This is a genomic window from Sphingobium sp. SA2 (assembly GCF_032227065.1).
Classification (GTDB): Bacteria; Pseudomonadota; Alphaproteobacteria; order Sphingomonadales; family Sphingomonadaceae; genus Sphingobium.
In genome coordinates, this window is record NZ_JAPMXX010000006.1 from 836,710 (window position 1) to 894,380 (window position 57,671).

The window sequence follows — 57,671 nt, forward strand, 5'->3', positions numbered from 1 at the left end:
CTATAGGACAGGGTCATGACCCGCCGCCACCGCAAAAAACTGCCGACAATCTGGCTGATGACCGACGAGCGGATCGCGGATGCGACGTTGCTGGCGGCGGTGGCGCGCTTGCCCAAGGGGCGAGCGGGAATCGTGTTCCGGCATTATCGAACGGAAGGGAGGGCGCGGCGGGCGTTGTTCGAGGCGGTGCGGCGCGTGGCGCGGTGGCGGCGGCTGGTGCTGCTGCTGGCGGGCGATGGGCGGACGGCGGTCGCATGGCGGGCCGATGGCTGGCATGGGCGCGACACAAGGCGGGCAGGGCGGCCGATGCTGCACAGCATGGCCGCACACGATGCGCGCGAGATGCTGGCCGCGCGACGGGGCAGGGCGGACATGGTCTTCGTATCGCCCCTCTTCCTCACTCGATCGCATCCGGGGGCGGCCAGCTTGGGTCGGTTGCGCTTTACCGCCCTGGCGCGGCAGGCGGATAGACCGGTGATGGCGCTAGGCGGGGTGCAGCCGGGACATCGGCGGATGCTGCGCGGGATCGGCGCGCATGGCTGGGCGGCGATCGATGGGCTGGTAGGGGGCAACGCGATTGTTTAGCGTAGCCGCTCTGTGCCTTATGGGCGGGCTCTACTGGCAGCTTGTTTGTCAGATTGCAGGCGTCGCGGAACCGTGGGACGCAGCGGGTTACTGGACGCTTTGGTACCCCGTTTCGCTTCTTCTATCCGGGATTGCGGGCTGGTTACGCAAAGGTCATGGCTGGTACGCAGGCGCGTTGTTGACCTTCGCCCAGCTTCCCATCCTGTTGATAAACAATGATACGGATGTCTTGTGGCCCGTAGCCCTGTTGTTTCTGGGCCTGTTGGCTGTGCCTGCCACCGCGATTGCCGCATTAGCGGGCTGGTTCGCCGATCGCGCATGATCACGGTCTGTTGCGCCACGCTCTGACATAAGCCGCAAATTCTGAAACGACGAATCAGTCTGCGCGGTTGACCATCAGATCAACCGCCGACCTTCACTCAACCCGCAGGCCGATCAGAATTTGAAGATGGTGCCCAGATAGACGGCCTGGCTATCCTGCCGGTCGTCGGTCATCGGGGTCAGGCGACCCGCAACGTTATTGTTGTAGCGCACGCCGGCCGTGACGTTCAGGTTGCGCGTCAGCGAGTAGGAGCTGGCGAGATCCAGCGAATAATCCTTCTCGGCGCCGGGATTGCGCGTCGCGGCGACGGCATCGCGGCGGGTTTCGATCAGCATCTTGGTGCTGAAGCGATCCTTCTTGGCGTCATCCAGCGAGAAATTCTTGGCATCGACCATGGTTTCGACCGGCACCGGATCGAGCGGCTTGCGGCCGAGCGATTCGGGCAGCGCGAACTTGCGCCAGTTCTGCGCACCGTTCAGGCTGAACGCGACCGGCTTGATGTCGATCGGGTCGATCGTGCGGGCCACGGCGACACGTTCACCGCTGGCGCGGACCATCACGGTGATCGACCGTTCGCCGCTCAGCGAACCGCTGGTTGGCGTGAAACGAAAACCCTGGCGATTGGCGGACGCAGCGATTTTCGCATAAGCGGCGGCCAGTTGCGGGTCTTTGGTAGTGGGGGTGAAGGAGGAGATGCTGCCCAGAGCGCCGAGCGACACGGGTGCGTCGATCTGCATCTGGACGAGCTTGTTGGCCGCGCCGATCGCAGGAGACAGCATGAAGCCGGTCACGGTCAATGCCGCTCCCGCCAATGCCAGATGTCCCCTTTGTACGCGCATGACCCGATTCTCGCCCCTGTTCCTTGTTATGTGTAACGCTCTACACGGGGAAAGCCTCCATTGGCTAGGGGGCGGCGGGCTTTTTGTCGGAGCTGTTGCAAGGAACACACAGAGTTTGAAAAGGCAGCGATGGCACGGCGAAACGAGGATCGCCCCGTCCCGACGCAGCGCCCCTTGCCCAACGCTGCATGGCCACTATAGAAGCAGCCTGTTTTTCGTCATTTTCCAAGCTAGGACATGCCTGATGGTCCGCCGTTTCCCCGCCCCTGTTTCCGCCGGCCTGCTGCTGGTCGCGCTTTTGCCGTTGGCCGCCTGCGGTGGCGGGTCCAAGGACCGGCCCAAGGCGGACCTTGCCGCGTCGAAAGTGACGACGATCGGCGTCAACGCCTATCTGTGGCGCGCGGCGCTCGACACGATTTCCTTCATGCCGCTGGTGCAGACCGATTCGAATGGCGGCGTGATCGTGACCGACTGGTACGCCAACCCCAACAGCCCCAATGAGCGGATGAAACTGACCGTGTCGATCCTGGACCAGGATCTGCGCGCCGACGCGCTGCGCGTCGCGGCCAGCCGCCAGGTGAGCCAGAACGGCCAGTGGCTCGACGCGCCGGTGAAGGCCGCGACCGTGCAGAAGCTGGAAGAGGTGATTTTGACCAAGGCCCGCGACCTGCGCCGCACGTCGATTGGCGGCTGATTAGTTGACTATTTTTCCGTTCGGGCTGAGCGAAGTCGAAGCCCTCCACTGAGCGTAGCGAAGTGACCTCCCTCTGGTCGGTCGAGCCCTTCGACTTCGCTCAGGGCGAACGGAGGTAAGTGGAAGTGGAAAATATTATGCAAAGGCGCTTCAATCCGCTGGAGGCCGACGCCCGCTGGCAGGCGATCTGGGATGAGCAGCAGAGCTTCAAGGCCGACGATATGTCGGACAAGCCGCGCAGCTATGTGCTGGAGATGTTCCCTTATCCATCGGGCCGCATCCATATCGGCCATGTCCGCAACTATTCGATGGGCGACGTGCTGGCGCGGTTCCGCCGGATGACGGGCCATGAAGTGCTGCACCCGATGGGCTGGGACGCCTTTGGCATGCCGGCTGAAAATGCCGCGATGGAGAAGAAGGTCCATCCCGGCAAATGGACCTATGAGAATATCGCCAACATGAAGGCGCAGCTCAAGAAATTGGGCTTTGCGCTGGACTGGAGCCGCGAACTCGCGACCTGCCACCCCGATTATTATGGCCATGAACAGGCGCTGTTCCTGGACATGCTGGAAGCGGGCCTCGTTTATCGCAAGGAAAGCGCGGTCAATTGGGATCCGATCGACATGACCGTGCTGGCCAATGAGCAGGTGATCGACGGCAAGGGCTGGCGGTCGGGCGCGACGGTCGAGAAGCGCAAGCTGTCGCAATGGTTCCTCAAAATCACCCAGTTCGCCGACGATCTGCTGGAGGGGCTGAAGAGCCTAGACCAGTGGCCCGAAAAGGTGCGGACGATGCAGGAAAACTGGATCGGCAAGTCGGTCGGCCTGCAATTCCATTTCAAGCCGGTTGCGCCCTTCGATCAGGCGATCGAGGTCTATTCGACCCGGCCCGACACGATTTTCGGCGCGAGCTTCGTCGCGATCGCCGCCGACCATCCAGTGGCGCAGCAGGTTGCGGCCGCAAACCCGGACGCGCAGGCCTTCATCGACCTGTGCAAGGCGGGCGGAACGACGGCGGCCGAACTGGAAACGGCCGAAAAACTCGGCTTCGACACGGGCCTGACCGTTACGCATCCGTTCGATCCCGACTGGCAGTTGCCCGTGTTCATCGCGAACTTCGTGCTGATGGACTATGGCACTGGCGCTGTCATGGGCGTTCCCGCGCATGACCAGCGCGACCTCGACTTCGCGCGCAAATATATGCTGCCGGTAGAACCGGCTCTCCGCCCCTTGGGTTCTGAAACACCTACGCTTGAGCAGATTGAACAGCTTGGCGGAATGAGCACGTTTGATGAAAGCCCCCACGTTATTAGAGGGGATGATGACGAATACGAATTTTTTCTCGTCAACAACACAGCCTATACTAAAGCCGCGAATTATTCAGTTGTTAAATCTAATTCACCGGGTATTCGCAGGGTTCAGCAATGGCGTGAAAAATTTGATGGACGTGAACAGGAATATCTCAATTTCTTCGGAAAAAATGAGATACTCAACGTGGATGAGGCTAAAGCTCTCATAATTGCGCGCGCCGAAGCAGAAGGTTGGGGCGCGGGCAAGACGGTGTTCCGCCTGCGCGATTGGGGCGTGTCGCGCCAGCGCTATTGGGGCACGCCGATCCCGGTGATCCATTGCGAGACCTGCGGCGCGGTGCCGGTGCCCAAGGCACAGTTGCCGGTCGTACTGCCCGACGATGTGACCTTCGACATTCCGGGTAACCCGCTCGATCGCCATCCGACCTGGAAGCATGTCGATTGTCCGAAGTGCGGCAAGGCCGCGGTGCGCGAAACCGATACGCTCGATACGTTCGCGGATTCGAGCTGGTATTTCATCCGCTTCGCCAGCCAGCCCAAGGACAAGCCGTTCGACCGCGCCACGGTCGAAAAATGGCTGCCGGTCGGCCAATATATTGGCGGGGTCGAGCATGCGATCCTGCACCTGCTCTATGCGCGTTTCTGGACGCGGGCGTTGCAGCATATGGGGCAATTGGGCTTTGCCGAGCCGTTCACTGGCCTGTTCACGCAGGGGATGGTGACGCATGAGACGTATTCACGAATAAGCCCAGACGGCAAAAAAATCTGGTACAGCCCCGAAGAGTACCGGGAAATGACATCAGCAGGCACGTTCGCAGAAGTGACGCCGGGCTGGTCCGTCATGGAAGTCGGCCGCGTCGAGAAGATGTCCAAGTCCAAGAAGAATGTCGTCGATCCGGATGACATCATCGCCCAATATGGCGCGGACGCGGTGCGCTGGTTCATGCTGTCGGACAGCCCGCCCGAACGCGACCTGCCCTGGACCGAAAGCGGGATCGAGGGATCGTGGCGCTTCGTCAATCGCTTGTGGCGGCTCTTCGGTCAGATCGAAGCAGGGGCGGAGGGCACCGACAAGCCGCTCGACCGCAAACTGCATCAGACGATCGACGGCATCGCCAGGGATATCGAGGCGCTGTCCTTCAACAAGGCGGTCGCCAAGATTTACGAACTGGCCAACGCGGTGGAAAAGGCCGCGCCGTCCGCGTCGCGCAACGCCGCGATCCGCGCGCTCGCGCTGCTGGTCGCGCCGATGACGCCGCATCTCGCCGAAGAAGCCTGGGCCGATATGGGCGAAACCGGCCTGATCGCCGATGCCGCCTGGCCCACGGTCGATCCGGCTTTGTTGGTCGATGATGAAGTGACGATTGCCTGCCAAGTGATGGGCAAGCTGCGCGACACCATCACCGTGCCCAAGGGGACGGCGAAAGACGAACTGGAGCGGCTGGCGCTCGCCGCGCCCAATGTCATGCGGATATTGGACGGCGCGACCCCTAAGAAGATCATCGTCGTGCCCGATCGTCTGGTGAATCTGGTTATTTGACCGTCCGCGCTCCTGCGAAAGCAGGAGCCCAGGATGCAGGGCACGCCATTCGACTCTGGGCTCCTGCTTTCGCAGGAGCACTGTTTGAATTGATCGATGCAGCGGCTATGGAAGGCGGATGAAGCGTCTCCTCCCCCTTCTCGCCATCCCGCTCCTGCTGACCGGCTGCGGCCTTCGCCCGGTCTATGGCGGGGGAACGCAGGGCGCGGTGGCGCAGGCTTTGGGCAATGTCGATGTCGCGCCGATCGAGGGGCGCGGTGGCTGGCTCGTCCGCAATGCGCTCAACGATCGGCTGGGGGCGATGAGCGGGGGCAGCGGTCCGCACTATCGTCTGGTGGTGAAGCTGGATGACCAGATCACCGGTTTCGGCCTGCGCGCCGACGCCGCCGTCACCCGCGAACGGCGCACCCTGCGCGCGCGTTACCAGTTGATCGACGAAGCGACCGGCGCGCAAATCCTGGACGACACCGCCGGGTCGGACGCGGGCATCGACGTCACGTCGAGCGAATATGCGACGATCGCGGCCGAAGACACGGCGCTGGAACGGCTGTCGCAGACGGTGGCGGATCAGATCGTCACCCGGCTGGCGCTATTTTCGCGCAAGGCGGCCAATCCTTGAAAGCCAATCGCGGCCAGATCGAAAAGGCGCTCGACGCACCGCCTGCCGACGTCCGCTTCTTCCTGCTCTACGGTCCCGACGATGCGGGCAGCCAGGCGCTGCTCAAGCGGCTGGAGCGGGCGATGGGACCGCAGGCCGAACGCATCGACCTCGACGGATCGACGCTGCGCGACGATCCCGCCCGGCTGGCGGATGAGGCCGCGTCCTTTTCCATGTTCGGTGACCGGCGCTGGATTCGCGTCAATGGCATGGGCGAGGAATCGCTGCCCGCCTTGACCGCGCTGCTCGAAAGCCCGGCGGCGGGCAATCCGGTCGTGGCCGTGGCGGGCGCGCTCAAGGCCACGTCCAAGCTGCTCAAGCTGGCGCTGGACCATAAGGCGACGCTCGCCTTCATCTCCTACCAGCCAGACGCGCGCGAGGCCGAGCAGATTGCCATCGCTATCGCCCGCGAAGGCGGCCTGCGCCTCTCGTCGGACCTGGCGCGGCGGATCGTGGCGCTCGCCAATGGCGATCGCGCGCTGATGCAGGGCGAGGTCGAAAAGCTGATCCTCTATCTCGACGCCGCGCCCGACCGGCCGTGCGAAGCGACGGCGGAGGCGCTGGACGCGCTGTCGGCGGACAATCCCGATACGGAGGTCGCGCCGCTGGTCAACGCCGTGCTGGGTGGTGACCTAAAGGCCATGCACCATGAACTCACGCGCCTGCAGGAAACCAGCACGGCAATGGCCTCCGTCATCCGTCCGCTGATGACCCGCGCGATGCTGATCGCCAATATCCGCACCAGTTTCGACGCCAGCGGACGGTTGGAAACGGCGATGGAGGCGGCGGGCAAGGCCGTGTTCTGGAAGGAAAAAGGGCTGGTATCGCGGCAAGTGCGGCTGTGGGACAGCCATGGCATCGCGCGCGTGATCCAGCGCCTGCTGGAAGCCGAACGCGCCACCCGATCAGGCCGGGGCACCGGCGACCTGCTGGTGCGCCACGAATTGCTGACCATCGCGCGGCAGGCGGCGCGGGAACGATAAAGCGGGTCCGGGCGCTTTGAAGGGCTGAACAGGTCGCGACTTGGTGGTATGACCGGCCCACCGCGTCCGCGCGCAACAAAGGCAGCGCATCATTTCCCTTCCCGCCACGATCCACGCCATCGGCACGGCCGTCCCGGATACCGACATCCACCCGGCCTTCATCGACTGGGCAGGCGCGCGGATCGCTGACCGGCGCGAACGGGCTTTGTTCACGCGCATGGCGCAGCGCAGCGGGATCGAACATCGCTGGTCGGTGCTGGATGGCGGCACTGGATCGCCGACCGCGCAAGGCGGCTTTTACGGCGGGTCATGGCCGACCACGGCGCAGCGCATGGCCATCTATGCCGACGCCGCGCCAATGCTGGCCACGCGCGCGGTGGCCGCGCTGGCCGACCAAGTGGCGATCGACGGTATCACCCATCTGGTGGTCGCCAGTTGCACGGGCTTCATCGCGCCGGGAATTGACCAGAAGCTCGTGACTATGCTGGGGCTGGACCCGACGGTCGAGCGGCTGATGGTCGGCTATATGGGCTGTTATGCCGCGATCGTCGCGCTGCGGTCGGCGCGCCATATCGTGCGATCCGAACCGAATGCGCGGGTGCTGGTGGTGTGCGTGGAACTCAGCAGCCTGCATCTGCAGGACGATGCGCGGGTCGAGCCATTGCTGGCGATGCTGCAATTTGGCGATGGCGCGGCGGCGGCTTTGGTCAGCGCCGGGCCGGGCGGCATCACGCTCGGCCAGCCCTTCGCCATGACCGTGCCAGATACGGAGGCGCTGATCCGCTGGGATCTGGGCGACCATGGTTTCGCCATGCATTTGTCGGGCGAAGTGCCCGGCGCGATCGCGCAGGCGCTGGCCGGCACGATCGCCTTGCCGATTCCGGCGGAAAATGTCGATCTATGGGCGGTGCATGCCGGGGGCCGATCGATCCTCGACGCGGTGGCGCGGGCGCTCGATCTGGCCCCCGACGCGCTCGACCATAGCCGGGCGGTGCTGCGCGCCTTTGGCAACATGTCGTCGGCGACGCTGATGTTCGTGCTGGCGCGCATCTTGGCGGGCGATGCGCGCGGGCAGGGGATGGCGCTGGCCTTCGGGCCGGGGCTTGCGGCCGAAGGGCTGACCTTCCACCGGGCGGACGTATGAAGCGATCGCTGGCGCCAGAGCAGATGGATGCGGCCGACCTGCCCGAAGCCGTCTATGCGCGGGTGCTGGCCGATCTCGACCGGGTCAATCGCGTCACGCTGGCGGCGCGGCCAACGCTCCGCTTTCTCGATCGCGCGGTAACCGGCCCGTTCCGGCTGCTCGATGTCGGCTATGGCGACGGCGGCATGCTGCGGCGGATCGCGGCCTGGGCGAAGCGGCGTGGCATTGCCTGCACGCTCGTCGGCATCGACCTCAACCCGCGCAGCCAGGCCGTGGCGCAGGCGCGCACCAACCCGGCGCTAGCCATCGACTATCGCACCGGCGACTATGCCGCGCTGGCGGATGAACCATGGGACATCATTATCTCCAGCCTGGTCACCCACCATATGGATGAGGCGGAGCGGCTGGCGTTCCTGCATTTCATGGAGGATCAGGCGCGCATGGGCTGGTTCGTCAACGACCTGCATCGCCATGGCTTTGCCTATCATGGCTATCCGCTGCTCGCCCGCCTGCTGGGCGTCCATCCCATCGTCCGCGCCGACGGGCAATTGTCGATCGCGCGCAGCTTCGTGCCCGGTGAATGGCGAGCGATGCTGGCGGCGGCGCATATCGGGGACGCACGGATCGAGCGTGTTTTCCCCTTCCGGCTATGCGTCGCCCGGCAGCGATGACCCCGCCGCTGATCCTCGGCGCAGGACCGGCAGGCGCAGCGGCGGCGCTGCGGCTCGCACGGCTGGGGGCGGAGCCGCTGCTGATCGATCGGCAACAGGTGCCGGGGGACGCGCTGTGCGGTGGGTTCCTCAGTTGGGCGACGATCGCGCAGATCAAGGCGCTGGGCATCGACGCGGCCATGCTCGGCGGCCACCGGATCGACCGGCTGGCATTGTTTGCGGGCGGGCGGGAGACCGAACTGCCGCTTCCCGCGCCGGGCATGGGCCTGTCGCGGCATCGACTCGACACGCTGCTGCGCGCCGCCGCGACCGAGGCTGGCGTGACATTCCGGCTCGGCCATGCCGTGCGGACGTTGACGCCGACCGCGATCACGCTGGATGATGGGCCGGCGGTCGACTGGGACAGCCTGTTCCTCGCCACCGGCAAGCATGATGTGCGCGGCGCGGCGCGGCCCCGTCACGGCGCAGACCCCGAACTCGGCTTGCGGTTGCGCCTGCCCGCCAGCCCCGCGCGGCAGCGTTTGATCGGGGGCCGGATCGAACTGCACTGGGTCGAGGGCGGCTATGTCGGCCTCTTGCTGCAGGAGGATGGCAGCGCCAATCTCTGCATGGCGGTGCGCAAGAGCCGCTTGACTGCAGCGGGCGGCCGTCCGCTCGGCCTGATCGCGGCGCTGGCCGACCGCTCGCTCGCGCTGGCCGATCGGCTGGGGGATGTGCCCGCTGACGCTCGCGTCGATGCGATCGGTGATGTCCCCTATGGCTGGCGCGCAACCACGACCTGGCCGGGCCTCTATCGGCTCGGCGATCAGGCCGCAGTGATTCCCTCGCTGGCGGGGGAGGGGATTGGCATCGCGCTGGCCAGCGCCGCAGAAGCCGTGGCGCAATGGCAGGTGCAGAGGCGTGATGGCGCGGAGATTTACCAACGCCATTTTGCGCGGCGAGCGCTGCTGCCCTTGCGCGCGGCGGCGGGGTTTCGCGCGCTGGGGCGCTATCCCGGCCTGCTGCGTGTCCTGAGCGCAACACCGGGGGCCGCAGGTCTTGCCATGCGCCTCACTCGCATCGCCGATGCTTGATCGGCGCGCTTTGCGCACCCATATTGCCGCCATGGAAAAGCTGACCCTGACCGATGCGGAATGGCGCGCGCGCCTCTCGCCCGAACGCTATCATGTGCTGCGCGAAGGCGGTACGGAGCGGGCCTTTACCGGCAATCTCAACGCCAACAAGGTCGATGGCCGCTATTATTGTGCGGGTTGCGGCACCGAATTATTCGATGCCGAGGAAAAATATGACAGCGGTTCCGGCTGGCCCAGTTTCACCGCACCGGTGGATATCGACGCGGTCGAGGAAATCCGCGATGTCAGCCACGGCATGGTCCGCACCGAAGTCCGCTGCGCCAAGTGCGACGGGCATCTGGGCCATGTCTTCCCCGATGGTCCAGGCGTCAACGGCCTGCGCTATTGCATGAACAGCGCCTCGCTCGACTTCAAACCGCGCCAGGACGACTAACCGTTCATCGTCCGTAAAGCGGCCATCGTCATGGAGACGATCACGGCAATTTTCCCGGCAAAGCGTCTAAATCACGCTGGCCGGGGCCGGGATTAGCGCGTATCCGGGGCGGCACAGATGGCAGGATCAGGCAAGAGCAAGGGCGCGCCCAGCCGCGCGAAGACATGGGCGCTGCGCACGGTGAAGATCGGCGTGGCGGCGGCGGTGGCGGGCCTGTTGGCGCTCGTGATCGCGGTGGTCATCGCGCTCCAGTCGCTGCCCGACTATGGCAGCCTCAAATCGTCCCCCAATGGCCAGATGATCCGCGTCCATGCCGCCGATGGCAGCGTGATCGTGTCGCTGGGGCCGAGCTTTGGCCGCTGGCTCGACTATGACCAGATCCCGCAGGTCATGATCGACGCGATGGTGTCGACCGAAGACAAGCGCTTCTATCATCATCCCGGCGTCGATCCGGTCGGCATGGCACGCGCGGCCTGGGTCGCGGTCGAAAATCGCGGCACCGGCCGCCGCCTGCAGGGCGCATCGACCATCACCCAACAGGTGACGCGCAACATCTTCCTCAACAACAGCTATAGTTTCGGCCGCAAGATCCGCGAGATGGTGCTGGCCCTCGCGCTGGAGCGCAAATTCTCCAAGCGGCAGATCCTCGAACTGTACCTCAACAAAGTCTATTTCGGCGGCGGCGCCTACGGCATCGATGCGGCCAGCCGCAAATTTTTCGGCCATCCCGCCACGACGCTCGACCTGCCCGAAGCGGCGATCGTCGCAGGGCTGGTGAAGGCTCCGTCCAGCTATTCCCCCACCGCCGATGCCGAAGCCGCGATCGGCCGGGCCGGCGTGGTGCTGGACCTGATGGTGCAAAATGGCGTCATCAGCGCGGCAGACAAGGCGGCGGCCGACATTGCCAATGTCGCGCTCGCGCCCGAACCGCCGCAGAACAGCGTGCGCTATTTCACCGACTGGGCGTTGCCGCAACTCGATGTGCTGATCGACGAGTCCAACGAACCGCTCGAAGTCTATACCACCATCGACCTCAGCATGCAGAATGCGGCGACGGCAGCGATCAAGGCCAATGTGCCTTCGGGCACGCAAGGCGCTTTGGTCAGCTTGGACCGCGACGGCGCGGTGCGCGCGCTGGTCGGCGGCCTCGATTATGTGACGTCCAATTACAACCGCGCGACGACCGCGACGCGGCAGCCGGGGTCGGCGTGGAAGATCTTCGTCTATATGGCGGCGTTGGAGGCGGGCTATACGCCTGACACCGGCGTCACGGACGAGCCGGTGGACATCAACGGATGGAAGCCGCGCAACAGTTCCGGGCGCTTTTCGGGCGACATCGATATTCGCACCGCCTTCGCTTATTCGATCAACACGGTCGCGGCAAAGCTGGGTGTCGAGGTTGGCTTCCCGACCGTCGCCGACATGGCCCGCCGCTTTGGCGTGACGACGCCGATCAACACCCACCCCTCGATGGTGCTGGGCACGTCCGACGTCCGCCTGATCGACATGACCCGCGCCTTCGCCTCGATCGCGCGCAAGGGCATCGCCGTCACCCCCTATGGCATTACCAAGGTGACGACGGCGGACGGCCGCCTGCTCTACGAGCATCAGGACGATACCAGCCGCGTGCTGGTCGCCCCCTGGGTCGCGGCCGGCATGACCGACCTGATGCAGACCGCCGTGTCCACCGGCACCGGCAAGGCCGCGCAGATCGGCCGCCCGGTCGCGGGCAAGACCGGCACGACCAGCAGCAACAAGGATGGCTGGTTCTTAGGCTTTTCCAGCGGCATCACCACCGGCGTATGGATGGGTCGCGACGATGCGCGCGCCGTGGGCGTGCTGCAGGGGGGCCGTGCGCCCGCCCGCGCCTTTGCCGACTATATGAAGGTCGCCGTCGCCAAACGCCCCGTGGAACAGTTCGAAACCGAAGTCACCTTGCCCGAATGGCAGTTGGAGCCGGACGAGGAAGCCTATTATGGCAGCCCAGATGGCGAGGCCGAGGGCGGCATGATGGTCGATGAAAATGGCTTCCCCGTCGAACGCCCCCGTCCCCCGGCGACGGAAGAAGAGAGTGACGAGCAACAGCTTGAGTTGGACCCGGAAGACCGGCCGCAGCCGCCCCAACAGATCGACCAGCAATGGATCGACAATGTGCTGGGCCGCGACCGCGATCGTCAGCGCCAGCCACCCCCGCGTCCCAACCCTTATCCTTGAGGCGCGTGCCTAAGGCCGGACGTCGTTCGCCGCCAACTGCGTCTTGTCGAGCGCACTTGCATCGGGCAGCAGGAAGTCCACCTTGCCCCGGCCGAAGTCGATCGCGACCCGGTCGAACAGCCGCAACGCGCTGATGCCCAGCAGAAGCGCGGGTTTGTCCGCCATGCCCAGTTCCGCAAAGGGGCTGGCATCGACGAACAGCACCGGCACGTCGATCAAATTGACCCGGCCCATCCGTACCGCCTTGATCAGCCCGACCTCGCCGGTCAGCGTCCCGCCGGTCACGCTGGTCAGCGATGCGGTGAGCAATTCGGGCGCGCGCTTCTTGGCGATCAGCTTGTTGCGCAGCGCCATATTGCCGATGCTGAAATTGGTGCCGGTGTCGAGCATGATGGCGACACGCATGCCGTTCACGTTGGAATCGAGCAGGATCAACTGACCGCGCTTGCGCCGCGCCTCCACCACGATCGTATCGGGATCGACCTTGGCGCTGCGCCGCGCATTGCTGCTGGCGATGGCCATCTGTCCGCTGCGGAAATCCAGCGTCACCCGCTTGGCATGCAGGCTGTCCAGCCCCAGCAGGCCCGGCGCGCCCAGATGCTCGCCTTCCAGCACCGGCGCTTCGATATCGTCGATCGTCCCGCCCGCAAAGCCGAGGCGCGGCACCGCCACCGTCGTCGCTTCCGACCGGCCGGTCATGCTGATGATGGTGACGTTGGTGCGCGCGGGCAGGGCCAGCCGCTCCGCCAGGTCGCGCGCGATCACGGTGCGTTGCGACCCGGTATCGATGATGAAGTTCCACGGCCCCTTGCCATCGATATGGATGGGGATCGTCACCCGTGCATCGAGCGAGGGGCCAGTGCGGACGACGGCGGGCGGAATGTCGGGGTCAAGCGCGGGGACGTCCTGCGCGGCCAGCGGCATCCAGGCTGTCGCCAGCCCGATCGCCAGTCCCGCGAAGCGCAGGGCGCAAAGCCCTGCGCGGTGCCGTCTCATGTCCGCATCCTTTCCGCTTATCTTATGCTTCCGCTATAGCATCAATCCGGGTCATCGCGCCAGCGCCACCCTTGGCCCCGAATCGCCGCCGCGCCGCCCTTTCCGCACCCGTTTGGCGCACTCCCGCCTTGACTTGGCGGGCCGCGCCTCGCTAAATGCACGCATGATCGACCTTGCCTGTTCGCGGCAAGCGTCTGGCAGCGTCCTGCTCGCCTGTTTCTCGCCGTTTCCGGCGCCTGTCTCCCTCTCGTCATCGGACCGACTCGCAATGCATCTCAAGGACCTTAAGAAAACAGCGCCCGCCGACCTCGTGCAGCTTGCCGAGGAACTGGGCGTCGAGGGCGCGTCGACCCTGCGCAAGCAGGATCTGATGTTCGCGATTCTCAAGGCCGAGGCGGAAAATGGCGAGCAGATCATGGGCGAAGGCACGATCGAGGTGCTGCCCGATGGCTTTGGTTTCCTGCGCAGCCCGGAAGCCAACTTCCTGGCCGGTCCCGACGATATCTATGTCTCCCCTAACCAAGTCCGCCGCTTCGGCCTGCGCACAGGCGACACGGTGGACGGCGAAATCCGCGCGCCCAAGGATGGCGAGCGCTATTTCGCTTTGGTGAAGCTCAACACCGTCAATTTCGACGATCCCGATGTGGTCCGTCATCGCGTCAATTTCGACAATCTGACGCCGCTCTATCCCGAATCCAAGCTGACGCTCGATCCGGGCGATCCGACCCAGAAGGACAAGTCGGCGCGCGTCATCGACATCGTCTCGCCCCAGGGCAAGGGCCAGCGCACGCTGATCGTCGCGCCGCCTCGCGTCGGCAAGACGGTGATGCTGCAGAATATCGCCAAGGCCATTACCGACAATCATCCCGAAGTGTTCCTCATCGTCCTGCTGATCGACGAGCGTCCGGAAGAAGTCACCGACATGCAGCGCAGCGTGAAGGGCGAGGTCGTCTCCTCCACCTTCGACGAGCCTGCCACCCGCCACGTCCAGGTCGCCGAAATGGTGATCGAAAAGGCCAAGCGCTTGGTCGAGCATAAGAAGGATGTCGTCATCCTGCTCGATTCCATCACCCGCCTCGGTCGCGCATACAACACCGTCGTCCCCTCGTCGGGCAAGGTGCTGACCGGCGGCGTCGACGCCAATGCGCTGCAGCGGCCCAAGCGCTTCTTCGGTGCGGCGCGCAATATCGAGGAGGGCGGCTCGCTCTCCATCATTGCCACCGCGCTGATCGACACCGGCAGCCGGATGGACGAAGTCATCTTCGAAGAGTTTAAGGGCACCGGCAACTCGGAAATCGTGCTGGACCGCAAGGTCGCCGACAAGCGCATCTTCCCGGCGCTCGACGTCGGCAAGTCCGGCACCCGCAAGGAAGAGCTGCTGGTGGACAAGGGCACGCTCAGCAAGATGTGGGTGCTGCGTCGCATCCTGATGCAGATGGGCACGATCGATGCGATGGAATTCCTGCTCGACAAGATGAAGGATTCCAAGACCAACGAGAATTTCTTCGATTCGATGAACCAGTAAGCGGGACTGCGCCTCTATGTTCGACCTTCTCACTGCCGCCGCCGCTGCCGCTCAGGGGCTGGGTTCGCCCGCCGATATCTGGGGGCATATCGTCACGGATTTCAGTAATATAACATCACCCAGCGCGCTCGCGGCCTTTGGGCAGGTGTTAATGATAGACATATTGTTGGCGGGCGATAATGCCATCGTCGTCGGTGCGCTGGCGGCGGGTTTACCCGCCGCGCAACGTAAGAAGGTAATCCTGATCGGCATCATCGCCGCGCTGGTTTTACGCATCGCCTTTGCACTCGTTGTCAGTCAATTGATGCAGATCGTCGGCCTGATCCTGGCCGGTGGTCTCCTGCTTCTGTGGGTCAGCTTCAAAATGTGGCGTGAATTGCATCCCAAACGCGGCATGGATACTCCTGGCGACACGAGTGACGATGACGTATCGGGCCTCCGCCCGGCTAAGAGTTTCGCGGCGGCGGCTTGGGCCGTTGCTGTGGCTGATGTATCGATGAGCTTGGACAATGTTCTGGCGGTCGCTGGCGCAGCCAAGGACCACCCCGGTATCCTAATTATCGGGCTCATATTGTCTGTCGCTTTGATGGGCATAGCTGCCAACATCATCGCCAAATATATCGAACGCTTCCGTTGGATTGCCTATATCGGCCTTGCCGTGATCGTCTATGTCGCGGTGAAGATGATCTACGAAGGTTTTGTGGATCATAATGTCGGCATTCTGACATTGTTTAGTTGATTGCTTCGCATGCGGGCTTATGTCGCCGACCTTTTGCCTTGCCGAGGCGGTGGCGGCCTTATAGCTAAAGTTCGGTAGAATCTGGGACTAGGGATCCATAATGGCGACAACCTCCGATATTTTCGAGCTGATGCGTAAAAGCCCCATGAATGATTGGGTAGGGGGGTCTGACCCCGAAGCGGTAGGCAAGGCTTCGATGCAAATTGTTCACCGGCTGACGCCGGTTCAGAATGGCGTGAGCCGGGTGTTGGATTTTGGGTGCGGGATCGGCCGTGGCTTGGTGGCGTTGAGGGCCATGGGTTTGGCACCGCAGGAAATCGTGGGCATGGACATTATGCCTGCAGTCATCGATTTCTGTAATCAGAATATTCAGCGTAATCTTGATCGCGTGAAGTTCGAACTGATTAATGACAGGAATGATCATTATGATCAGTTTATCTCGAAGAATGACGGTAAATCCCGTGAACAATTGGCACAGGAGTATAACGGGAGTTTCGACATCGGTTATGCTTTCTCAGTCTTTACCCATGTTACGAAGAAGGATTTCGCTGGTCTACTCAAGTTCGTCTCCGCCATGATGAAGCCGGGTGGCCGCTTCGTCATGACCTGTTTCGAACTGAACGAATTTTCGCGTCACATGATTGAACATGGCCAAGCCATCTTCCCGCTCGAAAATCGCGTCATGCATGATGATGGCAAGATCATGATTGCTAATGATTATGACCCACTTGCCTTCATCGCGTTCGATCGTGAATCCGTAGCCCAGATGGTTTGGGATGCAGGTATGGCCATCACTAAGGTGGAATATGGATGCTGGATGGGTGGCGGCATTGGGTCATCGCTGCAGGACGTCATTATCTGTACGAAACTGCCTGATCTGATTTCGCGTGAGAATATTCAGATGACTGCATTGGTCGATCGCAGCAAAATGTAAGTCTTAGATGCTGATGTTTGAAGAGGGGATGCACTGCGATGTGAGGCATCCCTTCTTTGTTTAGGGGATGAGCAACGTACTACCTATCGTCCGTCTCCCCTCCAGTGCCCGGTGCGCCTCCGCTGCATCGGCAAGCGCGAAACGCTGACCGATCACCGCCCGCACCACGCCGCGCTGCATCCGGTCGAACAGCCGGTCGGCCGTATGCGCCAGCGCCTCCGCTGTCGCGACATAGTCGAACAGCGTCGGGCGCGTGACATAGAGCGACCCGCCCTTGCTTAGGTCCAGCAGGCTGACCGGCGGCACCGCACCCGATGCATTGCCATAGCTTACCATCAACCCACGGCGCTTCAGACAGGCAAGCGACGCCGCCCAACTATCCTTGCCGACGCCGTCATAGACGACATCGACGCCCTGGCCGCCGGTCAGGTCGCGAACGGCCGCGGCCAGATCGGCTAACGAACCATGAAGGCTATGGTCAGCATCGACCAGCGCGGCCTTTTCCGCCGACCCGCAATGGGCGATGACCACGACGCCCTTGTCCCGCAGCCACGGCACCAGGACTGACCCGACCCCGCCCGCCGCTGCATGGACCAGCGCGACCTGCCCGGCCGCCAGATCGACCGTGTCTTCGGCAAGATAGCAGGCGGTCATGCCCTTGAGCATCATCGCCGCAGCATCCTCGCTCGACACGCCGTCGGGGATCTTCACTGCGCGCTCGGCCGCGACGATGCGGTGGCTGGCATAGGCGCCCAGCCCATGCGCGCAGCCGACCCTGTCACCGACGGCAAAACCCGACACGCCCGGCCCGACCGCAACGACATGCCCTGCCCCCTCCGACCCCAAGGGGGTAGGGAGGGGGGCAGGGTAGAGGCCGGTGCGATAATAGGTGTCGATGAAGTTCAGCCCGATCGCCTCCTGCGCGATCAGCAATTCGCCGTCACCCGGCACGCCCGGATCGAAATCCTCGCGCGCGATGACCTCCGGCCCGCCATGGCTGCGGGCCACCATCCGCCAGGCGTCGGCCATCAGGCGAGATGCTCGGCGAAGAAATCGGCGGTGCGCTGGTCGGCCAGCTCAGCCGCTTCCTCGTCACGTCGGTTGCCCATCTCGGCGGCGAACCCATGATCCAGCCCGTCATAGTCATGCAGGACAATATGGCGGTTCGGCTCCAGCCCGTCATGCATCGCCTTCTGCGCATCCGGCAGGACGAAATGATCGGCGGTCGGAATGTGGAGCATGACGGGCTTTCCGATCGCTTTCGCTTCGCCCAGCAAGCCGTCGATCCCGACGCCATAATAGGACACGAACGCATCGCCATCGGTACGGCACGCCGCCATGAACGCCAGCCGCCCGCCAAGGCAATAGCCGACCAGCCCAACCTTGCCGCCATCCACCGTCGCACGCGCGGCCTTGATCGTCGCTTCGATGTCGCGGATCGCCTGATCCTGATTAAGCTTCTGCATATGGCCGAGCGCGGCCTGAAATTCCTCCGGCACATCGGCGTCCAGTTCGACATGCGGTTTCTCGCGCCAGAACAGGTCGGGGGCATAAGCGACATAGCCTGCCTTGGCCCAATTATCGCATTTGCGGCGGATGCCTTCGTTCACGCCGAAAATTTCCTGGATGACGATGATCGCCGCCTTGGCCTCGTCGCCTTCTGGTCGTGCCACATAAGCGTCGAACCGGGCACCGCCCTCCAGCGTCTCGATCGGGGTAAAGCCTGTCATGTCGCATTCCTTTTCGCGGTTGGGCCATAGGGGCTCGCCCGCATATTGGCGCATCGCGGTAGGCGCGCAACCATCGACCGACGCAAAAAATTTGCCACCATGCGCCTGTTTGCGGCATGACGGGGAACAGACGATAGAAGAACCAGAAGGGCCAGGATTATGAAGGTAACGGTCGATGTGGATTGCAGCCCAGCCGAGGCGCGCGCCTTTCTCGGCCTGCCCGATGTGACGCCCATCCACGACAAATATATCCGCACCGTCCTCGACAGTTTCGAAGGGGTGGGCAATGTCGAGCAGATGGAAACCCTGTTCAAGAGTTTCTCGCCGATGGGCGATGCGGGCGTGCGCCTGTTCCAGCAAATGATGAATATCGGTCTGTCCGGCATGGGCGGGACGGGCGACAAGAAATAGCATCGTCGCCACGCCGATGACCAACACGATTTTCGCCCTGTCCAGCGGCGCGCCGCCCGCCGGGATTGCGGTGGTGCGAGTCAGCGGGCCGCACGCCCGCGCGGCGCTGGAAAGTCTCGCCCAGCGTGTCCCGCCACCGCGTCAGGCCAGCCTCGCCTTACTTACCGACCCGCAGGATGGCGCACCGTTGGACCGCGCGCTCATCCTCTGGCTGCCTGGCCCCGGCACGGTGACCGGCGAGGATTTGGTCGAACTCCATTGCCATGGCGGCCGCGCTGTCGTGGCAGCGGTCGAGACGGTACTGGCCGCGATGCCGGGCCTTCGCCGGGCCGAAGCGGGCGAGTTCACCCGCCGCGCCTTTCTCAATGGCCGGATGGATCTCAATGCGGTCGAAGGCCTGTCTGACCTGCTCGCCGCCGAAACCCAGCAGCAACGTCGCGCTGCATTGATGATGGCGGAAGGGCATTTTTCCCGCCGGGTCGATGGTTGGCGGCGTGACCTGCTCGACCTGTCGGCCATGGCCGAAGCCGCGCTCGACTTCTCCGACGAGGATGATGTGCCCGACGCTGCGATCGAGCAGCGAATTGGAGCGGGCATTGCAGCGCTTGCGGAAGAGATTGGCACCGCCCTTGCCGCGCCGTCGGCCGAGCGATTGCGCGATGGCATTCGCGTCGTGCTGGCGGGTCCACCCAATGCAGGCAAGTCGACCCTGCTTAATGCGCTGGTGGGGCGCGACGCGGCAATCGTGTCCGACATTGCCGGAACGACGCGCGACCGCATCGAAGTGCCTGCGGCGATCGGCGGCACCGCCTTACTCTTCACTGACACCGCAGGCCTGCACGAGGGGACCGGCGACGCGATCGAGGCGATCGGCATGGACCGCGCGCGCGCGGCGCTCGACGCAGCGGACATCATCCTATGGTTGGGCGATGCGGCTGATCTGCCGCGCGCCGATGCGCTGTTGATCGCTGCGCAATGCGATCGTGATGCGACCCGGCCGGGCCTGCAATTGTCCGCACAAACAGGGGAGGGGATGGACAGCCTAGTCACCACCCTGCTTGATCGCGCCGCGCAACTCTTGCCGGGCGAGGGCGACTATGCCCTTCACGCCCGCCAGCGTGCGCGGGTCGGTGAATTGCTCGCCCATGTCGAAGCCGCACGGCACAGCGATGACTTGCTCGTCATTGCTGAGGAGTTGCGGCAGGCCCGCCGCGCGATCGATGCGCTCACCGGACAGGCGGGGACCGAAGACATGCTCGACCGTCTCTTTTCGGGCTTCTGCATCGGCAAATAGCGCTATGTTCCACGTGGAACGCTTTTGACCGCGATGGCCTGCATCTGCTACAGGCCACCCATGCAAACTCGCTATGATGTGATTGTGGTCGGCGGCGGCCATGCCGGGTGCGAAGCGGCGGCCGCCGCTGCGCGCAAAGGCGCGCGCGTCGCGCTGCTGACGTTCGATCGTGCCACCGTTGGCGCCATGTCCTGCAACCCGGCGATCGGCGGGTTAGGCAAGGGCCATCTTGTGCGCGAAGTCGATGCGCTGGATGGCCTGATCGGCCGCGCCGCAGACCAAGCCGCAATCCACTATCGGATGCTCAACAACAGCAAGGGCGCAGCGGTCCAAGGGCCGCGCGTCCAGGCCGACCGCAAACGCTATCGCGCCGCCATCTATCAGATGCTCGACGCGCAAGAAGGTCTGACAATCGTTGAAGGCGAGGCGGCAGGGCTACTTCTGCACGATGGCTCCGTCACGGGGTTAGCCCTAGCCGACGGCCGCACGCTGGAGGCCGCGTCAGTCGTACTGGCGACCGGCACCTTTCTGGGCGGCAAGCTGTTCCGGGGCGACGAACGCGAAACCGGCGGTCGCGTCGGCGAACGCGCCGCGACCAGTCTGGGCGTCCAGTTGCGCGACCTCGCTCTCCCCATCGGTCGCCTCAAGACTGGCACGCCACCTCGCATCGACGGTCGCACCATCGATTGGGCCAAGCTGGAGGCGCAACCATCCGACAGCGACGGCTGGACCATGTCGCCTTTGTCCAACGGTCGCCCGTTGCCGCAACTCGCCTGCGCCATTACCCGCACCAATGCGCGCACCCATCAGATCATCCGCGATGGCCTCGGCCGATCGCCCTTGTTCAGCGGCGCGATCGAAGGGCGCGGGCCGCGCTACTGCCCCTCGATCGAAGATAAGATTCAGCGCTTCGGAGACCGCGACGGGCATCAGATTTTTCTGGAACCTGAAGGACTCGACGATCCGCTCGTCTATCCCAATGGCATCAGCACCTCGCTGCCCACCGATGTTCAGGTCGCTATGATCCGGTCAATGGCCGGCCTGGAGCAGGCCGACATCGTCGTGCCCGGCTACGCCGTCGAATATGACCATATCGATCCGCGCGCGCTCGACGCCACATTGGAAGTCCGCGCCATCCCCGGCCTGTTCTGCGCCGGGCAGATAAACGGCACCACCGGCTATGAGGAGGCGGCCGCCCAGGGCTTGATCGCGGGCGTCAACGCCGCCGCCCGCGCACGCAGCGAAGCGGCCATGATCCTCGACCGGGCCAGCAGCTATATCGGCGTCATGATCGATGACCTCACCTTACAGGGCGTGACCGAACCCTATCGCATGTTGACCGCGCGCGCCGAATATCGCCTGCGTCTGCGCGCCGACAATGCGGAGACGCGCCTCGGCGCGATCGGCATCGCGCATGGCATCATCGGCCCCGTCCGCTATGCGCGTTTGGCCGAGCGCGATGCCCTGCGCGCCGATATAGAGGCCGAACTCACGCAACCCATCGGTGCCACCACCATGGCCCGCGCGGGCGCGTCGGTGCGGCAGGATGGTATACGTCGCAGCCTGTTCGAATGGGCGCGCTTCCCTGAAGTCGATCGGGCGTTGATCCTGTCGCTCGCCCCCCGCCTTGCCGCAGCGCCCGCTGACCTGCGCGCGGAGATATTGGAGGATGCCCATTACGCCCCCTATCTCCACCGCCAGGATGCGGAGATCGCCGACCTGCGCCGCAACGAGCGTGTCTTCATCCCCGCCGATTTCGACTTCGCCAGCATCGGCGGCCTGTCCACCGAGATGATCGAACGGCTCGATGCGGCGCGCCCCGATACGCTGGCCGCCGCAGGCCGCATCCGCGGCGTAACCCCTGCGGCCCTCGCCGCCATCCTGGTCCATGTCCGCAAGGTCGCCGCATGACCGAGGATGAAGCCCGCGCCTGGCTGACCACCCAATTCGATGTTTCACGTGAAACAATGGCGCGTCTGGAACGCTTCGTTGCCATCCTGTTGGAAGCGATGGGCGAACAGAATCTCATCGCCGAATCGACCCGCCCCCATGTCTGGGCACGGCATATCGTCGATTCCGCCCAACTTCTCACCCACGCCCAAATGGCGGGGGAGGGTGCATGGATCGACCTCGGATCGGGTGCCGGCTTGCCGGGTATTGTCGTCGCCTGCCTGTCCGACCGACCCATGTTGATGGTCGAGTCCCGGCGCAAGCGCATCGACTTTTTGAACGAAGCCATCGCTACATTGAACCTGCGTAACACCACGGTTTTTGGTGGTCGGGTTGAGATGGTGCCCCCGTGCGCTGCCGCCGTCATCAGCGCGCGTGCTTATGCACCACTCCCGCGCCTGCTCGAATCGGCCGCGCATCTTTCCGACAAAAATACGCTATGGGTGCTGCCTAAGGGACGAAATGCGCAGAATGAACTGGAGGCGACGCGCCCATCATGGCAGGGTGTGTTTCACGTGGAACCGAGCGTGACGGACGCCGATAGCGCCATCATCGTCGCGCACGCCGTCAACCCCGTCGCCAGAAGGAAAGGTCGCGCATGATCTGTATCGCTATCGCCAATCAGAAAGGCGGCGTGGGCAAAACCACGACGGCGATCAACCTCGCCACTGGTCTCGCCGCCACCGGCCTGCGCGTGCTGCTGCTCGATCTCGACCCGCAGGGCAATGCCTCGACAGGCCTGGGTGTCGGTCAATCCGAACGCGCGCGGTCGAGCTATGACCTGCTCGTCGGCAATTGCGCGCTGGAAGACACGATCGTCACGACGCGCGTGCCCAAGCTCGACCTCGTCCCCGCGACCCAGGATCTGTCGGGCTGCGAAATCGAATTGATCGAATATGAGCAGCGCACCCATCGGCTCGAACGGGTGCTAGCCGAAGCGCCTCCGGGGCGCTGGGACATTTGCCTGATCGATTGCCCGCCCTCGCTGGGCTTGTTGACGATCAACGCGATGGTCGCCGCGCAATCCTTGCTCGTCCCGCTGCAATGCGAATTTTTCGCGCTCGAAGGGCTGTCGCAACTGCTCCAGACGGTCGAGCGGATTCGTGGCCGCTTCAATCCGGGTCTGTCGATCATGGGCGTCGCGCTCACCATGTATGACCGGCGCAACCGATTGACCGATCAGGTCGCCGATGATGTCCGCGCCTGCCTCGGCGATCTGGTCTTCACCACCGTCATCCCCCGCAATGTGCGCCTGTCCGAAGCGCCCAGCCATGGCGTCCCGGCCTTGATTTACGACTTCCGCTGTTCAGGATCGGAAGCCTATATGCGGCTCGCGCGCGAATTAATCGCGCGCCTGCCCCGACAGGAGGTTGCCGCTTGAGCGACGAAACGACCGACAAGCCCAAAACTGTGAAGCGGCCGCATGGCCTGGGACGCGGCCTGTCCGCCCTGCTCGGCGATGTTGCGCGCGAAGAACCGGTTGCGCCCGCTGCCTCGCCGTCGAGCAAGGCGGTGCAGAATATTGAAGTGTCGTTGATCCAGCCACACCCCGAACAGCCACGTCGTCATTTCGATGAAGGCGCGTTGCAGGAACTGGCCGACAGCATCGCCAAGCGCGGCGTGATCCAGCCGATCATTGTCCGCCCGCACGGTGGCGGCTTTCAGATCGTCGCGGGCGAACGTCGCTGGCGCGCGGCGCAAAGGGCGCAGCTCCATCGCATCCCCGCCATCGTCCGCGATTTCGACGAGCAGGAAACGCTCGAAATCGCGCTGATCGAAAATATCCAGCGCGAGGATCTTAACCCGATCGAAGAGGCCGAAGCGTATCGCAAACTGATCGGAGACTTCCAGCATACGCAGGACGCGCTGGGCCGCATCGTCGGCAAATCACGCAGCCACATCGCCAATCTCATGCGCCTGCTCGACTTGCCCGCTTCGGTGCAGCAGCAGGTGATGGAGCAGAAGATCAGCATGGGCCACGCCCGCGCGCTGATCGGCGTGCCCGATTGCGAAACGCTGGCGCGCCGGGTCGAAGACAAGGGCTTGTCGGTCCGCGATACCGAACAATTGGTCCGTCGGATGAAGACGGGCGACGATACACCCGCCGCGCGTCGAACCGGCGCCGCCGCCGAACCGGACGCGGACATCGCCTCGCTGGAACAGCATCTGGCCGACATATTGGGGCTGAAGGTAGACATCCGGCACGAAGGCAATGGCGGCGGCACGCTGACCCTGCGCTATTCGACCCTCGATCAGTTGGACATGCTGTGCCAACGCCTGTCGGGTGAACGGATTTAAGCGGGCAAGACGCGAAAAACCGGGCCGCGCCGCTGGCCTTTTCCCGGCCGTCTCCCTAGCTTGGGGGGATGGCCGACATGCACGCTTCCCCCGCTTCTCCTTCCGTCATTCGTCGCGCGGATTATCGCCCGCCCGACTGGCTGGTGCCCGATATCGCGCTGGATTTCGAGCTAGATCCCGCATGCACCCGCGTCCGCGCGACGCTCATGGTCACGCGCAATGGCGGTCATGACCGGCCCTTGCGGCTCGACGGCGATGGCCTCATTCCGTTGGAGGTGCGCATCGATGGCGAACTCGCCACGTCCGACCAATGGCATATGGAAGCCGGTTCCTTGTCCGTGTCGCTGTCCGGTTCGGCGCACAGTGTCGAAACGCTGGTCGAGCTGGCACCGGCAGCCAACAGCAAATTGATGGGCCTCTATGCCAGCGGCGGGTTGCTTTGCACCCAATGCGAGGCGGAGGGCTTTCGCCGCATCACCTTCTTCCCCGATCGCCCCGACATCCTGTCGCGCTATGACGTGACGCTGCGCGCCGACAAGGCGCGCTTCCCCATATTGCTCTCCAACGGCGATCCGGTGGAGCAGGGCGAGGGTGACGCCGGACAACATTGGGCACGATGGGTCGATCCCTTCCCCAAGCCCTGTTACCTGTTCGCGCTGGTCGCCGCAGACCTGGCCTGCAACGCCGACAGCTTCGTGACCATGAACGGCCGCGAAGTGCAATTGGGCATCTGGGTGCGTGAGGCGGATCTGCCGCGCACCGGCCATGCCATGCAGGCGCTCAAAAACTCCATGGCATGGGACGAGCGCGTCTACGGCCGCGAATATGATCTCGATGTGTTCAACATCGTCGCCGTGGCCGATTTCAACTTCGGCGCAATGGAGAATAAAGGCCTCAACATCTTTAATTCACGCTATATTTTGGCCGATCCCGAAACCGCGACGGATATCGATTATGATGGCGTGGAAGGCGTTGTGGCGCATGAATATTTTCACAATTGGTCGGGCAATCGCGTCACCTGCCGCGACTGGTTCCAGCTCAGTCTCAAGGAAGGCTTCACCGTCTTTCGCGACCAGAATTTCTCGGCCGACATGGGCAGCCATGCGGTCAAGCGGATCGAAGATGTGCGCATCTTGCGCGCCGCCCAATTTCAGGAGGACTCTGGCCCGCTCGCGCATCCCGTGCGGCCCGAATCCTATATGGAAATCAGTAACTTCTACACCGCGACCATTTATAATAAGGGCGCGGAGCTGATCCGCATGATTGCCCTGATGCTGGGGCCGGAACGCTTTCGCGCGGGCACCGATCTCTATTTCGATCGTCATGACGGCCAGGCCGCCACCTGCGAAGATTTCGTCCTGGCCATGGAAGAGGGCGGCGAGATCGACCTCAGCCAATTCCGCCGCTGGTATGAACAGGCCGGAACCCCGCACGTTCGCGCCACGCTTGATCATGATCCGGTGACCCAGGTGGTCACCCTGCATCTGCACCAGTCGCTCGCCCCCACGCCGGGCCAGCTCGACAAAGCGCCGATGGCTATCCCACTGCGCGTCGCCCTGTTCGATCCCGCCACCGGCACCCACCATGGCGACGAACTGCTGCTACTCACCGGATCGCAGCAGAGCTTCACCTTCCCTGATTTCGCGACCGCGCCGATCCTGTCGATCAATCGCGGCTTCTCCGCCCCCGTGATCGTCGATACCAACCGCAGCCAGGATGACCTCACCTTCCTGTCCGCGCATGATGATGATCCGTTCGCCCGTTATGAGGCGATGCAGCAGTTGATGGTCAACATATTGGTCGGCCGCATCGCCGGTCAGCCCATGGATGACGGCCCGGTGATCGCCGCGATCCGTCAGGTCATCACCGACCCCTTGCTCGATCCCGCCTTCGTCGCCGAAGCCATCCGCCTGCCCAGCGAAGCCTATCTCGGCGATCAGATGGCGCAGGTCGATCCTGACGCGATCCACGCCGCGCGCGAAGCCTTGCAACAGCGGATCGGCGCGGAACTGGAAGCGGACTGGCGCGCGATCCATGCCCGGACCAAGGCCGCCGAATTTTCCATGTCCGCCGATGCCAAGGGTGCGCGCAAGCTACACAACAGCGCGCTTGGCTATCTGGTCGCCTCCGGCGCGATGGACGGCCCCGCAACCGCCTTCGTCCAGTTCGACCACGCCCATAATATGACCGAGCGGCAAGCAGCTCTGGCGATCCTCGCCAATGGCGACAGCGCCGAGCGGGTGGCGGCACTCGACATCTTCTACAACCGTTATGGCGCCGACGCGCTGACGCTCGACAAATGGTTCCAGACCCAGGCCTTCGCCGTCCATCCCGACACGGTCGATCTGGTCGAGGAACTGGGGCGGCACAAGGACTTCACCCTCACCAATCCCAACCGCGTCCGCGCGCTCTATGGTGCGTTCACGGGCAATCAGTGGGCGTTCCACCACAAATCCGGCAAGGGCTACAGATTGGTGGCCGACTGCATCATTGCGCTGGACCGGCTCAATCCGCAAACCGCCGCCCGCCTCGTGCCCCCGCTTGGCCGCTGGAAGCGCTTCGATGCAGCGCGAGGCGCGCTCATGCGGGGCGAACTCGAACGCATATTGGCGCAGCCCGGCCTGTCCAAGGACGTGACCGAGCAGGCCGGGAAAAGTCTGGAATAGAGGAGAATGCCCCCGTTCGCGCGACGCGAACGGGGCGGCCATCAGTCCTTCATCGCCGCGACCCAGGCGGCGACGTCGCCAGCCACTTTGTTTGCTGCCAGGTTGAGCGGCGTTCCGACCGTCATCGACGTGATCTTCGCGCCCACCGGCTGGCTGGCGGTAAAACGCTGCCGGGCTAAGGCGACGCCATTGGGCGTGGTCAGCACGGCGTCATAGGTAACGACCGCATTATTCCCCGGCGCATCAAGCCCAAAGGCAATCAACTCGCCCGACAGCCGCTGCCCGCCATCACCCGAAAACTGCCCCGAATCGAGCACCACCCGGTCGGTGGTCGCCGAAATCGTCTCGGCCAACAAGCGCCGGAACAGATGGCGCGGCGTATCGGCCCATTGCACATCCGTCACATAGGCGACCGACGTCGGGCTGGTCTGCACCGGGATACGTATCGTATCCAGCATCTTGGGCGCGTCGGGATCGGACACGATCAATGTGCGCCCAGCGCCAGCACGCTGCGCCGTACCCGCCGGCACCTTCTGCACCGCGTCCAGCGTCAATAGCCGTTCCGGCACCTTCCCGCCGATCGAGACGCAGCCCGACAGCAGGACGGCGGCGGTCAGCGCCGCAAGGGCGCCTGTTGGTTTGGCATGGAACATGGTCCGCATCTCTCTCATCATGGCTTATAGTCCGGCAGCTTGGGCGATCCGACCAGCGAACCCGCACCCTGCTGGTCCAGTTTCTCGGCAACGCCGCGGAAGGCGCGCGACATTTCGCGCAGGTCGCGCACCAGCTGGTTCACTTCCGGCATGGTCTGGTTGCTGAACGCCTCCACGCCCGGCCGCGCCGCGCCGATGGTCTTGTCCAGCGTGTCGATGCTGCGCGTCGCCGACTGCACGCTCTTGCGCAGGTCGGCCATCAGCGGCTTGCCTTCTTCGTTCAGCATCGCGTCGGTGGTCGCGGCCAGCTTGCCGATCTGTTCGACGGCAACGCCGGTGCGCTGCACTGCGATACGCGCTTCGGCCAGGGTCGCGGCGATTTCAGGGCTACGGTCGGCCAAAGCGCCCGACACCCGCTCGACATTGGCCAATATGCCCGCGATCGACTGCTGGTTCTTGTCGCTCAGCACTTCGGTCAGCCGCTCGGTCAGCGTCGACAGCCGCTCCAGCAATTGCGGCGCGCTGTTGAGCAATTCGCCCAGTGCCCCCGGCTTGGTCGGGATCACGGGCACGCCATCGGGGCATACCGCCTGGGGATTTTCCGCAGGACAAATGATCGGCGGCGCGCCCTTGACCGCACCGTCCAGCACCACTTCGCTCACCCCGGTAAAGCCGACGCCCGCAATGCTCGCGGTCGTGCCCTGCAGTACCGGCGTCCCATCCTTCACCGTGATGCGCACCCGCACGAAGCTTGGATCGCGCTTCCACAGGTCAATCGATTCGACCTGACCGGAGGGCACGCCCGCATAATTGACGCTCGAACCCTTGGCCAAGCCGCTGACCGACTGTTTGAAGAAGATGTCATATTGCTTGTTCTGCCCGTCGGATATGCGGGAGAACCAGAAGGCCGCGATGATGATCGCCGCCAGCAGCAGCAGCGTGACAGTGCCCACCAGCACATGGTTGGAGCGGGTTTCCATATCCTATTGCCTTCCGTCCGGCGGACTCTGTGCCGCCTTGTTCTTTTCCCGCGATACTGCCGCCGTCGCCGCACGGCCACGCGGCCCATTGAAATATTCCTGGATCCACGGATGGTCGAGCGCCAGCAGTTCATCGATCGTGCCGACCGCGATCACCTTCTTATCGGCCAGCACCGCCACCCGATCACAGATCGAATAGAGCGTATCGAGATCATGGGTGATGAGGAAGACGGTAAGACCCAAAGTCTCCTGCAACTTGCGCGTCTGCTCGTCGAACGCCGCCGCGCCGATCGGGTCGAGGCCAGCGGTCGGCTCATCGAGGAACAGCAGGTCCGGGTCCAGCGCCAACGCACGGGCCAAGCCCGCGCGCTTCTTCATGCCGCCCGACAGTTCCGACGGATATTTCGGCCCCGCCTCGGCGGGCAGGCCGGTCATGCGGATCTTGTAGGCCGCAATCTCGTCACGCAATTGCGCCCCGATATTGGGATAATATTCGCGGATCGGCACTTCGATATTTTCCGCCACGGTCAGCGTCGAAAACAGCGCACCGCCCTGGAACAACACGCCCCACCGCTTGCGGATCGCCAGCGCATCATCGTCCAGCCGCCCGACCATCGATTCGCCAAAGACATGGATTTCGCCCTCGTTCGGCGTCTGAAGGCCGATGATCGCGCGCATCAGCACCGACTTGCCGGTGCCCGATCCGCCGACCACGCCCAATATCTCGCCCTTGCGCACATCAAGGTCGAGGCCATCATGGATGACCTGGTCGCCAAAGGCATTACGAATGCCGCGCACCGAAATGGCGATGTCGGACTGTTCGACCGCTTGGGCGAGCCGCTGCTCTTCGGCCTGGCGCTGTTCGTCTTCGGTCATCAGTTCCACCCTACCCAGGTGAAGAACACCGCGAAGAAAGCATCGATGACGATGACGAGGAAGATCGCCTGGACGACGGCGGCGGTGGTGCGCAGCCCCACTTCCTCCGCATTGCCCTTGACCTGCATGCCTTGAAAACAGCCGGAAATGGCGATGATCAGGCCGAACACAGGTGCCTTGATCAGCCCGACCCACAGGTCGGTGATCGGCACGACTTCGCGCAACCGCTGGAAAAAGGTGATAGGCGGAATATCGAGCGCGATCGCGCACAGGAAAGCGCCACCCAGCACCGACAGGATCGACGCATAAAAGCCAAGCAGCGGCATCATGATGATGACGGCCAGCGTGCGCGGCAAGACCAGCGCTTCCATCGGCGACACGCCGATGGTCCGCATCGCGTCGATTTCCTCGGTCAACTTCATCGTGCCCAATTGCGCGGCAAAGGCTGAGCCGGAGCGGCCCGCGACCATGATCGCGGTCATCAATACGCCCAGTTCCCGGAAGGTCAGGCGACCGACCAGGTTGATCGTCAGCATCTCCATGCCGAACTGGCGCAACTGCACCGATCCCTGCTGGGCGATGACGATACCGATCAGGAAGCTCATCAGGCCGATAATGCCCAGCGCGGACACGCCCACCACCTCGAAACGCTGCACTACTGCATTGACGCGGAAACGGCTGGGATGGCGGATCAGGCTCCAGGCCGCGACCAGCGTCGCGCCGAAAAAGCCCAGCAGTCCCAACATGGTCGACCCGGCGGTGCTGACCGCCTCGCCGATCTGGCCGACGATGCGGCGCAGGGCCGGAACGCTGTCTGGGTGGATCGACACCGGATCGTCCAGCGCGCCGACCGTATCGATCAGCCGCTGCGCATCCGGGTGCGCGCCGCTGATCTGACTGCCCAGCCGCTTGGCGGTGCGATGCACCGTCCACGCGCCGATCGTGTCCATATGATCGACGTCGGACAGGTCGATCGTCCCGACCGGACCCTGCACGGCATCCAGCCGGTCGGGCAGGTCATGCAGCGATGCGATCGCCAGCGAACCGGACAGCCGCAGCACGCTGCCGCCGTCGCTTTGTTCTTCGGCCAGTGAAGCGGCTTTATTCATGCGATGGGATTAGTGGTCCAATATCGGTTGCACGGCAAGCCGAAACGGCCCATCCGCAAGTCCGAACGAAGGGCAGCGGCAAAAGTTTCGGATACGGCATGACGCATCGGTTGGCGATTTACGACATGGACCGCACGGTGACGTTCAGCGGCACCTATACCGGCTTCCTCATCCATGTGGCGCGGGCGATGGCCCCGTGGCGGCTGATCCTGCTGCCCTGCGTCGTGCTGCTGATGCTGGCCTATGTCCTCAAGCTGCTGTCGCGCCAGCGGCTCAAGGAACTCAATCAGGCGCTGATGATCGGGTTCCATGTGGAACGCGCCCGGTTGATGCCGCATGTCGAAAGCTATGCTGACAAGGTGCTGGCGACCAACCTGCGCGCCGACGCGGTGGCGCAGATCGCGCGCGACCGCGCCGATGGCTATCGCCTCGTTCTCGCCACCGCTTCCTACCGCCTCTATGTCGAACCGATCGCCCGGCGACTGGGTTTCGACGCGGTGATCGCGACCGACCATCTTTCGCAGGATCTGCGTTATGTCCGGGCCAAGATTGCCGGCGAAAATTGCTACGACACCGGCAAGCTGCGGATGATCAAAGCGTGGATGGCGGCGCAGGCGATCGACCGGACCCAGACTCATATCCGCGCCTATTCCGACCATGTGTCGGACGCGCCGATGCTGGAATTTGCCGACGTCCCCATCGCCTCCAACCCGCACAAGCCGCTGGCCAAGCTGGCGGCGGTGCGCGGCTGGACGCGGGTCGACTGGAATTAGACATAGACATCCGTTCGTTTCGAGCGAAGTCGAGAAACGCGCGAACCGAACCGATATGTCGGTCTAACGCATCGCCGACCGCGCCAGCGCGTCGCAATCCGCATCGCTGGCGCGCGGCACCTTGTCGCCACCGATCGCATCGCCGATCATCTTGAGGATGCCCTTGGCCGATCGTGCTTCCTTGGGCACTTGAATATCGGGCGCCTTGATCGTGCCGCGGATCGGCACCGTGCCTTTCAGCCGCAACAGGCTCCCCTTCTTGGGCTGCCCGCTGAGCGTTAGCGCAAGCGTCTCGTCCGACAGGCGGATCGTGCCGGTGGCGCGGGTCTGTGCGCGGGATGTGTCGATCAGCACCGGATTGGTCCGCGCGACGCCGCCCTTGACGTCGAACCGCGCGACCATGCAGCGCAGCACCGCCATCTTGTCCTTGTCGAGCGTCAACCCCTTGCCGACATCCTGCCCCATCAACGCCGCCGTGCGCGCCGGGATCGATCCGTCGCGTGCGACCAGCGCGATTGTGCCCGATGATTGCCCGACCGCTTGGCGGATGGTGCGCCCCGGTCCGTTCAGCGCGATGCGCCCGACCAGCCCGCCGTCGATCCGCGTTTCGGGAAAGAAGTCGAGCAGCCGCGCCGATCGCAGATCAAGCGCCAGATCGAGTCGCGGTCCGCCGTCACGCTGATCCACCGTCAACCGCCCGCCCAGCACGCCGCGCGTCAGGTCCATCCGCAACGGCTCGACCACCAGCCGACTGCGCTCCAGCGTCAACACGCCCTTGAGCGAACGGAACGGGCTGGACCCCGGCCATAACAGCCGGTCGGCCTGTATCTCCAACCGCCCATCGGTGCGCGCCATCTTGCGCAGGTCGATGGCGGTGTCGGGGATCAGCCGGTCGCCCAGCCGCACGCGCTTGGCCAATGCCTTGCGCCGGCCTTCGTCCGACGACAGGTCGTTGAAATCCAGTTGCGCCGCGCGGATCGCACCGTCGATCCGGGTACGGCCTTCGCGCTTGCGCACGGTGGCATGGCCCGCAATCTCGGACCGCCCGATCGTACCTTTGAGCGATTCGATGATCCAGTCCGGCCGCTCCCGCACAACCTGCGCCGTCAGTCGCACCGGCTGGGTGCCGGGCAACCCCGCTTCGATGATCGCGTCCAATACCCGCAGGTCGATCGCATGGCCCGTCACCTTGCCGCGCAAATGGCCGATGTCGAGCGGCCCGTCCATCGTGCCATCGAACGTCATGCCCACCGCATCGCCCGCAATCTCTGCGCGGAATGGCCAGCGCGTCCCTGGTTTATGCCCCAATATCGGCGCGCCGCTGGCGGTGACCGTCACGGGATAGCCGCGCACATCGCCCTTGCCCGACAGGCGCAGCCCCTTGCCATCGACGGCCAGCGCCGCGTCGAGCGACCGGCCGCGCTTGTCGTCGCGATAGGCGATGCGGCTGTCGCTGACGGTCAGGCTGCGCAGCGCCGGGCGTCGGCCCTTGCGCTCGTCGCCACCGCTCCGCTCGCCGCTCCAACTTTCCCGTCCATCGGCAGCCCGATAGAAGTTCAAGCGCGCGCGGCGCAGGTCCAGCGTCTCGACCACCGGCCCGCCGGTCAGCAGCGCCAGCGCCGAAAAGCCGACCCGCGCCTCGCCGATCCGGGCAAGATCGCCATCGCCCTTCGCCCAATCAGGCTGGGGCACACGCATATCGGTCAGGCGGACGACGGGATGGAAGGACAGGCTGTCCTCGCGCGTCATCGTGCCGATCGTGACCGGCTTGCCGATCCGCGCCGACAGCCGCGCCTCGATCCGGTCCTTGAACATCCCCCAGGGGAAGGCCGCCAGCAGCAGTGTCGCAACGACCAGCAATGCCACCAGCCCGGCGCCAATGCCTATGGCCCATCGCGCTCCCCGCTTTGCGTTCACCGACACCCCCCAAGTCCCCCATCATTGTGTCGCGCTCAACGCACGACTCGTCTTAGGGTTCAGCCGCGCACGGGAGAGAGCAGCGGCTTGCCTGCAAAATGCGCCGTCAGATTGGCGAGCAGCATCTGCGCCATATGCGCCACCGCCTCATGCGTCGCCCCGCCGGTATGCGGGGTCAGCACGACATTGGGCACATCGGCCCAGCGCTTGGGATCGGTCGGTTCGGGATCATAAACATCGATCGCCGCGCCCCCCAGCCGCCTGGATATGAGCGCCGCGATCAACGCCGCCTCATCCACCAACTGCCCCCGCGCGACATTGACCAGCAGTCCCTCCGGCCCCAGCGCATCCATGATATCGGCCGAAATCATGCCACGATTGCTCTCATCCGCCCGCGCCGCGACTAACAATATGTCGCTCTCGCGCGCCAGCGCGTCCAGGCTGACGGTGCGTGGCCAGGGGAGGGCGGGCTTCTCGCGCGGCCCCCACCAACTGACCTGCATCCGCATCGCCTGCGCCCTTTCCGCGACCGCAATGCCGATCGACCCCATGCCGACGATGCCGAGCTTCGCCCCGCCCATCGACCGGGTCCGCGTCTTGGCTTCCATCGTCCATTGGCCGCTACGCACATGCCGGTCGCCGCCCACGATCCAGCGCCGATGTGCGATCATCAGGCCGATCGCATGGTCGGCGACATCCTGCGCATTGGCGTCACCGGCATGAGTCACCGCAATGCCGCGCTCCCGCGCCAGCGCCAGGTCCACCCCGTCATAGCCCACGGTGAAGCAGGCGATCAGCGACAGGCGCGGCATCGCGTCGACCAGCGCCCGCTCTAGCACGAACTCACCCGCCCAGATCACCGCATCCACCCGCGCCAATGCCGCCGCGTCGGGTCCTTCCCACAGCATCATGACGTCATAGTCCCGCGCCAGCAGCGGCACGATCGGGGCCAGCAAAGCCTGACCCACCAAGAGAACCGGTCGTGTCATCGCCTTATCCGATCGCCCGCAGCGCTTGCGCAAAGTCCGCGATCAGGTCGTCGGCATCCTCGCAGCCGATCGAGATACGCACCATATTATCGCCAATCCCCAACGCCGCCTTGCGTGCGGCCGGCACCGACAAATGCGTCATCGCGGCGGGATGGCTCGCCAGCGTCTCGGTCCCGCCCAGGCTGACTGCCAGCTTGGCGATCTTGAGCGCATCGAGAAAGGCAAACGCCTCCGCCTCGCCACCCTTCAGATAGAGCGAGAAGGTCGATCCCGCCCCGATGCAATGCCGCGCGTAAATATCCCGCTGCCGCTCGGTTTCGGGAAAGCCCAGATAGACGATCTTCTCCACCTGCGGCTGGTCGCGCAGCCAGGCGCACACCTTGGCCGCATTCTCGCCCGCCCGGCTCATCCGCAATTCCAGCGTCTCCAGACTGCGCATCAGCATCCACGCTGAATGCGGGTCCAAAATCGTACCGATCGTATTGCGCATCAACCGGATCGTGGTGATCAGCGCACTGGACCCCAGCACCCCGCCCGCGACCAGATCGCTATGCCCGCCAGCATATTTGGTCAGGCTATAGATCACCAGATCCGCCCCATGGGCCAGCGGCTTCAACCATAACGGCCCCAAAAATGTATTGTCGATTGCGATCGGCGGGACATGGTCTTCGCCCGCAAAGGCCAAGTCGCGCCGCGCAACCACCGCTTCGATGTCGACCAGCACATTGGTCGGATTGGCCGGACTTTCGAGATATAGTAGCGCCACGCGACCCAGCCCCTTGGCCTTCTCGATCACCGCGCCAATCTCGTCGGCGCTCGCGCCAGCCGGGAAATCGAGCCACTGCACGCCGAACTTGCCCAATATCCGCCCGATCAACGATTCGGTCGCGGCATAGAGCGGCGCGCTATGGACGATCACGTCGCCCGGCTGCACCATCGCCAGCAAAGTGGTGGCGATCGCCGACATGCCGCTGGAAAAGAGCAACGCATCCTCGGCTTCTTCCCACACCGACAACCGATCCTCGGCAATTTCCTGATTGGGACCATTGAAGCGCGAATAGACAAGCCCTTCGGACCCGCCCGGACGGATGCCCGTCACCCCCTCGAAATGCCGCTTGCCCGCTGCCGCGCTTTCGAACGCGAAGGTGGAGGTCAGGAAGATCGGCGGCTTCAACGACCCTTCGGACAGGGTCGGGTCATAGCCATGCCCCATCATCAGCGTCGCGGGCTTCAACTTGCGCCCGTCAATCTCCATGATCGGCGGCTTGGGACGGCGGCGGTTGGACTCGACACCCGTCAGATCGGCTTCGGTTTCGCCAGACATATCATATCTCCTGCATGATGCGGCATCTGCTGCGCCGCTCTTGATGGCGCGATGGTAACGCAGGGACAGGTCGGACGGCCAGAGGGCAGCGACATAAAATTTTACCGACGTGGACTTAAATTACGCGATCGCGCCGTGCAGATCATCGGCGAATATCCATGCGGGGAGCCGCGGAGCGCGCGCACGGTCGGCTATGCCCTCCGCGTCTCTGCGTCTCCGCGCGAACCCTTCTTCCCGCCCATGTCGTGACAGGCTGGGGCCGACTCCCTACATCCACCCCATGGATGCCCTCCCCCCCGTGCTGGAAGACTGGTTCGCCGCCCGCAGTTGGGCGCCACGTTCGCACCAGCGCGCCATGCTCGCCGCCGCGCGCCGGGGCGATCATGCGCTGCTCGTCGCCCCGACCGGGGCGGGCAAGACGCTGGCGGGTTTCCTGCCGACCCTGGCCGACCTGATCGACCACCCGACCGACCGGCTCCACACCCTCTATGTCTCGCCGCTCAAAGCGCTGGCGGTAGACGTCCGCCGCAATCTGCTGACCCCGATTGAGGAGATGGCGCTCCCCATCCGCGTCGAAACCCGCACCGGCGACACGCCCTCGGACCGCAAGGCGCGCCAGCGCGTCAAGCCGCCCCATATCCTTCTGACCACCCCCGAATCACTCTCGCTGCTGCTGAGCTATCCCGACGCGGCCTTGATGTTCGCCGACCTGCAAACCGTCATCGTCGATGAGGTCCACGCCTTCGCCACGCAGAAGCGCGGCGACCTGCTCAGCCTGTCGATGGCCAGGCTGCAGACGATCAACCCCGCCCTGCGCCGCGTCGCTTTGTCCGCCACCGTGGCGGACGTAGACGCCTATCGCGCCTGGCTCGCGCCCGATGGCGATATCGACACGGTCGCCGCCGTGTTGGGGGAGGCGGGCGCGGAGCCGAACGTCACCATCCTCATCCCCGAAGGCCGCGTCCCTTGGTCGGGCCATTCGGGCAAATATGCCGCGCATCAGGTGATGGCCGAAATCGCCGCGCATCAAACCACGCTCGTCTTCTGCAACACGCGCGGCCTCGCCGAACTCATCTTTCAGGAACTCTGGTCAGCGAACGACGCCAACCTGCCCATCGCTATCCACCATGGCAGCCTGTCGATTGAAGCGCGGCGCAAGGTCGAATCGGCCATGGCCGACGGCAAGCTGCGCGCTTTGGTCGCCACCGCCTCGCTCGACCTCGGCGTCGATTGGGGCAATGTCGATTGCGTCATCCAGATGGGCGCCCCCAAGGGCTCGTCGCGCCTGCTCCAGCGGATCGGCCGCGCCAATCACCGGCTCGATCAGGCCAGCGAGGCGATCCTCATCCCCGGCAACCGCTTCGAATATCTCGAAGCCCGCGCCGCCCTCGACGCGGTCGAGGCGGGCGAGCGCGATGCCGATGACTTTCGTGTCGGCAGTCTCGATGTGCTGGCCCAACACATAATGGGCCTCGCTTGCGCCGGGCCCTTCCACGAAGCGGCGATGCTCGCCGAAATCCAGTCCGCCACCCCCTATAGCGCGCTGACACCCGACGCCTTCGCCTCCGTCCTCCATTTCATCGAAGGCGGCGGTTATGCCCTGCGCGCCTATGACCGGTTCAAGCGGTTGGCCCAGGATGCGGACGGCACATGGCGCGTCGCCCACCCGCGCTTCATCCAGCAGCATCGCCTCAACGCCGGGATCATCGTCGATCAGCCCGCGCTCGCCGTCCGCTTCGCCAATGGCCGCAAGCTCGGCACGGTGGAGGAGGGCTTTGCCGCGCAGCTCGCCCCCGGCGACAGCTTCTTCTTCTCCGGCATGGCGCTCGAAGTGGTCAAGATGGACACGACCGATCTGGTCGTCCGCGCCACCTCCAAACAGGCGCGCATCCCCAGTTGGGGCGGCAGCCGCATGGCCATGTCCACGCGCCTCGCCGACCGGGTGCGCGCTTTCCTCGCCAGCCCCGACCAATGGCATCGCTTCCCGTCCGACGTGCGCGAATGGCTGGACATGCAGAAACTCCGATCGGTCCTGCCGCAACCGGGCCAACTGCTCATCGAGACCTTCCCGCATGAAGGCCGCCACTATCTTGTCTGCTATAGTTTCGAAGGCTGGAACGCGCATCAGTCGCTTGGCATGCTGCTCACCCGCCGGATGGAGAGCCAGGATCTCATGCCCTTGGGTTTCGTCGCCAACGATTATGCGCTCGCCGTTTATGGCCTCAAACCCGTCACCGACCCGCAAAGCCTTTTCTCCGCCGACATACTCGACCATGAATTTGTCGATTGGGTCGAACAATCGAGCCTGCTCAAACGCGCCTTCCGCGACGTCGCGGTCATCTCCGGCCTCATCGAGCGCCAGCATCCCGGTAAGCGCAAGACCGGACGGCAGGTCACTTTCTCGACCGACCTGATCTACGAAGTGCTGCGCAAATATCAGCCCGACCATCTGCTGATCAAGGCGGCCTGGGCCGATGCCCGTGCGCGCATGACCGATGTCGGGCGGCTGGGCGACCTGATCGACCGGGCCGCGACGACCATGCTGCATGTCACGCTCGACCGGGTCAGCCCGCTCGCCGTGCCGGTCCTCATCCTCATCGGCCGCGAGCAGGTCGCGCAAAGCGCTGCCGAGGATGCGTTATTGATCGAAGCTGAAGCGCTGGTGGCGCAGGCGATGCGCCCGGACTGACCCTTGCTGCGGCAATGATCGAAAATCCCACTATCTGAAAGCTAGATAAGCCGTTTCTCTTGCGGACCTTACGGGTCCATCCATCGTCTCCCAGTCCGAGGGGTGTCGATCGCCACGATCGACAAAACAACAGAGGAACCTGATCATGTCGAATTCACCGATTTCGGCCGCGCCTTTGCGCGGCCTGACCCTGGCTGCCGTCAGCCTGTCCGCGCTTGTCGGCGCACAGGCTTTGGCCCAGACCACCACGCAGGTCGCCCCGCGCATGGCCACCGTCACCTTGCCCGCCGATGCCGGGCAGACCATGACCGTTCCCGCCGAAGCCGCGCCCGCGACCGTCCCCAACCTGACGCGCGACAATGGCGCGCCGATCGGGGCCAACCGCAACAGCAAGACCGCAGGCGACCTTGGCCCGGTATTGCTCGAAGACACCACCCTCATTGAAAAGCTCGCCCGCTTCGATCGCGAACGTATCCCTGAGCGCGTCGTCCACGCGCGCGGCACCGGCGCGCATGGCGTCTTCCGCGCCACCGCCGACATCAGCGACCTGACCCGCGCCTCGCTCTTCACGGCGGGCAAGGAAACCCCGGTCTTTGTGCGCTTCTCCTCCGTCATCCACCCGTCGGGCAGCCCCGAAGGCCTGCGCGACCCGCGCGGCTTCGCCACCAAATTCTACACTGATCAGGGCAATTGGGATCTGGTCGGCAATAACCTGCCGGTCTTCTTCATCCGCGACGCCATGCAGTTCCCCGACATGGTGCATAGCCTCAAGCCCTCGCCGGTCACCAACAAGCAAGACCCGAACCGCTATTTCGACTTCTTCTCGAACACGCCTGAATCCACCAATATGCTGACCCAGCTCTATTCGAACCTGGGCACGCCTTCCTCCTATCGCACCATGGACGGCAATGGCGTCCACGCCTTCAAACTGGTGAATGCGCAGGGCAAGGTCACCTTCGCCAAGTTCCGCTGGATCAGCCGCCAGGGCGTCAAGAATCTGACCGGCAAGGATGCGGGCGCGGCCCAGTTCAACTTCCTGACTGACGATCTCTATCGTGAAGTCGGTAAGGGCAATTTCCCGACCTGGGATCTGATGGTGCAGACCATGACCCCCGAACAATTTGCAGGCCTCGACTATAATCCGTTCGACGATACCAAGGAATGGCTCGACGTGCCCTTCCGCAAGATCGGCGAGATGACGCTCAACAAGATGCCGGCCAATTATTTCGAATTCACCGAACAGTCGGCCTTTGCGCCGTCCAACATGGTGCCCGGTATCGAAGCCTCGCCCGACCGTATGCTCCAGGGCCGCCTGTTCAGCTATGCCGACACGCAGCGCTATCGCGTCGGCGCGAACGTCCTGCAACTGCCGGTCAACAAGCCGCTGGCCCCGGTGGTCAATAATTCGCAGGATGGCGTGATGGACGCGACCGGCTCGACCTCGAACGTCAATTATTTCCCGGCGATGGTGCAGAAGCAGGCAGCGGCCGAATATGGCCAGTCGACCTACACCATCAACGCGACGGTCGATACCAAGCCGATCGAGAAGACCAATAATTTCGCGCAGGCAGGCATTTTCTATCGCGCTCTCTCGGCCAAGGACAAGGCCGACCTGATCGCCAACCTCGCAGGCGATCTCGGCCAGGTCACCTCCGACCGCACCCGCACGATGATGGTCAGCTATTTCTACCAGGCCGACAAGGACTACGGCACCCGCATCGCCAAGGCGGTCAACGTCCCCATGGCGGAAGTGACCAAGGCGGTCTCCGAATATGAAGCCGCCTATCCGCAACAGCGCCTGACCGTGCGTTAAGGCACAAAGAAACACCGTTCGCCCTGAGCCTGTCGAAGGGCCCTTCCTTCTTTCCCTATGTAAAGAAAGGAGGGGCTTCGACAGGCTCAGCCCGAACGGATCTTTTACACAATAAGGCTGACTAGCGATGCTCTCCCTCCTCCTCGCCACAGCGCTGGCCACCGCAACCTCCGCGCCCGACGCGCTCCCCACCCCCGAACGCCGCCAGCAACTCTTGTTCGACGCCGCCCGACTCGGCCGTACCGACATGATCACGCCGCTCGTCAAGGCAGGCGTCGACCTTAACGCCACCGACGCCCGCGGATTCACCCCGCTCATCCTCGCGGCCTATAATGGTCAGGCGGACACGCTCGACGCACTGATCGCCGCCGGTGCCGATGCCTGCAAGCCCGACGAATCGCAGGGCAATACCGCGCAAATGGGCGTCGCGTTCAAGGGCAATGACGCGATCGCCGCTCGGCTTCTGACCGCAGGCTGCGACGTCAACGCCCGCAACAAGGCGGGGCAAACCGCGCTGATGATGGCGGCGCTCTTCGGCCGCAGCGCCCAGGTCGCCATGCTGGTGAAAGCCGGTGCCGATCCAGCGCTTGCCGACGCCTCCGGCCGCACCGCCAAGGCCGTCGCGCAGGGCCAGGGCAATGACGCGATGGTCAAACAACTCGACGCCACACCATAACCACCATTTGGCGGGAATAGCATACAAAGCCTGTTCCACGTGAAACAGAAGATGGCGCTATTTCAGCATCTTCCGATCAGCCAATGCGGACATGGAGCGACAGTGGACGGGGCGGCGAACCACCCCCGTCCACTGTCATTTTCGCAAACCAATGTCCGTTTCGCTGTCCGTTTTAGACGTCCAGATTGGCGACGTTCAGCGCATTGTCCTGAATGAACTCGCGCCGCGGTTCGACGACTTCGCCCATCAGGCGGCTGAAAATCTCGTCGGCAATATCCGCCTGCTCGACCTCGACCCGCAGCATCGACCGGTTGTCGGGGTCCAGCGTGGTTTCCCACAGCTGCTCGGCATTCATCTCGCCCAGCCCCTTGTAGCGCTGGATCGCCAGCCCCTTGCGCCCGGCCGCCAAAATCGCTTCCAGCAATTCGCTCGGCCGCGTCACCAGCGTCATGCCCTTGGCCGGTGCCGCAGGCAGGTCGTCGTCGCCCGCTTCCTCGGCCGCCATCGCCGCCTTGGCCGTCACCAGCCGGGCAGGGGTCAGATAGCTTTGCGATTCTTCGCTCGCCAATGTGTGCAACTTGCGCGCCTCGGCCGACCCGACGAAGCCATGTTCGATGACATGATGGTCGGTCACGCCGCGCCACAGCCGTTCGAAATGGAAACCGCCTTCTTCGGCGATCCGGCCGGTCCATTTGCCCTCGGCATCCTGCGCGCCCATCCAGGCAACGGCAGCGGCCAGTCGGGTTGCCTGCTCGTCCTGCGACAATTCGGGGTCGAGTGCCCCGGTCAGGCTCAGCGCCTCGATGATCGCCGGGTCATAACGGCGGGGGACGTAGCGCATCACCGCGCGCATCCGCCGCGCATGATCGACCAGGCTCTTGAGGTCATTGCCGGTCCGCGTGCCGGCTGGTCCCTCCAGCACCATCGATTCGACACCATTATCGACCAGATATTGCTCCAGCGCGGTATCGTTCTTCAGATAGAGTTCGCTGCGGCCCCGCGTCGCCTTATAGAGCGGCGGCTGGGCGATATAGAGGTGCCCGCCCTCGATGATCTGCGGCATCTGGCGATAGAAGAAGGTCAAAAGCAGCGTGCGGATATGCGCGCCATCGACGTCCGCGTCGGTCATGATGACGATCTTGTGGTAGCGCAGCTTTTCCAGGTTGAAATCGTCGCGAATGCCCGTGCCCATCGCCTGGATGAGCGTGCCGACTTCCTTGGACGACAACATCTTGTCGAAGCGCGCGCGCTCGACGTTCAGGATCTTGCCCTTCAGCGGCAGGATCGCCTGATTATGCCGGTTGCGGCCTTGCTTGGCCGAACCACCGGCCGAATCACCCTCGACCAGGAACAGTTCGGACTTGGCCGGATCGCGCTCCTGACAATCGGCCAGCTTGCCGGGCAGGCTGGCAATATCCAGCACGCCCTTGCGCCGGGTCAGTTCGCGCGCCTTCTTGGCGGCCTCGCGCGCCGCAGCGGCGTCGATCACCTTCTGGATGATCATCTTGCCATGCGCCGGATTTTCCTCCAGCCACTCGGCCATCTTGTCGGCCATCAGGCTTTCGAGCGGTTGGCGCACTTCGGAACTGACCAGCTTGTCCTTGGTCTGCGACGAGAATTTGGGATCGGGCAGCTTGACCGAGACGATCGCGGTCAGCCCTTCGCGCATATCTTCGCCGGTCAGGCTCACCTTCTCCTTCTTCAACATGCCCGACTTTTCGGCATAATTGTTGAGGGTGCGGGTCAGCGCCGCGCGGAACGCCGCCAAATGGGTACCGCCGTCGCGCTGCGGGATATTATTGGTGAAGCACAGCACATTTTCATAATAGCTGTCGTTCCACTCCAGCGCGACTTCGATGGTCACATTGTCGCGCGTGCCCGAAATGGCGATCGGCTCCGGCATCATCGCCGATTTGTTGCGATCGAGATAGCTGACAAAGGCCGCGATGCCGCCCTCATAATAAAGTTCGACCGTCTTGCTCTCCTCATGCCGCGCGTCGGTCAGGAACAGGCGCACGCCGCTGTTGAGGAAAGCCAACTCGCGATAGCGATGCTCCAGCTTGTCGAAATCATAGTCGGTGACATTCTTGAACGTGTCGGTCGAGAACATGAAGGTGACCTTCGTGCCCTTCTGCCCCGGCGCGGCTGGCCCCAGCACCTTGAGCGGCGCTTCGGCATCGCCATGGCGGAACCGCATCCAATGTTCCTGGCCATCGCGCCAGATGTTCAGCTCCAGCCAGTCGGACAGCGCGTTCACCACGGACACGCCCACGCCATGCAGGCCGCCCGATACCTTATAGGCATTGTCGTCCGACGTATTCTCGAACTTACCCCCGGCGTGCAACTGGGTCATGATGACCTCGGCCGCCGACACGCCTTCTTCGGTATGGATGCCGGTCGGGATGCCGCGGCCATTGTCCATCACGCTGACGGAGCCATCGGGGTTCAGCGTGATGTCGATCCGGTCGCAATGCCCGGCCAGCGCTTCGTCGATCGCATTGTCGCTGACCTCGAACACCATATGGTGCAGGCCGCTGCCATCATCGGTATCGCCGATATACATGCCCGGCCGCTTGCGGACCGCATCCAGACCTTTCAGCACCTTGATGCTGTCGGCGCCATATTCGTTGCTGTTCGGGGAGTTTACGGGTTCTTCGCTCATAGCCCAGCCTATAGGGAAAGGCGGGCTGAAACTAAAGCGAAACATGGCCCCTTCCCCCCACCAGCCTGCCGGTCTATCCCGTCTCCATGGTCCGAACCCTTGCCCTCATCCTGATGCTCGCCGCCTGCTCCGACAGCCGCGAGGTGCTGGACGAATTGCCCAACAGTTCACTCGCCGATGCGCCGCGCTCGGAGGTCTCCGAAACCCGCATGGATACGCCATCCGCCCGGCCCGTGACGATCGGCGAAGACGGGCCTCGGCTCGACGCCTGCGGTGGCCTTGGCCAGGTAAGCCGCAGCGGGGCAGGGGGGCTGCCCCTGCTCGCTGCACCGTTCGCCGATGCCAAGGTGATCGCACAACTGCCCGAAGGCCAGCGCGCCTATATCTGCACCCGCAGCCTCGACCAGAAATGGCTGGGCGTCGTCGTGCAGCCCGCCGCGCCCGCCGACGGTGCCGCCGCCGCGCCTGATTGCGGCGTGTCCTCACCCGTGGACCGCAAACAACCCTATGACGGCCCCTGCGTCAGCGGCTGGCTCGCCAGCCCCTATATGCGGCTGATCGGCGGGTAAAATCCGCGGCTTCACCAACCGCCGTTCGCTTCGAGCGAAGTCGAGAAGCGCTGCGCACCGCCTTCTGTCTCGCTCACTCGATGCCGGTAAACACCAGCTTCTGCACCCGCCGCCCGGTATTCACCTCGGTCGTATAGATGTTGCCTTCGCTATCGGTATCGATGCTGTGTAGCCAAGTGAACTGTCCCGCCTGCCGCCCGATCCGCCCGACCGCGCCCAGCACTTCATGCGTCTTGCGCAGCAAAATCCACACCCGCCCGTTCATCATGTCGGCGACATAGAGATAGGTCTGCTCCGGGTCGGGCGAGAAGGCGATGTCGGTCACGGTATGCGTGCCTCCGGTTTCGAGGGCGATGGCGAGATCGCGGACGAAAGTCAGCGCTCCATCCTTGCCGCGCTTGAACAATTGGGCCCGGTTGTTGTTGCGGTCGCACACATAGACATGCCCGTCCTTCGTCGGCACCACGCAATGCACGATGTCGCCGAAGATTTCTGCCTTGGGATTGGCCACCTTGCTGGGGTCGACCGCATGGCTCTGGTCGAACGTCCCCTCGCGGGTCGGCGCGATCGGCGGCTTGCCATAGGCGCCCCAACGCCCCTCATAACCGTTGGTCTTCGCGTCGAAGCCGATCACCCGGCGGTTCACATAGCCGTCCGACACCAGCACCATGCCATCGACCTGATGCACGTCGGACGGATTGCCCAGCCGGTCGGTCGCATCATTGCCCTTGGTCTCGCCCCGCTTGCCAAAGGCGCGCAGAAATGTGCCGTCCGCGCTGTAGTTCAGCACGACATGATCGTCCTTGCCATTGCCGCCGAACCAGACCGTATTAGCCTGATCGACGAATATGCCATGCAGGCTGGCGGGCCACTGGCTGACCCCATCGACGCTCGGCGCACTCGCCGCGCCACCCCAGCCGCCCATATAGGTGCCATCCTTGCCGAACCGCACCACCGGCGGCGCAGGCTTGCAGCAGACCGCAATCGGCGGCGTTTGCGCCAATCCCGTGTCGGTGCCGGTCAGCGAATGAGGCCGATGCACCACCCAGACCATATCGTTCGGCCCCACCGCCACGCCGCTTACCTGCCCCAGCAACAGGTCGTCCGGCATCGTCGGCCAGGCCGCATCCACCTTGAAGCGCGGCATTTTCGTGCCAGCCGGCGCGATCTGCTCGAATGCCAGCGGCGACAGGGCAGGCGGTGAGGGCGCAGCGGCGCTCAGCATCAAAAGAAGGGCGCAGGCAAGGACGGGGCGCATGGGGTCAGGCTCCTGGGATCAACGGGTTGGCGGGATCATGCCCATCTGATCCGGCAGGTCAACGGCGCAGGCAAGTTCGGCGCAACTGGCCTTTCCCATCAGGGCCATTGCGCGGTAAATGGCATGGCATTGCTCCCCAAATGGAACGCTAGGCCATGTCCACTTCGCATCTTCGCCCGCCCTCGCTGTTGCGCCTGCTCGGCGCCTGGCGCGCACTGGATAGCGCCCAGCCTGCCTATCGCCAGCTTGCACAGGCGCTGCGGATGCTGGTGCTGGACGGCCGGATCGGCCTCAACGTCCGCCTGCCCGGCGAGCGGGAATTGGCCGCCGCGCTCGGACTCAGCCGCACCACCATCGCCGCCGCCTTCGATCGGCTGCGCGACGAGGGCTATCTCGAAAGCCGCCAGGGATCGGGCAGCGTCACGCGCCTGCCACCCGGCGACGCGCCCGCACCGCCAGCCGACGACGACATCGCCAGCGGCGGCAACCTCCTGAACTGGACCCATGCCGCGCTCCCCGCCGCACCCGGCGTGGCGCGCGCCTATGTCGCCGCGCTCGACGCGCTGCCCGCGCATCTGGGCGACCTTGGCTATGATCCGCTTGGCCTTCCGGTGCTGCGCCGCGCGATCGCCGCCGACTATGAACGGCGGGGTTGCCCCACCAGCCCGGACCAGATCATCGTCACCAACGGCGCGCAGCAGGGTTTTTCGCTGCTCCTGCACTGGCTCGCCGGGCCGGGTGACCGCGTCGTCATCGATCATCCGACCTATCATAATGCGATCCAGGCGTTGCAACGCGCCCATGTCGTGCCGGTGCCCGTGGGCCTGCCGACCCAGGGCTGGGATATCGACGCGATGGACGCGGCCTTCCGCCAGACGGCCCCGCGCTTTGCCTATATCATCGCCGATTTCCACAACCCCACCGGGCGCAGCATGGACCCGGCCACCCGCCGCGCGCTGGTCGCGGTCGCCGCGCGCAGCCACACGCCGCTGGTGATCGACGAGACGATGGCGGCGATGGGCCTCGATTTCACGGCCCCGCCGCCGGTCGCGCTGCATGATCCGTCGGGGCGGCAGGTCATCACCATGGGTTCGGCCAGCAAAATCTATTGGGGCGGCCTGCGCACCGGCTGGATTCGCGCTGACCCGCAGACGATCGCCGCGCTCGCCCGCCTGCGCACGACGACCGACATGGCCAGCCCCGTCCTCGAACAGCTCGCCGTCGCGCATCTGCTGGATGCGGGCGAGGGGCTTGGCACCCGCGCCGCGATGCTGCGCGACCGGCGCGACCATCTGCTCGGCCTGATCGACCGGCATCTGCCCCATTGGCGGGTCGAAGCGCCTGCGGGTGGCCTGTCGCTTTGGGCGCAACTCCCCCGCGCCGAAGCCACCGCACTCGCCGCGCTCGCCGAAAATCTCGGCGTGCGCGTCGCGCCGGGACCGCGCTTCGGCGTCAGCGGCGCGTTCGAACGCTTCCTGCGCCTGCCCTTCACTCTGTCCGAAGAGCAACTCGCCACCGGGATCGAACGCCTCGCCGAAGCCGACGCCCGCCTCCACGCCCGCCTGCCCAGAAGCCGCGATTCGCTCGCGCTCGCGCTGGAAGCGGACCGATTGATCTGAGGGGGTAATGAGTAGATGCCCCTTCTCCCCGGCGGGGAGAAGGATACGCAGCCTTGGTGCCGCAGGCACTTAGGCGAAGTTGGATGAGGGGGCTCGACGCTGCCGCTTGTCTGCCAACAAAAAGGCCGCGCAGGTCACCCCGCGCGGCCTCTTGCTTAGCTCTAGCTCAAAAGCCTCAGCCTGCCTTCGCCGCCTGATAGCGGGCAATGGCTTCCAGCGTGATCTGCTTGGCATCTTCCGCGCCGCCCCAGGTGCCGATGCGGACCCACTTGGTCTTTTCCAAGTCCTTATAGTGGGTGAAAAAATGCTCGATCTGCTCCATCACGATGCCGGGCAGGTCGTCCTTCTCGCTGATGTCGGCATAATAAGGGAAGGTCTTGTTGTCGGGCACGCACACCAGCTTCTCGTCGCCGCCGGCCTCGTCTTCCAGGTTCAACACCGCGATCGGGCGCGCGCGCACGACCGAACCGGGGACGAAGGGCGAGCGCGCGATGACGAGCGCGTCGAGCGGATCGCCATCGGGCGACAGTGTGTGCGGCACGAAGCCATAATTGGCAGGGTAGCGCATCGGCGTATGCAAAATGCGGTCCACGAACAGCGCGCCCGACGCCTTGTCGAATTCATATTTCACCGGCTCGCCGCCAACCGGCACTTCGATGATGACGTTCAGGCTGTTTGGCGGATCGTCGCCCACCGGGATCAGTTCGATATTCATGGAAACGCCTTTTGCTACGATGATGCGCTACGGGTGATTATGTTCTCGGCTTGAGCAGTCGGTCGAGACTGCCTTCACCCTCTCCTGTCTTTTCGAGGCGCGGATAGCGCAGCCCGCCCGAATAATCGAGTGACAATGTGCGGTAATATTTATCCTGCTTTAGGATGATCTGGATCGACTGCTTGGCCTTGATTGCCGCCTTCCAAACGTCGCCGGAAAATTCGTCGCCATTGACCGCCACGATCTTGGCACCGACCACCAGCCCGGCCTTGAACGCTGCACTATCCCAGATGACGGCGCTGATATCGCCGTCATTCTTGACGATCGCGCCCAGGCCAAAGCTCTGGTCGACCATCTTGTTCGCGCCCTCGGCCGCCTTGGTGATGGCGTTCGGTTCGTCGCCATAGACCAGCTTATAGCCGCCCAGGATGAAGCCGCCCTTGGGCGTTTCCTTGGTCGGGCTGTCGACATAGGTGCGGAAGAAACCGGCCCAATCATAGGGCGCGATGCCGTTGAGCGTGTCGATCACCTCCTGGCGATTATAGACGAGCTGACCCCAATCGCCCGGCTTCACGCCGAAAAAGGCCTTGGCGAAATCGTCCAGCCCCTTGGTGCCGCGCGTCGCCTTCGAAATGATCGCATCGGCTTCCAGCCAGATCATCAGCCCTTCATTATAATAATCCTCCGACCGCTGCCAACTGGCCCAGCCCTTGGGCCGCCGCGCGGAGATGATCGGGTCATGGGTGGTATCTTCCATCGGCCGCCACTGCCGACCGACATTGGTATCGAGCTTCGCCGCGATCTGAGCATAGGCGTCCAGCGTTTCCTGCTTGGTGAACATCCCCGACCGGGCACCCAGCACATAGCCCCAAAATTGCGTCTGCCCTTCATAGACCCACAGCAGATTATCCTGCATCGGCGTGCGGAAATCCGGCGTCCACAGCAAATCTGGGCGGCGGAACTTGCCGTCCCAGCTGTGGGTGAATTCATGCGGCAACAGGTTGCGGTCCAGCAGCGCCTCGCCCGACTCCCATTTCTTGAAATAGCCCGGCTCGACCTGATTTTCCGAGGAGCGATGATGCTCCAGGCCAATGCCGCCCATTTCGTCGGTCAGCGCCAGCAGGAAATCATAATGGTCGAAATGATAGCTGCCGAACAGCGCGCCCGCTTCATCGACCAGCTTCTTATGCTTGGCCATCTGTTGGGGTTTGTATTCCATCTCATCGGCATCGTCGGCGACGATGTTGAGCGTCACATTCTTGCCCAGGTCCACCGCCTTGAAATAGCGGCCCGCAAAGACCGGCGAATCCTGCAACGCTTCATAATCAATCGTCTCATAGGCGACGCGGTTGCCGCTCTTGGTGCCGCGCAGCGCGGTCGCCGCCTGCCAGCCCGCCGGATAGGTGACGGTCGCCTGCACCGGGATCTGCCGGGTATAATAGCCCGCCGGGTAGAGCGAGACGCTTTCCCATTGGATGTTCAGCATCTTGGGCGTGATGACGACGCGGCCCTGATTGGGCTGGGTCGCGGACAGGAACTGGAATTGCGCCACGACTTCGCGCGCGCCCTGCGGCACGTCGATGATGAAGCCGAAGACGTTGAGCGGATCGCGCTTCCACGCCACCGGCTGGCCATTGGCGGTGATGGTCAGCCCCGTCAGCTTCTCGATCTGCCCGCGCGGCGCGTGATTGCCGGGCAGCCAGGCGGGCATCAGCAGCGTCATCGGCCCGCTGGCCGCAACGGGAATCGTTTCCTTCACGCGAAAAATGCGCTGGGTCGTGTCGCTCGCATCGACCTCCAGCTTGATGGTGCCACCGGGATAGGGCACGTCTTTTGGGGCAGGGGTCGCGTCATTGACGGGCAGGGCGGTCGGCTTGGACCGGATCGCCTCTTGCGCGAAAAGGGGGCTGACAATCGCGGTCGAAAGGCCCGTTGTCAGGAAAAGGGCGGCAGCAAGGCTGCGGATCATGAACATCTCCGAAAATGCAGTTTGGGCCGGACGGCCCTCATGCCCGCACAATGGCGTCGCTACGCGGGCGCGTCCACCCCTTGATGCAGGCGCGCAAAAAGCGCGTTTCCTTGGGGGCCAATTGCGGTTAAAGGCCCATCCCCATGGCTAAAATCGAAACGCCGCGTCCGGTACGCGGCACGCAGGACATGCTGGGCGGCACCACGGAAGCGTTCCAGGAACGCTTCGCGCATGTGGTCGCGACCTTCGACCGGGTGCGCAAACTCTACGGATTCCAGCGCGTCGAAGTGCCGGTGTTCGAATCCACCGCCGTCTTTGCCCGGTCGCTCGGCGAAAGCACCGACGTCGTGTCGAAGGAAATGTACACGTTCGAGGATCGCGGCGGCGACAGCATCACCCTGCGCCCCGAATTTACCGCCGGGATCAGCCGCGCCTATATCACCGAGGGCTGGCAGCAATATGCGCCGCTCAAGGTGGCAACCCATGGCCCGCTATTCCGCTACGAACGCCCGCAAAAGGGCCGTTTCCGCCAGTTCCACCAGCTCGACGCCGAAATCATCGGCGCGGCCGAGCCGGGCGCGGACGTGGAATTGCTGGTCATGGCCGACCAGTTGCTCAAGGAACTGGGCATCGATGACGGCGTGACGCTGACGCTCAACACGCTGGGCGATGCCGCCAGCCGCGACGCCTGGCGCGCCGCGCTGATCGCGCATTTCGAGGCGCATCGTGGGGAATTGTCGGAAGACAGCGTCGATCGCCTGCAGCGCAACCCGCTCCGCATCCTCGACAGCAAAGACCCGCGCGACCGCCCGGTCGCCGACAGCGCGCCCGACATCGACGCTTACCTCACCGACGAAGCCCGCAGCTTCTTCGACAAGGTGACGAGCGGCCTGGATGCCGCTGGCGTCGCCTGGGAACGCAACGCGCGCCTCGTGCGCGGCCTCGACTATTACCGCCACACCGCTTTCGAATTCGTAACGGATCGCCTGGGCGCGCAGGGCACCGTGCTGGGCGGCGGTCGCTATGACGGGCTGATCGAAAATCTGGGTGGCAAGCCGACGCCCGCAGTCGGCTGGGCGGCAGGGATCGAGCGGCTGGCAATGTTGGTAGAGCAGCCGACTAGAGTAGTCCCAGACGTCGTGGTTTTGTCAGAGAACGAAGAGTCTGAGTTGGCCACCATTTCTATTGTTAAAGCCTTACGGTCAGGTCAAATCAAAGCAGTTTCGGACTTCAAGAAACCATCCGGAAAATCGTTCGACAGGGCTACCAAAGTTGGTACGCCGTTCATCCTACTCGTAGACACAAAGCCAAATGTAACGAGCGGTTTTGCTAACGTAAGAATAAAAAATTATGCCGGGATATCCGACGCCACGAGGAAGCTGCGGAGTGCTGTGATTGCTGCGTTAGAAGCGGATTTCGTTGTTCAGCCGTTTTTGATGCATACCGACAACCCGGATTCGACGATGGAGTGGACGCTGCATCGAATTGCGCCTGACGCCTAATGCACATCTCGCCTGAATGCGCCTCCCTCACCCCGTTCGCCCTGAGCTTGTCGAAGGGCCATTCTTCTTCCGCCTGCAAGAAAGGACGGGGCTTCGACAAGCTCAGCCCGAACGGATTTAGGGGCAACACTTAATGCACATATCGCCTGAACGCATCGCGCAGATCGAGGCGCGCCGGGATGAGGTGCAGGCGTCGATGACGCGCGCTGACCTCGCCCCCGATGCGTTCGTGCGCCTGTCGAAGGAATATGCCGAGATCGAGCCGGTCGCCCGCGCCGCGCATGAGGTGCGCCGCCTGCGGCAGGAACTGGCCGCGCTCGATTATATGGCGGGCGGGGTCGACGCCGATGCCGACCCGTTGATGCGCGAAATGGCGCAGGAGGAAATGCAGCTCCTCAAAAGCCAGCTGCCCCAGGCCGAACGCGCGCTGGCGCTGCAACTGCTGCCCCGCGATTCCGCCGATGCCCGCCCCGCCATGCTGGAAATCCGCGCCGGAACCGGCGGCGACGAAGCCGCGCTGTTCGCCGGCGACCTCTTCCGCATGTATCAGCGCTATGCCGATACGCAGGGCTGGAAGATGGAGCAGATGACGGCCAACGCGTCCGAAGCGGGTGGTTTCAAGGAAATCGTCGCCTCCATCACCGGCACCGGCGTCTTTGCCAAGCTCAAGTTCGAAAGCGGCGTCCACCGCGTCCAGCGCGTCCCCGTCACCGAAAGCGGCGGGCGCATCCACACCAGCGCGGCGACCGTCGCCGTCCTCCCCGAACCGGAGGAAGTCGACGTCCAGATCGCGGATGGCGACCTCAAGATCGACATCTACCGCGCTAGCGGCGCAGGCGGCCAGCACGTCAATACGACCGACTCCGCCGTCCGCATCACCCATTTGCCCAGCGGCCTCGTCGTGATTCAGCAGGACGAACGCTCCCAGCACAAGAATAAGGCGAAGGCGATGCAGGTATTGCGCGCCCGCCTCTACGAAGCCGAACGCCAGCGCACCCAGAGCGAACAGGCCGGCGCGCGCAAGGCGATGGTCGGGTCAGGCGACCGCTCCGAACGCATCCGCACCTATAATTTCCCGCAAGGCCGCGTCACTGATCACCGCATCAACCTGACGCTGCACCGCCTGCCCGAAATTCTCGAAGGGCCGGGCCTTGCCGAAGTCATCGACGCGCTGATCGCCGAAGACGAAGCCGCACGGCTGGCGCAACTGGACGGGGTGGGGTGAGCATCGCGCCTGCGCTGCGCGAGGCTACGGCCCGTTTGAGCGCGACCAGCGACACAGCGCGGCTCGACGCCGAATTGCTGATGGCCCATGCGCTGGGCCTCTCGCGCGCCGACATGCTGCTGCGCCAGCGCGACCTGGCGGTCCCCGCCGCCTTCGCCGCATTGCTCGACCGCCGCCTGAACGGCGAACCGATCGCCTATATCAGCGGCATGCGCGATTTCTGGACGATCAGCCTGACCGTCACGCCCGACGTGCTGATCCCGCGCCCCGACAGCGAAACGCTGATCGAGGCGGCGGTCGCGCATTTTGCGGGGCGCGCGCCTGCGTCCGTTCTCGACCTCGGCACTGGCTCCGGCGCGCTCCTGCTCGCGGCCTTGAGCGAATGGCCGACCGCGCAAGGCTTGGGGATCGATGCCTCGTCCGGCGCGCTTGCCGTCGCGCAGGGCAATGCCGTGCGGCTGGGCCTGGCGACGCGCGCGCAATTCCGCCTCGGTGATTGGGGGCAAAGGGTGGACGGCCCGTTCGACCTCCTCCTCATCAACCCGCCCTATATCGCGCGCGACGCGGCGCTCGCGGGCGATGTGCTGCGTGAACCGGGCAGCGCGCTGTTCGCGGGCGACGAAGGCCTGGACGATTATCGCCGTATCGCCCCCGACCTGCCGCGCCTGATCGCGCCGGGCGGCATGGCCGCGATCGAGATTGGCCATGACCAGCGCCTTGCCGTTACGGCGCTGCTGGAGGGCGTCGGCCTTGCCGTGCGGCCGTTGCGCGATCTGGCCGGGCTGGACCGCTGCCTGGTCGCCACCCGATGATTAACGATGATAAAGCCGAATTTGCTTGGTTTATCCCATGAAAGCCATTACATCGGGGTCAGGAACAGCACGCTCCGGCGACATGACCCTTTTAGGTCATTGATGGAAAAGCTGTTTTCTAGCTCCTTAAAGTCATGATGGCGCTGCTGCGCGGCACCTCTGGCATTGGACGGCATAGGCCAGATAATGGCCTATGTCCTGCGGAGCTATATCCGGCCCGATGAGCGGGTCGCGCTTGGGGATGGCGACGGAACAGTGTTTTCAGCCAAGGTTATGACAGCGAACACAAGGATCATATCTTGATCAACAACCGGCAGGCCGGTCGCCGCAATCGCGGCCGGAATAATAACGGACGTCCCAACACCAACAATCGGGGCGGGGGCGGCGACAGCGGCAACCGCATCGACAATCGCGCCCGTGGCAATGCGACCCAGCTTCTTGAAAAATACAAGAATATGGCGCGCGATGCCCAGATGTCGGGTGATCGGGTCAACGCCGAATATTATCTCCAATTCGCTGACCATTATTTCCGCGTCCTGGCCGACAATCGCGCCCGGCAGGAAGAGCAGCAACAGGGCCAGCCCCAGCGCCAGCGTCGTCCGGACGAAAATTTCGACGAGGATGGCGATGATTTCGAGGGCGTCGCCGACGGTGTTGACGAATTCCGCACCGACAATTCGTCCTACGACCGCACCCCGCGCGAACAGCCCGGTTTCGATCGCGCCCCGCGTGAGCAGAATGACCGTAACGATCGCAATGACCGTAACGACCGGGCCCCGCGCGAGCAGGGCGACCGGCCCCAGCGCGACTATGCCGATCGCGGACAACGCGACCAGGGCGACCGTCCGCAACGCGATCAGGCCGACCGCGCACCCCGCGACTTTGGGGATCGTGCCCCGCGCGACCAGAATCGCCGCCAGGACGAACCGCGCGAGGATCGCAATGCCCGTCGCGACCGTCCGCGTCGCGATCGCCCCGTCGCCGCCGAATCGCAGGCTCCGGTAGAGCAGGCCGCCCCCGCGCCCCAGCCCGTCGTTGAACAGGCCCCCGCGCCTCAGCCCGAAGCCGAAGCGCCGCGTCCCCGCCGTGGTCGCCCGCGCAAGGTCGTGCCCGAAGCCGAACAGGCTAACGAAAGCCTCGACCTGGCCGTCTTGCCGCCCGCAATCGGTCGCGCCGACAATGACGGTGAAGCCGAAGCGCCCAAGAAGCGCACCCGCCGCACCCGTCCCGCGACGGAAGCGGCCGAATAAAGCCGTACAGCGGTTCTACCGGACCGAAAAAGGGGATGGCGCAGCCCATGCGCCATCCCCTTTTCATGCCCGCTTTCCAAGCCCGTCGCGATCCGGCACAAGGCACCGGCGTTCCGACCGGAGAGATGCTGCCATGCCCCGCTTGTTCCTGCTTGCGCCCCTGCTCGCTCTCCTGCCCGCCGCCGCGCTGGCGCAAGACGGGACCGATCCGACTGCCGCCTCGGCGCAGGGCGACGTGGCCGTCACCATCTACAATAATAATCTCGCGCTGGTGCAGGATGTGCGCCAGCTTGCCATCCCCGCCGGGGTCAGCCGCATCGAATTTCCCGATGTCTCGGCGCAAATCCGCCCCGAAACCCTGTCCTTCGCCGCCGATGGCGCGTCGATCGTCGAACAAAATTTCGATTTCGATCTGCTCTCCCCTGCCAAGCTGATGGAAAAGGCGATCGGCCGCACCGTCACCATCGTCCGCACCAATCCCGCCACCGGCGCGGAACAGCGCGAACAGGCCAAGGTGCTGAGCGTCCAGGGCGGCGTCGTGCTGCAAATCGGCCAGCGGATCGAGATTTTGCGCGACGATGGCCTGCCGGTGCGCGTTATCTTCGACAAGGTGCCCGCCAATCTGCGCGCGCGCCCGACCCTGTCGGTCACAGTGGACAGCGCCCGCGCAGGCACGCGCGCGGCCTCGCTGCGCTATCTGACGCCGGGGCTCGGCTGGGCGGCGGATTATGTCGCGCTGTTCGATGCCAAGGCCGGGCGGATCGATGTGCAAGGTTGGGTCACGCTCACCAACACCAGCGGCACCAGCTATGACAATGCGCGCACGCTGCTGGTCGCGGGCAGCGTCGGTCAAAGCCAGGGCGGCTATCGCCCGCAACGTGCCGCCGCCCTTCGCCGCGCCGGAACCGAAACTGCCCCGCGCGAGCAATTGGGCGATTTCTACCTCTACCCCATCGCCGCCCGCACCCGCATCGCCGATCGCCAGACCAAGCAGGTCAGTTTCCTCGACGTTCAGGGCGTGCCCGCCCGCGCGGGCTATGCCTATCGCAACGGCTGGCTCGCCAGCAGCGAAGAGCCGCAAAGCGTCCGCAGCGTCGTGCATTTCTCGACCGCACGGGCAGGCGGCCTTGGCGACGCGCTGCCCGCCGGAACGGTGCGCTTCTATATGAAGGATGCCGGCGGTGCCCCGCAGTTCATCGGCGAAAACCAGGTCGATCATACGCCGATGGGCAGCGATCTGGCGCTTGCCACCGGCGACGCCTTCGACGTGAAGGTCAAGCCCGTCGTGGAACAGCGCGAGCGTGTCTCGAACAGCAAATGGCGCAGCCATATGCGCTACGACCTCAGCAATGCGAAGGATCAGCCGGTCACCGTCGAACTGACCCAATCGGGCCTCGACTTCGCCTATAACGATACCCGCATCGTCAGCGAAAGCCTGCCGTCGCAGCGGATCGACAGCAATAGCGCGCGCTGGCAAGTGACCGTGCCTGCCAACGGCACCACCAGCCTCACCGCCATTTTCGAAACCCGCTACTGACGGCCCGCGCATGCGCCGCTGGCTGATCCTGCTGCTGCTCGCGATGACGGGCGCGCCCGCGTCTGCGCAGACGCTTATCGTCTCGCCCGGCGCGCAATCCCGCTCGGTCACCGTCTATCGTGATCCCCAACGCGGCGAGGGGAGCATCAACGCCCGCTTCCCCACCGGCTTTGCGCTTGTCACCGAACAGCGGCGCATCACCCTCCCGCCCGGCGATTCGACCATCCGCTTCGAGGGGGTGGCCGACGGCATGATCGCGGTCAGCGCGGCGGTGACCGGCCTGCCCGGCGGCGTCATCCAGAAAAATCGCGACGCCCGGCTGCTGTCGCCCGCCAGTCTGACGCTTGGCGCGCTGGGCAAGGCCGTGCATCTGCGCCGCACCGATCCCGCGACCGGCAAGGTGGTAGAGCAGGACGCCATCGTCCGCTCCACGCCCGACCAGGCGCTGGTCATCGAAAGCGCGGATGGGGTAGAGGCGGTGCGCTGTTCGGGCCTGCCCGAAACGCTGATCCATGACACAGTCCCGTCCGACCTGTCCGTCACCCCCACCTTGTCGATCGACACGCAGAGCGATCGGGCGACCCAGGCCGATGTCACGCTTACCTATCTCACCACCGGGTTCGATTGGGCAGCCGACTATGTCGCCCGAATCGCGCCGGACGGGCAAACGCTCGACCTGTTCGCCTGGCTGACGGTCGCCAACGGCAACAGCGTCGCCTTTCCCGACGCGCGCCTGCTGGCGATTGCGGGACGACTCAACCGCACATCGGATTATGACGCGCTCGGACGCGCGCCGGACGCCCCACCGCTTTACCTGAGTTGTTGGCCCGAACCGAGTTATGACGGGGAGGATGACGAGATGGTATATGGCATGGCTCCCCCGCCACCGCCGCCGCCTCCCCCGGCTATGATGGCGGCCCAGGAAATCATGGTGACGGGTCGCCGCGTCGCAACGCAGGAGGAACTGGGCGACCTCAAACTCTATCGTGTGCCGATGACGGTCGACCTGAACCCCAACGGCCAAAAGCAGGTCGCCCTCCTGCATCAACGCGCGATCGCCTTCACCACTGTTCATACCGCGCGGTTGTCGGCGCAGGGCGAGGCCAGCGAGGGCGGCCCGCTCACCCGCACGCTGCGCTTCACCAACCGGCGCGAAAGCGGGGCAGGGGTGCCGCTCCCGTCCGGCGGCCTCTCGCTGTTCGCGATGCGCGGGGTCGAATCGCTGTTGCTGGCGCAGGCGCGAATGCGTGACCAGGCGATCGGTGACAAGGTAGAGATCGCCGCAGGTCAAAGCCCGCACTTGCGCTACGAACGCTCCTTCGATGACAAAACGCAGCGATACGGTCTTCGGCTGATCAATAGCGGCACCGAACCGCTGGTCGCGGAAATCATCGTGCAGGATGACGAAGCCAACCGACTCGTCGGATCACGTCCGCGTCTCGTCCGTCGCGATGGGGCTTGGCTATGGGCGGTCACCGTGCCCGCGCAGGGAACGGCCCAACTCGACTACCGCCTGCGGACGCCCCGCTGACGATCAGGTCGCGGGCAAGGGGCGCGGCCGGTGATTCTCATCCAGCGCGACGAAGGTGAACAGGCCGCTGGTCAAATCGACCTGCTCCTGCTCCGCCCCGCGCGTCGCCACCACATCGATGCGGATGGCGAGCGAGGTCCGCCCGCGCCGCTCCTCATGGGCATAGACCGACACGACATCGCCCAGCAAAATCGGCGTGATGAACTTCATGCTTT

General features: G+C 64.3%; 49 protein-coding genes (1 of these 49 running past the window's edge). 33 read left to right on the top strand and 16 right to left on the bottom strand.

From position 1 onward, the window contains the following. The first annotated feature begins 15 nt into the window (after window positions 1-15). Window positions 16-585, top strand: a complete 570-nt coding sequence (locus OVY48_RS11695; protein ID WP_313922956.1) for a thiamine phosphate synthase — start codon at window positions 16-18, stop codon at window positions 583-585. A gap of 19 nt (window positions 586-604) precedes the next feature. Continuing rightward, on the top strand, window positions 605-907 hold the full coding sequence (locus OVY48_RS11700) for a hypothetical protein (RefSeq protein ID WP_313922957.1): 303 nt from the start codon (window positions 605-607) through the stop codon (window positions 905-907). A gap of 113 nt (window positions 908-1,020) precedes the next feature. Here the strand turns inward: OVY48_RS11700 and OVY48_RS11705 are convergent, their stop codons facing one another. Beyond that, window positions 1,021-1,746 (bottom strand): hypothetical protein, encoded by a 726-nt coding sequence (locus OVY48_RS11705; protein ID WP_313922958.1) that lies wholly within the window; start codon window positions 1,744-1,746, stop codon window positions 1,021-1,023. Window positions 1,747-1,990: 244 nt separating this feature from the next. On the opposite strand from OVY48_RS11705, the gene OVY48_RS11710 reads away from it, so the two are divergent. From OVY48_RS11710 to OVY48_RS11750, 9 genes are all read left to right on the top strand, one after another. Continuing rightward, window positions 1,991-2,440 (top strand): DUF3576 domain-containing protein, encoded by a 450-nt coding sequence (locus OVY48_RS11710; protein ID WP_037474366.1) that lies wholly within the window; start codon window positions 1,991-1,993, stop codon window positions 2,438-2,440. A 137-nt stretch (window positions 2,441-2,577) separates the two neighbouring features. Next, window positions 2,578-5,289 (top strand): leucine--tRNA ligase, encoded by a 2,712-nt coding sequence (locus tag OVY48_RS11715; RefSeq protein ID WP_313922960.1) that lies wholly within the window; start codon window positions 2,578-2,580, stop codon window positions 5,287-5,289. 118 nt (window positions 5,290-5,407) lie between these two features. Beyond that, the gene (gene lptE, locus OVY48_RS11720) at window positions 5,408-5,908 is read left to right on the top strand and encodes an LPS assembly lipoprotein LptE (protein ID WP_313922961.1); all 501 of its coding nucleotides are present in this window, start codon (window positions 5,408-5,410) and stop codon (window positions 5,906-5,908) included. After that, the gene (gene holA / locus OVY48_RS11725; protein ID WP_313922962.1) at window positions 5,905-6,930 is read left to right on the top strand and encodes a DNA polymerase III subunit delta; all 1,026 of its coding nucleotides are present in this window, start codon (window positions 5,905-5,907) and stop codon (window positions 6,928-6,930) included. Before lptE ends, holA begins: the two co-directional genes overlap by 4 nt. A gap of 91 nt (window positions 6,931-7,021) precedes the next feature. Continuing rightward, entirely contained in the window at window positions 7,022-8,074 is a 1,053-nt protein-coding gene (locus OVY48_RS11730) for a type III polyketide synthase (RefSeq protein WP_313924761.1), read from the top strand. Then, window positions 8,071-8,745, top strand: a complete 675-nt coding sequence (locus tag OVY48_RS11735; RefSeq protein ID WP_313922963.1) for a methyltransferase domain-containing protein — start codon at window positions 8,071-8,073, stop codon at window positions 8,743-8,745. The genes OVY48_RS11730 and OVY48_RS11735 overlap by 4 nt, the downstream gene beginning before the upstream one ends. Continuing rightward, window positions 8,742-9,818 carry an FAD-dependent monooxygenase gene (locus OVY48_RS11740; RefSeq protein ID WP_313922964.1) on the top strand — a complete coding sequence of 359 codons (1,077 nt, stop codon included), beginning with the start codon at window positions 8,742-8,744 and terminating at the stop codon, window positions 9,816-9,818. Before OVY48_RS11735 ends, OVY48_RS11740 begins: the two co-directional genes overlap by 4 nt. A 31-nt stretch (window positions 9,819-9,849) precedes the next feature. Continuing rightward, the gene (gene msrB, locus OVY48_RS11745; RefSeq protein WP_313924763.1) at window positions 9,850-10,251 is read left to right on the top strand and encodes a peptide-methionine (R)-S-oxide reductase MsrB; all 402 of its coding nucleotides are present in this window, start codon (window positions 9,850-9,852) and stop codon (window positions 10,249-10,251) included. 117 nt (window positions 10,252-10,368) lie between these two features. After that, a complete protein-coding gene (locus OVY48_RS11750; RefSeq protein WP_313922965.1) occupies window positions 10,369-12,465 on the top strand; it encodes a PBP1A family penicillin-binding protein in 2,097 nt (698 codons plus the stop codon). A gap of 9 nt (window positions 12,466-12,474) precedes the next feature. On the opposite strand, the gene OVY48_RS11755 is transcribed toward OVY48_RS11750, so the two are convergent. Next, window positions 12,475-13,461 (bottom strand): aspartyl protease family protein, encoded by a 987-nt coding sequence (locus OVY48_RS11755; RefSeq protein ID WP_409593183.1) that lies wholly within the window; start codon window positions 13,459-13,461, stop codon window positions 12,475-12,477. 268 nt (window positions 13,462-13,729) lie between these two features. On the opposite strand from OVY48_RS11755, the gene rho reads away from it, so the two are divergent. The 3 genes from rho (at window position 13,730) to OVY48_RS11770 (ending at window position 16,659) form a co-directional block, all read left to right on the top strand. Further along, window positions 13,730-14,986 carry a transcription termination factor Rho gene (gene rho / locus OVY48_RS11760; protein WP_037478949.1) on the top strand — a complete coding sequence of 419 codons (1,257 nt, stop codon included), beginning with the start codon at window positions 13,730-13,732 and terminating at the stop codon, window positions 14,984-14,986. A gap of 16 nt (window positions 14,987-15,002) precedes the next feature. After that, entirely contained in the window at window positions 15,003-15,725 is a 723-nt protein-coding gene (locus tag OVY48_RS11765) for a YjbE family putative metal transport protein (RefSeq protein WP_313922967.1), read from the top strand. Between the two features lie 100 nt (window positions 15,726-15,825). Then, on the top strand, window positions 15,826-16,659 hold the full coding sequence (locus OVY48_RS11770; protein WP_313922969.1) for a class I SAM-dependent methyltransferase: 834 nt from the start codon (window positions 15,826-15,828) through the stop codon (window positions 16,657-16,659). A 60-nt stretch (window positions 16,660-16,719) separates the two neighbouring features. On the opposite strand, the gene OVY48_RS11775 is transcribed toward OVY48_RS11770, so the two are convergent. Together OVY48_RS11775 and OVY48_RS11780 are read right to left on the bottom strand one after the other, a co-directional pair. Continuing rightward, window positions 16,720-17,688, bottom strand: a complete 969-nt coding sequence (locus OVY48_RS11775) for a quinone oxidoreductase (protein WP_313922970.1) — start codon at window positions 17,686-17,688, stop codon at window positions 16,720-16,722. Further along, window positions 17,688-18,389, bottom strand: a complete 702-nt coding sequence (locus tag OVY48_RS11780) for a dienelactone hydrolase family protein (RefSeq protein WP_313922971.1) — start codon at window positions 18,387-18,389, stop codon at window positions 17,688-17,690. Before OVY48_RS11780 ends, OVY48_RS11775 begins: the two co-directional genes overlap by 1 nt. Window positions 18,390-18,548: 159 nt before the next feature. Here OVY48_RS11780 and OVY48_RS11785 point away from each other — a divergent pair, with 159 nt between their 5' ends. The 7 genes from OVY48_RS11785 to pepN all read left to right on the top strand — a co-directional run bounded on the left by OVY48_RS11785 (window position 18,549) and on the right by pepN (window position 27,008). Further along, window positions 18,549-18,800 (top strand): DUF6489 family protein, encoded by a 252-nt coding sequence (locus OVY48_RS11785; protein WP_096063315.1) that lies wholly within the window; start codon window positions 18,549-18,551, stop codon window positions 18,798-18,800. A gap of 16 nt (window positions 18,801-18,816) precedes the next feature. Continuing rightward, on the top strand, window positions 18,817-20,094 hold the full coding sequence (mnmE, locus tag OVY48_RS11790; protein WP_313922972.1) for a tRNA uridine-5-carboxymethylaminomethyl(34) synthesis GTPase MnmE: 1,278 nt from the start codon (window positions 18,817-18,819) through the stop codon (window positions 20,092-20,094). Window positions 20,095-20,154: 60 nt separating this feature from the next. Beyond that, entirely contained in the window at window positions 20,155-22,005 is a 1,851-nt protein-coding gene (gene mnmG / locus OVY48_RS11795) for a tRNA uridine-5-carboxymethylaminomethyl(34) synthesis enzyme MnmG (RefSeq protein ID WP_313922974.1), read from the top strand. Further along, window positions 22,002-22,646, top strand: coding sequence for a 16S rRNA (guanine(527)-N(7))-methyltransferase RsmG (gene rsmG / locus OVY48_RS11800; protein ID WP_313922975.1), 645 nt, complete (start codon window positions 22,002-22,004; stop codon window positions 22,644-22,646). The genes mnmG and rsmG overlap by 4 nt, the downstream gene beginning before the upstream one ends. Beyond that, complete coding sequence (locus tag OVY48_RS11805; protein WP_069065606.1) at window positions 22,643-23,425, top strand: ParA family protein; 783 nt, start codon at window positions 22,643-22,645, stop codon at window positions 23,423-23,425. The genes rsmG and OVY48_RS11805 overlap by 4 nt, the downstream gene beginning before the upstream one ends. Then, window positions 23,422-24,342 carry a ParB/RepB/Spo0J family partition protein gene (locus OVY48_RS11810; protein ID WP_313922977.1) on the top strand — a complete coding sequence of 307 codons (921 nt, stop codon included), beginning with the start codon at window positions 23,422-23,424 and terminating at the stop codon, window positions 24,340-24,342. The genes OVY48_RS11805 and OVY48_RS11810 overlap by 4 nt, the downstream gene beginning before the upstream one ends. Window positions 24,343-24,410: 68 nt before the next feature. Beyond that, window positions 24,411-27,008, top strand: a complete 2,598-nt coding sequence (gene pepN / locus OVY48_RS11815; RefSeq protein WP_313922978.1) for an aminopeptidase N — start codon at window positions 24,411-24,413, stop codon at window positions 27,006-27,008. 41 nt (window positions 27,009-27,049) lie between these two features. Here pepN and OVY48_RS11820 read toward each other — a convergent pair whose 3' ends face one another. From OVY48_RS11820 to OVY48_RS11835, 4 genes are read right to left on the bottom strand one after another with little or no spacing between them, the layout of a single operon-like run. Then, on the bottom strand, window positions 27,050-27,661 hold the full coding sequence (locus tag OVY48_RS11820; protein ID WP_069066923.1) for an ABC-type transport auxiliary lipoprotein family protein: 612 nt from the start codon (window positions 27,659-27,661) through the stop codon (window positions 27,050-27,052). Between the two features lie 17 nt (window positions 27,662-27,678). Next, entirely contained in the window at window positions 27,679-28,641 is a 963-nt protein-coding gene (locus OVY48_RS11825; RefSeq protein WP_313922979.1) for an MlaD family protein, read from the bottom strand. Window positions 28,642-28,644: 3 nt separating this feature from the next. Continuing rightward, the gene (locus OVY48_RS11830; protein WP_313922980.1) at window positions 28,645-29,517 is read right to left on the bottom strand and encodes an ABC transporter ATP-binding protein; all 873 of its coding nucleotides are present in this window, start codon (window positions 29,515-29,517) and stop codon (window positions 28,645-28,647) included. Then, complete coding sequence (locus OVY48_RS11835; RefSeq protein WP_313922981.1) at window positions 29,517-30,626, bottom strand: MlaE family lipid ABC transporter permease subunit; 1,110 nt, start codon at window positions 30,624-30,626, stop codon at window positions 29,517-29,519. Before OVY48_RS11835 ends, OVY48_RS11830 begins: the two co-directional genes overlap by 1 nt. Before the next feature lie 98 nt (window positions 30,627-30,724). Between OVY48_RS11835 and OVY48_RS11840 the strand changes: the two genes are divergently transcribed. After that, entirely contained in the window at window positions 30,725-31,399 is a 675-nt protein-coding gene (locus OVY48_RS11840; protein ID WP_037473352.1) for an HAD family hydrolase, read from the top strand. Window positions 31,400-31,462: 63 nt separating this feature from the next. Here the strand turns inward: OVY48_RS11840 and OVY48_RS11845 are convergent, their stop codons facing one another. The 3 genes from OVY48_RS11845 to OVY48_RS11855 all read right to left on the bottom strand — a co-directional run bounded on the left by OVY48_RS11845 (window position 31,463) and on the right by OVY48_RS11855 (window position 35,629). Next, entirely contained in the window at window positions 31,463-33,265 is a 1,803-nt protein-coding gene (locus OVY48_RS11845) for an AsmA-like C-terminal region-containing protein (protein ID WP_313922982.1), read from the bottom strand. Window positions 33,266-33,375: 110 nt separating this feature from the next. Further along, a complete protein-coding gene (locus OVY48_RS11850) occupies window positions 33,376-34,305 on the bottom strand; it encodes a 2-hydroxyacid dehydrogenase (RefSeq protein ID WP_313922983.1) in 930 nt (309 codons plus the stop codon). Window positions 34,306-34,309: 4 nt separating this feature from the next. Beyond that, window positions 34,310-35,629 carry a cystathionine gamma-synthase family protein gene (locus OVY48_RS11855; protein ID WP_313922984.1) on the bottom strand — a complete coding sequence of 440 codons (1,320 nt, stop codon included), beginning with the start codon at window positions 35,627-35,629 and terminating at the stop codon, window positions 34,310-34,312. Window positions 35,630-35,909: 280 nt separating this feature from the next. Between OVY48_RS11855 and OVY48_RS11860 the strand changes: the two genes are divergently transcribed. From OVY48_RS11860 to OVY48_RS11870, 3 genes are all read left to right on the top strand, one after another. Beyond that, window positions 35,910-38,318: a ligase-associated DNA damage response DEXH box helicase gene (locus OVY48_RS11860; RefSeq protein ID WP_313922985.1), complete on the top strand. Its 2,409-nt coding sequence runs from the start codon at window positions 35,910-35,912 to the stop codon at window positions 38,316-38,318. Window positions 38,319-38,463: 145 nt separating this feature from the next. Next, window positions 38,464-40,131, top strand: coding sequence for a catalase (locus tag OVY48_RS11865; RefSeq protein ID WP_313922986.1), 1,668 nt, complete (start codon window positions 38,464-38,466; stop codon window positions 40,129-40,131). A gap of 127 nt (window positions 40,132-40,258) precedes the next feature. Further along, the gene (locus OVY48_RS11870; RefSeq protein ID WP_313922987.1) at window positions 40,259-40,807 is read left to right on the top strand and encodes an ankyrin repeat domain-containing protein; all 549 of its coding nucleotides are present in this window, start codon (window positions 40,259-40,261) and stop codon (window positions 40,805-40,807) included. 172 nt (window positions 40,808-40,979) lie between these two features. On the opposite strand, the gene gyrB is transcribed toward OVY48_RS11870, so the two are convergent. Then, window positions 40,980-43,469: a DNA topoisomerase (ATP-hydrolyzing) subunit B gene (gyrB, locus tag OVY48_RS11875; RefSeq protein ID WP_096063302.1), complete on the bottom strand. Its 2,490-nt coding sequence runs from the start codon at window positions 43,467-43,469 to the stop codon at window positions 40,980-40,982. Window positions 43,470-43,555: 86 nt separating this feature from the next. On the opposite strand from gyrB, the gene OVY48_RS11880 reads away from it, so the two are divergent. Next, complete coding sequence (locus tag OVY48_RS11880; protein WP_313922988.1) at window positions 43,556-44,038, top strand: hypothetical protein; 483 nt, start codon at window positions 43,556-43,558, stop codon at window positions 44,036-44,038. 73 nt (window positions 44,039-44,111) lie between these two features. On the opposite strand, the gene OVY48_RS11885 is transcribed toward OVY48_RS11880, so the two are convergent. Continuing rightward, window positions 44,112-45,296, bottom strand: coding sequence for a hypothetical protein (locus OVY48_RS11885; protein WP_313922989.1), 1,185 nt, complete (start codon window positions 45,294-45,296; stop codon window positions 44,112-44,114). A gap of 155 nt (window positions 45,297-45,451) precedes the next feature. On the opposite strand from OVY48_RS11885, the gene OVY48_RS11890 reads away from it, so the two are divergent. Beyond that, window positions 45,452-46,915, top strand: a complete 1,464-nt coding sequence (locus tag OVY48_RS11890; protein ID WP_313922990.1) for a PLP-dependent aminotransferase family protein — start codon at window positions 45,452-45,454, stop codon at window positions 46,913-46,915. 175 nt (window positions 46,916-47,090) lie between these two features. On the opposite strand, the gene ppa is transcribed toward OVY48_RS11890, so the two are convergent. Together ppa and OVY48_RS11900 are read right to left on the bottom strand one after the other, a co-directional pair. Further along, a complete protein-coding gene (gene ppa / locus OVY48_RS11895) occupies window positions 47,091-47,630 on the bottom strand; it encodes an inorganic diphosphatase (protein ID WP_037473364.1) in 540 nt (179 codons plus the stop codon). Window positions 47,631-47,667: 37 nt separating this feature from the next. Then, window positions 47,668-49,599 (bottom strand): peptidase M61, encoded by a 1,932-nt coding sequence (locus tag OVY48_RS11900; protein ID WP_313922991.1) that lies wholly within the window; start codon window positions 49,597-49,599, stop codon window positions 47,668-47,670. Between the two features lie 143 nt (window positions 49,600-49,742). On the opposite strand from OVY48_RS11900, the gene hisS reads away from it, so the two are divergent. The 6 genes from hisS (at window position 49,743) to OVY48_RS11930 (ending at window position 57,456) form a co-directional block, all read left to right on the top strand. Further along, complete coding sequence (gene hisS, locus OVY48_RS11905) at window positions 49,743-51,101, top strand: histidine--tRNA ligase (RefSeq protein ID WP_313922992.1); 1,359 nt, start codon at window positions 49,743-49,745, stop codon at window positions 51,099-51,101. Between the two features lie 133 nt (window positions 51,102-51,234). Next, window positions 51,235-52,326 carry a peptide chain release factor 1 gene (prfA, locus tag OVY48_RS11910; protein ID WP_037473367.1) on the top strand — a complete coding sequence of 364 codons (1,092 nt, stop codon included), beginning with the start codon at window positions 51,235-51,237 and terminating at the stop codon, window positions 52,324-52,326. Next, entirely contained in the window at window positions 52,323-53,138 is an 816-nt protein-coding gene (gene prmC / locus OVY48_RS11915) for a peptide chain release factor N(5)-glutamine methyltransferase (protein ID WP_313922993.1), read from the top strand. The genes prfA and prmC overlap by 4 nt, the downstream gene beginning before the upstream one ends. A 299-nt stretch (window positions 53,139-53,437) precedes the next feature. Then, window positions 53,438-54,388, top strand: a complete 951-nt coding sequence (locus tag OVY48_RS11920; RefSeq protein WP_313922994.1) for a DUF4167 domain-containing protein — start codon at window positions 53,438-53,440, stop codon at window positions 54,386-54,388. 133 nt (window positions 54,389-54,521) lie between these two features. Further along, entirely contained in the window at window positions 54,522-55,925 is a 1,404-nt protein-coding gene (locus OVY48_RS11925; RefSeq protein WP_313922995.1) for a DUF4139 domain-containing protein, read from the top strand. A gap of 10 nt (window positions 55,926-55,935) precedes the next feature. Next, on the top strand, window positions 55,936-57,456 hold the full coding sequence (locus OVY48_RS11930; RefSeq protein WP_313922996.1) for a hypothetical protein: 1,521 nt from the start codon (window positions 55,936-55,938) through the stop codon (window positions 57,454-57,456). A gap of 3 nt (window positions 57,457-57,459) precedes the next feature. On the opposite strand, the gene OVY48_RS11935 is transcribed toward OVY48_RS11930, so the two are convergent. Then, window positions 57,460-57,671: the 3' portion of an acyl-CoA thioesterase gene (locus tag OVY48_RS11935; protein WP_037479585.1), read on the bottom strand. It continues 166 nt past the right edge of the window; only the last 212 of its 378 coding nucleotides appear in the window; the start codon falls outside the window, past its right edge; it ends in the stop codon at window positions 57,460-57,462.

Bases quoted from the DNA above. Each gene is read 5' to 3' on its own strand.
- OVY48_RS11695 (WP_313922956.1), top strand. From the start codon at position 16: ATGACCCGCCGCCACCGCAAAAAACTGCCGACAATCTGGCTGATGACC.
- OVY48_RS11820 (WP_069066923.1), bottom strand. From the start codon at position 27,661: ATGTTCCATGCCAAACCAACAGGCGCCCTTGCGGCGCTGACCGCCGCC.
- msrB (WP_313924763.1), top strand. From the start codon at position 9,850: ATGGAAAAGCTGACCCTGACCGATGCGGAATGGCGCGCGCGCCTCTCG.
- OVY48_RS11750 (WP_313922965.1), top strand. From the start codon at position 10,369: ATGGCAGGATCAGGCAAGAGCAAGGGCGCGCCCAGCCGCGCGAAGACA.
- ppa (WP_037473364.1), bottom strand. From the start codon at position 47,630: ATGAATATCGAACTGATCCCGGTGGGCGACGATCCGCCAAACAGCCTG.
- OVY48_RS11880 (WP_313922988.1), top strand. From the start codon at position 43,556: ATGGTCCGAACCCTTGCCCTCATCCTGATGCTCGCCGCCTGCTCCGAC.
- OVY48_RS11705 (WP_313922958.1), bottom strand. From the start codon at position 1,746: ATGCGCGTACAAAGGGGACATCTGGCATTGGCGGGAGCGGCATTGACC.
- OVY48_RS11700 (WP_313922957.1), top strand. From the start codon at position 605: ATGGGCGGGCTCTACTGGCAGCTTGTTTGTCAGATTGCAGGCGTCGCG.
- OVY48_RS11710 (WP_037474366.1), top strand. From the start codon at position 1,991: ATGGTCCGCCGTTTCCCCGCCCCTGTTTCCGCCGGCCTGCTGCTGGTC.
- OVY48_RS11780 (WP_313922971.1), bottom strand. From the start codon at position 18,389: ATGACAGGCTTTACCCCGATCGAGACGCTGGAGGGCGGTGCCCGGTTC.
- rho (WP_037478949.1), top strand. From the start codon at position 13,730: ATGCATCTCAAGGACCTTAAGAAAACAGCGCCCGCCGACCTCGTGCAG.
- prfA (WP_037473367.1), top strand. From the start codon at position 51,235: ATGCACATATCGCCTGAACGCATCGCGCAGATCGAGGCGCGCCGGGAT.
- OVY48_RS11830 (WP_313922980.1), bottom strand. From the start codon at position 29,517: ATGACCGAAGACGAACAGCGCCAGGCCGAAGAGCAGCGGCTCGCCCAA.
- OVY48_RS11715 (WP_313922960.1), top strand. From the start codon at position 2,578: ATGCAAAGGCGCTTCAATCCGCTGGAGGCCGACGCCCGCTGGCAGGCG.
- OVY48_RS11765 (WP_313922967.1), top strand. From the start codon at position 15,003: ATGTTCGACCTTCTCACTGCCGCCGCCGCTGCCGCTCAGGGGCTGGGT.
- OVY48_RS11835 (WP_313922981.1), bottom strand. From the start codon at position 30,626: ATGAATAAAGCCGCTTCACTGGCCGAAGAACAAAGCGACGGCGGCAGC.
- OVY48_RS11870 (WP_313922987.1), top strand. From the start codon at position 40,259: ATGCTCTCCCTCCTCCTCGCCACAGCGCTGGCCACCGCAACCTCCGCG.
- rsmG (WP_313922975.1), top strand. From the start codon at position 22,002: ATGACCGAGGATGAAGCCCGCGCCTGGCTGACCACCCAATTCGATGTT.
- pepN (WP_313922978.1), top strand. From the start codon at position 24,411: ATGGCCGACATGCACGCTTCCCCCGCTTCTCCTTCCGTCATTCGTCGC.
- OVY48_RS11925 (WP_313922995.1), top strand. From the start codon at position 54,522: ATGCCCCGCTTGTTCCTGCTTGCGCCCCTGCTCGCTCTCCTGCCCGCC.
- OVY48_RS11930 (WP_313922996.1), top strand. From the start codon at position 55,936: ATGCGCCGCTGGCTGATCCTGCTGCTGCTCGCGATGACGGGCGCGCCC.
- gyrB (WP_096063302.1), bottom strand. From the start codon at position 43,469: ATGAGCGAAGAACCCGTAAACTCCCCGAACAGCAACGAATATGGCGCC.
- OVY48_RS11735 (WP_313922963.1), top strand. From the start codon at position 8,071: ATGAAGCGATCGCTGGCGCCAGAGCAGATGGATGCGGCCGACCTGCCC.
- OVY48_RS11850 (WP_313922983.1), bottom strand. From the start codon at position 34,305: ATGACACGACCGGTTCTCTTGGTGGGTCAGGCTTTGCTGGCCCCGATC.
- mnmE (WP_313922972.1), top strand. From the start codon at position 18,817: ATGACCAACACGATTTTCGCCCTGTCCAGCGGCGCGCCGCCCGCCGGG.
- hisS (WP_313922992.1), top strand. From the start codon at position 49,743: ATGGCTAAAATCGAAACGCCGCGTCCGGTACGCGGCACGCAGGACATG.
- OVY48_RS11775 (WP_313922970.1), bottom strand. From the start codon at position 17,688: ATGGCCGACGCCTGGCGGATGGTGGCCCGCAGCCATGGCGGGCCGGAG.
- OVY48_RS11840 (WP_037473352.1), top strand. From the start codon at position 30,725: ATGACGCATCGGTTGGCGATTTACGACATGGACCGCACGGTGACGTTC.
- OVY48_RS11900 (WP_313922991.1), bottom strand. From the start codon at position 49,599: ATGATCCGCAGCCTTGCTGCCGCCCTTTTCCTGACAACGGGCCTTTCG.
- lptE (WP_313922961.1), top strand. From the start codon at position 5,408: ATGAAGCGTCTCCTCCCCCTTCTCGCCATCCCGCTCCTGCTGACCGGC.
- OVY48_RS11740 (WP_313922964.1), top strand. From the start codon at position 8,742: ATGACCCCGCCGCTGATCCTCGGCGCAGGACCGGCAGGCGCAGCGGCG.
- OVY48_RS11885 (WP_313922989.1), bottom strand. From the start codon at position 45,296: ATGCGCCCCGTCCTTGCCTGCGCCCTTCTTTTGATGCTGAGCGCCGCT.
- OVY48_RS11770 (WP_313922969.1), top strand. From the start codon at position 15,826: ATGGCGACAACCTCCGATATTTTCGAGCTGATGCGTAAAAGCCCCATG.
- OVY48_RS11890 (WP_313922990.1), top strand. From the start codon at position 45,452: ATGTCCACTTCGCATCTTCGCCCGCCCTCGCTGTTGCGCCTGCTCGGC.
- mnmG (WP_313922974.1), top strand. From the start codon at position 20,155: ATGCAAACTCGCTATGATGTGATTGTGGTCGGCGGCGGCCATGCCGGG.
- OVY48_RS11755 (WP_409593183.1), bottom strand. From the start codon at position 13,461: ATGAGACGGCACCGCGCAGGGCTTTGCGCCCTGCGCTTCGCGGGACTG.
- OVY48_RS11865 (WP_313922986.1), top strand. From the start codon at position 38,464: ATGTCGAATTCACCGATTTCGGCCGCGCCTTTGCGCGGCCTGACCCTG.
- OVY48_RS11785 (WP_096063315.1), top strand. From the start codon at position 18,549: ATGAAGGTAACGGTCGATGTGGATTGCAGCCCAGCCGAGGCGCGCGCC.
- OVY48_RS11805 (WP_069065606.1), top strand. From the start codon at position 22,643: ATGATCTGTATCGCTATCGCCAATCAGAAAGGCGGCGTGGGCAAAACC.
- OVY48_RS11825 (WP_313922979.1), bottom strand. From the start codon at position 28,641: ATGGAAACCCGCTCCAACCATGTGCTGGTGGGCACTGTCACGCTGCTG.
- OVY48_RS11860 (WP_313922985.1), top strand. From the start codon at position 35,910: ATGGATGCCCTCCCCCCCGTGCTGGAAGACTGGTTCGCCGCCCGCAGT.
- OVY48_RS11855 (WP_313922984.1), bottom strand. From the start codon at position 35,629: ATGTCTGGCGAAACCGAAGCCGATCTGACGGGTGTCGAGTCCAACCGC.